At 69.6% G+C, this 55,288-nt stretch carries 59 protein-coding genes (2 of these 59 only partly in view); 45 read left to right on the top strand and 14 right to left on the bottom strand.

What is annotated here, in order from left to right:
* The 5 genes from PKF00_RS05685 to PKF00_RS05705 form a co-directional block, all read left to right on the top strand.
* Positions 1-279, top strand: partial view of a phosphatase gene (locus tag PKF00_RS05685; RefSeq protein WP_271216262.1) — the end only. It extends 501 nt beyond the left edge of the window; the window shows 279 of its 780 coding nt (coding positions 502-780); the start codon falls outside the window, past its left edge; the stop codon is at positions 277-279.
* Positions 280-601: 322 nt separating this feature from the next.
* A complete protein-coding gene (locus PKF00_RS05690) occupies positions 602-805 on the top strand; it encodes a helix-turn-helix domain-containing protein (RefSeq protein ID WP_012887307.1) in 204 nt (67 codons plus the stop codon).
* A gap of 292 nt (positions 806-1,097) precedes the next feature.
* Entirely contained in the window at positions 1,098-1,196 is a 99-nt protein-coding gene (locus PKF00_RS05695; RefSeq protein ID WP_018654693.1) for a 30S ribosomal protein bS22, read from the top strand.
* Positions 1,197-1,219: 23 nt separating this feature from the next.
* A complete protein-coding gene (locus PKF00_RS05700) occupies positions 1,220-2,257 on the top strand; it encodes an NAD-dependent epimerase/dehydratase family protein (RefSeq protein WP_271216263.1) in 1,038 nt (345 codons plus the stop codon).
* 5 nt (positions 2,258-2,262) lie between these two features.
* Positions 2,263-3,228 carry a lysophospholipid acyltransferase family protein gene (locus PKF00_RS05705; protein WP_271216264.1) on the top strand — a complete coding sequence of 322 codons (966 nt, stop codon included), beginning with the start codon at positions 2,263-2,265 and terminating at the stop codon, positions 3,226-3,228.
* Between the two features lie 77 nt (positions 3,229-3,305).
* Here the strand turns inward: PKF00_RS05705 and PKF00_RS05710 are convergent, their stop codons facing one another.
* From PKF00_RS05710 to PKF00_RS05720, 3 genes are all read right to left on the bottom strand, one after another.
* Positions 3,306-4,172 (bottom strand): HAD family hydrolase, encoded by an 867-nt coding sequence (locus PKF00_RS05710; protein ID WP_271216265.1) that lies wholly within the window; start codon positions 4,170-4,172, stop codon positions 3,306-3,308.
* 49 nt (positions 4,173-4,221) lie between these two features.
* Positions 4,222-4,923 (bottom strand): DUF5667 domain-containing protein, encoded by a 702-nt coding sequence (locus tag PKF00_RS05715; protein WP_271216266.1) that lies wholly within the window; start codon positions 4,921-4,923, stop codon positions 4,222-4,224.
* 96 nt (positions 4,924-5,019) lie between these two features.
* A complete protein-coding gene (locus PKF00_RS05720) occupies positions 5,020-5,664 on the bottom strand; it encodes a sigma-70 family RNA polymerase sigma factor (protein WP_271216267.1) in 645 nt (214 codons plus the stop codon).
* A gap of 203 nt (positions 5,665-5,867) precedes the next feature.
* Between PKF00_RS05720 and PKF00_RS05725 the strand changes: the two genes are divergently transcribed.
* On the top strand, positions 5,868-7,778 hold the full coding sequence (locus PKF00_RS05725; RefSeq protein WP_271216268.1) for a hypothetical protein: 1,911 nt from the start codon (positions 5,868-5,870) through the stop codon (positions 7,776-7,778).
* Between the two features lie 123 nt (positions 7,779-7,901).
* On the opposite strand, the gene PKF00_RS05730 is transcribed toward PKF00_RS05725, so the two are convergent.
* Complete coding sequence (locus PKF00_RS05730; protein ID WP_271216269.1) at positions 7,902-8,150, bottom strand: glutaredoxin family protein; 249 nt, start codon at positions 8,148-8,150, stop codon at positions 7,902-7,904.
* A gap of 237 nt (positions 8,151-8,387) precedes the next feature.
* On the opposite strand from PKF00_RS05730, the gene PKF00_RS05735 reads away from it, so the two are divergent.
* The 7 genes from PKF00_RS05735 (at position 8,388) to hemL (ending at position 16,795) form a co-directional block, all read left to right on the top strand.
* Positions 8,388-9,095 carry a redox-sensing transcriptional repressor Rex gene (locus PKF00_RS05735; RefSeq protein ID WP_271216270.1) on the top strand — a complete coding sequence of 236 codons (708 nt, stop codon included), beginning with the start codon at positions 8,388-8,390 and terminating at the stop codon, positions 9,093-9,095.
* A 148-nt stretch (positions 9,096-9,243) separates the two neighbouring features.
* On the top strand, positions 9,244-10,566 hold the full coding sequence (locus tag PKF00_RS05740; RefSeq protein ID WP_271216271.1) for a glutamyl-tRNA reductase: 1,323 nt from the start codon (positions 9,244-9,246) through the stop codon (positions 10,564-10,566).
* A gap of 23 nt (positions 10,567-10,589) precedes the next feature.
* A complete protein-coding gene (gene hemC / locus PKF00_RS05745) occupies positions 10,590-11,483 on the top strand; it encodes a hydroxymethylbilane synthase (RefSeq protein ID WP_271216359.1) in 894 nt (297 codons plus the stop codon).
* A complete protein-coding gene (locus tag PKF00_RS05750; protein WP_271216272.1) occupies positions 11,480-13,060 on the top strand; it encodes a bifunctional uroporphyrinogen-III C-methyltransferase/uroporphyrinogen-III synthase in 1,581 nt (526 codons plus the stop codon). Before hemC ends, PKF00_RS05750 begins: the two co-directional genes overlap by 4 nt.
* A 146-nt stretch (positions 13,061-13,206) precedes the next feature.
* The gene (hemB, locus tag PKF00_RS05755) at positions 13,207-14,193 is read left to right on the top strand and encodes a porphobilinogen synthase (protein ID WP_271216273.1); all 987 of its coding nucleotides are present in this window, start codon (positions 13,207-13,209) and stop codon (positions 14,191-14,193) included.
* 415 nt (positions 14,194-14,608) lie between these two features.
* Complete coding sequence (locus PKF00_RS05760) at positions 14,609-15,250, top strand: bifunctional DNA primase/polymerase (protein ID WP_425582221.1); 642 nt, start codon at positions 14,609-14,611, stop codon at positions 15,248-15,250.
* A gap of 249 nt (positions 15,251-15,499) precedes the next feature.
* Complete coding sequence (hemL, locus tag PKF00_RS05765; RefSeq protein ID WP_271216275.1) at positions 15,500-16,795, top strand: glutamate-1-semialdehyde 2,1-aminomutase; 1,296 nt, start codon at positions 15,500-15,502, stop codon at positions 16,793-16,795.
* A gap of 67 nt (positions 16,796-16,862) precedes the next feature.
* On the opposite strand, the gene PKF00_RS05770 is transcribed toward hemL, so the two are convergent.
* From PKF00_RS05770 to PKF00_RS05780, 3 genes are all read right to left on the bottom strand, one after another.
* Positions 16,863-17,501: a Uma2 family endonuclease gene (locus PKF00_RS05770; protein WP_271216276.1), complete on the bottom strand. Its 639-nt coding sequence runs from the start codon at positions 17,499-17,501 to the stop codon at positions 16,863-16,865.
* 126 nt (positions 17,502-17,627) lie between these two features.
* A complete protein-coding gene (locus PKF00_RS05775) occupies positions 17,628-18,416 on the bottom strand; it encodes a DsbA family protein (protein WP_271216277.1) in 789 nt (262 codons plus the stop codon).
* 57 nt (positions 18,417-18,473) lie between these two features.
* Positions 18,474-18,962 (bottom strand): vitamin K epoxide reductase family protein, encoded by a 489-nt coding sequence (locus PKF00_RS05780; protein WP_271216278.1) that lies wholly within the window; start codon positions 18,960-18,962, stop codon positions 18,474-18,476.
* 525 nt (positions 18,963-19,487) lie between these two features.
* Here PKF00_RS05780 and PKF00_RS05785 point away from each other — a divergent pair.
* Positions 19,488-19,964 carry a DNA-binding protein gene (locus PKF00_RS05785; RefSeq protein ID WP_271216279.1) on the top strand — a complete coding sequence of 159 codons (477 nt, stop codon included), beginning with the start codon at positions 19,488-19,490 and terminating at the stop codon, positions 19,962-19,964.
* Between the two features lie 315 nt (positions 19,965-20,279).
* On the opposite strand, the gene PKF00_RS05790 is transcribed toward PKF00_RS05785, so the two are convergent.
* Positions 20,280-20,591: a hypothetical protein gene (locus PKF00_RS05790; protein ID WP_271216280.1), complete on the bottom strand. Its 312-nt coding sequence runs from the start codon at positions 20,589-20,591 to the stop codon at positions 20,280-20,282.
* A gap of 339 nt (positions 20,592-20,930) precedes the next feature.
* On the opposite strand from PKF00_RS05790, the gene PKF00_RS05795 reads away from it, so the two are divergent.
* The 3 genes from PKF00_RS05795 to PKF00_RS05805 all read left to right on the top strand — a co-directional run bounded on the left by PKF00_RS05795 (position 20,931) and on the right by PKF00_RS05805 (position 23,125).
* Positions 20,931-21,095, top strand: coding sequence for a hypothetical protein (locus PKF00_RS05795; RefSeq protein WP_271216281.1), 165 nt, complete (start codon positions 20,931-20,933; stop codon positions 21,093-21,095).
* 63 nt (positions 21,096-21,158) lie between these two features.
* Positions 21,159-22,133 (top strand): MvdC/MvdD family ATP grasp protein, encoded by a 975-nt coding sequence (locus tag PKF00_RS05800; RefSeq protein WP_271216282.1) that lies wholly within the window; start codon positions 21,159-21,161, stop codon positions 22,131-22,133.
* Positions 22,130-23,125, top strand: coding sequence for a TIGR04500 family putative peptide maturation system protein (locus PKF00_RS05805; RefSeq protein WP_271216283.1), 996 nt, complete (start codon positions 22,130-22,132; stop codon positions 23,123-23,125). Before PKF00_RS05800 ends, PKF00_RS05805 begins: the two co-directional genes overlap by 4 nt.
* Before the next feature lie 57 nt (positions 23,126-23,182).
* Here the strand turns inward: PKF00_RS05805 and PKF00_RS05810 are convergent, their stop codons facing one another.
* Positions 23,183-23,899, bottom strand: coding sequence for an SDR family NAD(P)-dependent oxidoreductase (locus PKF00_RS05810; protein ID WP_271216284.1), 717 nt, complete (start codon positions 23,897-23,899; stop codon positions 23,183-23,185).
* A 149-nt stretch (positions 23,900-24,048) separates the two neighbouring features.
* Here PKF00_RS05810 and PKF00_RS05815 point away from each other — a divergent pair, with 149 nt between their 5' ends.
* Complete coding sequence (locus tag PKF00_RS05815) at positions 24,049-24,543, top strand: winged helix-turn-helix transcriptional regulator (RefSeq protein WP_271216285.1); 495 nt, start codon at positions 24,049-24,051, stop codon at positions 24,541-24,543.
* A 52-nt stretch (positions 24,544-24,595) separates the two neighbouring features.
* On the opposite strand, the gene PKF00_RS05820 is transcribed toward PKF00_RS05815, so the two are convergent.
* Complete coding sequence (locus PKF00_RS05820; RefSeq protein ID WP_271216286.1) at positions 24,596-25,504, bottom strand: EamA family transporter; 909 nt, start codon at positions 25,502-25,504, stop codon at positions 24,596-24,598.
* A gap of 74 nt (positions 25,505-25,578) precedes the next feature.
* Between PKF00_RS05820 and PKF00_RS05825 the strand changes: the two genes are divergently transcribed.
* From PKF00_RS05825 to ccsB, 6 genes are all read left to right on the top strand, one after another.
* A complete protein-coding gene (locus tag PKF00_RS05825) occupies positions 25,579-26,547 on the top strand; it encodes a LysR family transcriptional regulator (RefSeq protein ID WP_271216287.1) in 969 nt (322 codons plus the stop codon).
* Between the two features lie 234 nt (positions 26,548-26,781).
* On the top strand, positions 26,782-27,420 hold the full coding sequence (locus tag PKF00_RS05830) for a histidine phosphatase family protein (protein ID WP_271216288.1): 639 nt from the start codon (positions 26,782-26,784) through the stop codon (positions 27,418-27,420).
* A gap of 56 nt (positions 27,421-27,476) precedes the next feature.
* Positions 27,477-28,058, top strand: a complete 582-nt coding sequence (locus PKF00_RS05835; protein ID WP_271216289.1) for a TlpA family protein disulfide reductase — start codon at positions 27,477-27,479, stop codon at positions 28,056-28,058.
* Between the two features lie 20 nt (positions 28,059-28,078).
* A complete protein-coding gene (locus tag PKF00_RS05840; protein WP_271216290.1) occupies positions 28,079-28,813 on the top strand; it encodes a cytochrome c biogenesis CcdA family protein in 735 nt (244 codons plus the stop codon).
* Positions 28,813-30,453, top strand: a complete 1,641-nt coding sequence (gene resB, locus PKF00_RS05845; RefSeq protein WP_271216291.1) for a cytochrome c biogenesis protein ResB — start codon at positions 28,813-28,815, stop codon at positions 30,451-30,453. Before PKF00_RS05840 ends, resB begins: the two co-directional genes overlap by 1 nt.
* Complete coding sequence (gene ccsB, locus PKF00_RS05850) at positions 30,443-31,462, top strand: c-type cytochrome biogenesis protein CcsB (protein WP_271216292.1); 1,020 nt, start codon at positions 30,443-30,445, stop codon at positions 31,460-31,462. Before resB ends, ccsB begins: the two co-directional genes overlap by 11 nt.
* Positions 31,463-31,620: 158 nt before the next feature.
* Here ccsB and PKF00_RS05855 read toward each other — a convergent pair whose 3' ends face one another.
* On the bottom strand, positions 31,621-31,920 hold the full coding sequence (locus PKF00_RS05855) for a PLDc N-terminal domain-containing protein (RefSeq protein WP_271216293.1): 300 nt from the start codon (positions 31,918-31,920) through the stop codon (positions 31,621-31,623).
* A gap of 113 nt (positions 31,921-32,033) precedes the next feature.
* Between PKF00_RS05855 and PKF00_RS05860 the strand changes: the two genes are divergently transcribed.
* Both PKF00_RS05860 and PKF00_RS05865 read left to right on the top strand, forming a co-directional pair.
* Entirely contained in the window at positions 32,034-32,870 is an 837-nt protein-coding gene (locus tag PKF00_RS05860) for a hypothetical protein (RefSeq protein WP_271216294.1), read from the top strand.
* Between the two features lie 10 nt (positions 32,871-32,880).
* Positions 32,881-33,120 carry a hypothetical protein gene (locus tag PKF00_RS05865; protein WP_271216295.1) on the top strand — a complete coding sequence of 80 codons (240 nt, stop codon included), beginning with the start codon at positions 32,881-32,883 and terminating at the stop codon, positions 33,118-33,120.
* 232 nt (positions 33,121-33,352) lie between these two features.
* On the opposite strand, the gene PKF00_RS05870 is transcribed toward PKF00_RS05865, so the two are convergent.
* A complete protein-coding gene (locus PKF00_RS05870) occupies positions 33,353-33,592 on the bottom strand; it encodes a BldC family transcriptional regulator (RefSeq protein WP_179820504.1) in 240 nt (79 codons plus the stop codon).
* Positions 33,593-33,854: 262 nt separating this feature from the next.
* Between PKF00_RS05870 and PKF00_RS05875 the strand changes: the two genes are divergently transcribed.
* A complete protein-coding gene (locus PKF00_RS05875; RefSeq protein ID WP_271216296.1) occupies positions 33,855-34,052 on the top strand; it encodes a DUF4229 domain-containing protein in 198 nt (65 codons plus the stop codon).
* Here the strand turns inward: PKF00_RS05875 and PKF00_RS05880 are convergent, their stop codons facing one another.
* Entirely contained in the window at positions 34,053-35,351 is a 1,299-nt protein-coding gene (locus PKF00_RS05880; RefSeq protein WP_271216297.1) for a delta-60 repeat domain-containing protein, read from the bottom strand.
* Between the two features lie 78 nt (positions 35,352-35,429).
* On the opposite strand from PKF00_RS05880, the gene PKF00_RS05885 reads away from it, so the two are divergent.
* The 17 genes from PKF00_RS05885 to PKF00_RS05965 all read left to right on the top strand — a co-directional run bounded on the left by PKF00_RS05885 (position 35,430) and on the right by PKF00_RS05965 (position 54,307).
* A complete protein-coding gene (locus PKF00_RS05885; RefSeq protein ID WP_271216298.1) occupies positions 35,430-36,155 on the top strand; it encodes a demethylmenaquinone methyltransferase in 726 nt (241 codons plus the stop codon).
* Positions 36,156-36,304: 149 nt separating this feature from the next.
* On the top strand, positions 36,305-37,582 hold the full coding sequence (locus PKF00_RS05890) for a geranylgeranyl reductase family protein (protein WP_271216299.1): 1,278 nt from the start codon (positions 36,305-36,307) through the stop codon (positions 37,580-37,582).
* Positions 37,583-37,703: 121 nt separating this feature from the next.
* Entirely contained in the window at positions 37,704-38,063 is a 360-nt protein-coding gene (locus PKF00_RS05895) for an NADH-quinone oxidoreductase subunit A (RefSeq protein WP_271216300.1), read from the top strand.
* A gap of 2 nt (positions 38,064-38,065) precedes the next feature.
* On the top strand, positions 38,066-38,617 hold the full coding sequence (locus PKF00_RS05900) for a NuoB/complex I 20 kDa subunit family protein (RefSeq protein ID WP_271216301.1): 552 nt from the start codon (positions 38,066-38,068) through the stop codon (positions 38,615-38,617).
* 53 nt (positions 38,618-38,670) lie between these two features.
* Positions 38,671-39,348 (top strand): NADH-quinone oxidoreductase subunit C, encoded by a 678-nt coding sequence (locus PKF00_RS05905; RefSeq protein WP_271216302.1) that lies wholly within the window; start codon positions 38,671-38,673, stop codon positions 39,346-39,348.
* Complete coding sequence (locus tag PKF00_RS05910) at positions 39,345-40,670, top strand: NADH-quinone oxidoreductase subunit D (RefSeq protein WP_425582222.1); 1,326 nt, start codon at positions 39,345-39,347, stop codon at positions 40,668-40,670. The genes PKF00_RS05905 and PKF00_RS05910 overlap by 4 nt, the downstream gene beginning before the upstream one ends.
* Positions 40,667-41,326: an NADH-quinone oxidoreductase subunit NuoE gene (nuoE, locus tag PKF00_RS05915; protein ID WP_271216303.1), complete on the top strand. Its 660-nt coding sequence runs from the start codon at positions 40,667-40,669 to the stop codon at positions 41,324-41,326. Before PKF00_RS05910 ends, nuoE begins: the two co-directional genes overlap by 4 nt.
* Positions 41,323-42,612, top strand: coding sequence for an NADH-quinone oxidoreductase subunit NuoF (nuoF, locus tag PKF00_RS05920; protein ID WP_271216304.1), 1,290 nt, complete (start codon positions 41,323-41,325; stop codon positions 42,610-42,612). The genes nuoE and nuoF overlap by 4 nt, the downstream gene beginning before the upstream one ends.
* A 64-nt stretch (positions 42,613-42,676) precedes the next feature.
* Positions 42,677-45,172 (top strand): NADH-quinone oxidoreductase subunit G, encoded by a 2,496-nt coding sequence (locus PKF00_RS05925; RefSeq protein WP_271216305.1) that lies wholly within the window; start codon positions 42,677-42,679, stop codon positions 45,170-45,172.
* Positions 45,173-45,179: 7 nt separating this feature from the next.
* Entirely contained in the window at positions 45,180-46,529 is a 1,350-nt protein-coding gene (nuoH, locus tag PKF00_RS05930) for an NADH-quinone oxidoreductase subunit NuoH (RefSeq protein WP_271216306.1), read from the top strand.
* Positions 46,516-47,031 carry an NADH-quinone oxidoreductase subunit NuoI gene (gene nuoI / locus PKF00_RS05935; RefSeq protein ID WP_271216307.1) on the top strand — a complete coding sequence of 172 codons (516 nt, stop codon included), beginning with the start codon at positions 46,516-46,518 and terminating at the stop codon, positions 47,029-47,031. The genes nuoH and nuoI overlap by 14 nt, the downstream gene beginning before the upstream one ends.
* On the top strand, positions 47,024-47,995 hold the full coding sequence (locus PKF00_RS05940) for an NADH-quinone oxidoreductase subunit J (protein WP_271216308.1): 972 nt from the start codon (positions 47,024-47,026) through the stop codon (positions 47,993-47,995). Before nuoI ends, PKF00_RS05940 begins: the two co-directional genes overlap by 8 nt.
* Entirely contained in the window at positions 47,992-48,288 is a 297-nt protein-coding gene (gene nuoK, locus PKF00_RS05945) for an NADH-quinone oxidoreductase subunit NuoK (RefSeq protein ID WP_271216309.1), read from the top strand. Before PKF00_RS05940 ends, nuoK begins: the two co-directional genes overlap by 4 nt.
* Before the next feature lie 70 nt (positions 48,289-48,358).
* A complete protein-coding gene (nuoL, locus tag PKF00_RS05950) occupies positions 48,359-50,200 on the top strand; it encodes an NADH-quinone oxidoreductase subunit L (RefSeq protein WP_271216361.1) in 1,842 nt (613 codons plus the stop codon).
* Positions 50,200-51,747 carry an NADH-quinone oxidoreductase subunit M gene (locus PKF00_RS05955; RefSeq protein WP_271216310.1) on the top strand — a complete coding sequence of 516 codons (1,548 nt, stop codon included), beginning with the start codon at positions 50,200-50,202 and terminating at the stop codon, positions 51,745-51,747. The genes nuoL and PKF00_RS05955 overlap by 1 nt, the downstream gene beginning before the upstream one ends.
* Positions 51,744-53,297 (top strand): NADH-quinone oxidoreductase subunit NuoN, encoded by a 1,554-nt coding sequence (gene nuoN / locus PKF00_RS05960; protein WP_271216311.1) that lies wholly within the window; start codon positions 51,744-51,746, stop codon positions 53,295-53,297. Before PKF00_RS05955 ends, nuoN begins: the two co-directional genes overlap by 4 nt.
* Positions 53,298-53,311: 14 nt before the next feature.
* Positions 53,312-54,307, top strand: a complete 996-nt coding sequence (locus PKF00_RS05965) for a polyprenyl synthetase family protein (protein WP_271216312.1) — start codon at positions 53,312-53,314, stop codon at positions 54,305-54,307.
* 85 nt (positions 54,308-54,392) lie between these two features.
* On the opposite strand, the gene PKF00_RS05970 is transcribed toward PKF00_RS05965, so the two are convergent.
* A complete protein-coding gene (locus PKF00_RS05970; RefSeq protein ID WP_271216313.1) occupies positions 54,393-54,794 on the bottom strand; it encodes a RidA family protein in 402 nt (133 codons plus the stop codon).
* 71 nt (positions 54,795-54,865) lie between these two features.
* Between PKF00_RS05970 and PKF00_RS05975 the strand changes: the two genes are divergently transcribed.
* Positions 54,866-55,288 carry the 5' portion of a MarR family winged helix-turn-helix transcriptional regulator gene (locus PKF00_RS05975; protein WP_271216314.1) on the top strand. The gene runs 6 nt beyond the window's last position, so the window shows 423 of its 429 coding nt (coding positions 1-423); it begins with the start codon at positions 54,866-54,868; its stop codon lies beyond the right edge, outside the window.

A 55,288-nucleotide genomic window follows, 5' to 3' on the forward strand; every position in this document is an offset into this window, starting at 1 on the left:
TTCGTGCACACCCACGACCCGGCCCCGATGGAGGCCATGATCGCCGAATTCGGCGAGGAGCGCCCCGACCTGGTGATCGCCGACCACGGCTGGGCCGGGGCCGCGGGCGAGGCGGGGATCCTCACCGTCGGGTTCGCCGACAGCAACGACCCCGCGCTCTTCGTCGGAGAGGCCGAGGGCAAGGTCGCGGTGACCGTGCCGCTTGATGACAACGTGCTGCCAAGATATTACGCTCCGCTGACAGATCATCTGGTCGAGAGGGTCCTGCGGGCCCTCTGAGGCGGACGTTGCGTGTATGGGACCGTCCCTATACGGGGTTTTCGCGCCTGCATTCCCCGGCCCTCGCCGACCGTTTGCCAACTTTTTGGCTGTTGTGGGCGACTCTAATAAGAGACAGTTGGTCCGTTCCAAGATCAAGGTGAGGGGCACGGTCCGGCTGCTGGCCAGCGATTTCCTCCGTTTCGCTGACGTGGGGCTACGAAGACTGAGACAGTAGGGGGTTTGCACACTCGGAGTCCCGACTTACGCTGACGGCAGTACACGTGCGTGAGCAATGGCACCAGTGGGGATAACCCGGAAACACGTGCGGAAGAGGCGTCCGATGGGTGCAGGCGAAAGACCTCTCAGTGAGGTGAAGTTCCTGACGGTGGCAGAAGTGGCCACTGTCATGAGGGTGTCCAAGATGACTGTGTACCGACTCGTGCATTCGGGCGAGCTGCCGGCCATCCGGGTCGGTCGATCCTTCAGAGTGCCTGAGCAGGCGGTTCACGACTATCTCAGGGATGCCTACATCGAGGCGGGTTGAAGCGGCGCGAGCCCGACGAGCGAGTGAGGCGGCCGGTCCCGAGCGAACCGGCCGCCAGACGAGCGAGGAGCGGCGAGCGACCGGCGGGTCCTGATCCTCCGGGCGAGACCGGTGGTGGAGACCCGGCTTCGACGAGATGGCGGCGAGGTAGCGACGTGCGCGTCACGTCGTGAGTTCCAGCGCCCGGGCTCCCCCGGGGGGCGATCTACCACGGATCGCCGGTAGTCTGTTGAGCCGGTGTGCTTTCGCGCACCGGTTTGACATTCTCGGCTACCAGCTACCTGGGGGTCCCGTGGGCTCTGTGATCAAGAAGCGTCGTAAGCGCATGGCGAAGAAGAAGCACCGCAAGCTTCTGAAGAAGACCCGCATCCAGCGGCGTAACAAGAAGTAACGACGCGGATCTGCGAGGCGCCGATGACCCACACCGTGCTTGTCACCGGGGTCTCGCGCCACATCGGCGCCCGAGTGGCGAGCGTTCTCGCGGCCGACCCGGGCATCGACCGGGTCATCGGAGTGGACACGGTGCCGCCGCCCTCGCTCTCACGTGATGGCGGCGTACCTCTCGGCCGGACCGAGTTCGTCCGCGTCGACCTGCGAAGCCCCGACATCGCCCAGGTGATCGCGGCCGCCGACATCGACACCGTGGTTCACATGAGCCTGCTCAGCGCTCCCTCGAGGAGCGGTGGCAGGGCCCTCATGAAAGAGCACAACGTCATCGGCACCATGCAACTTCTCGGTGCCTGTCAGCGGTCCGCGACGGTCCGCCGTGTCGTCGTCCGCTCGACCACCGCGGTCTACGGCTCGTCCCCGCACGACCCGGCGGTCTTCACCGAGGACACCGAGCCGGGCGAGCCGCCCGGTCACGGCTACGCCAAGGACGCCTGTGAGGTCGAGGGCTACGTCCGCGGCTTCGCCAGGCGGCGTCTGGACGTGACGGTCTCGATGCTGAGGTTCGCCAACTTCATGGGGCCCGGCGTCGACTCGCCGCTGACCCGTTACTTCACCCAGCCCGTCCTGCCGACCGTGCTCGGCTTCGACCCCCGGCTGCAGTTCGTCCACGAGGACGACGCCGTCGAGGTGCTCAGGCGGATGGCGATGGAGGACCACCCCGGCACGTTCAACGTGGCCGGGGACGGCGTGCTGCTGCTGTCGCAGTGCGCCCGCAGGGCGGGCCTGCCCTCGCTGCCCGTCCCCTCGTCGGCGTTCCGGTTCATGGGCGGCCTGGCCCGCGGCGCGGGGCTGGTCGGTTTCTCCCCGGAGCAGCTCCGTCTGATGCGCTACGGCCGCGTGGTCGACACCGCCCGCCTGGCCGCCGCGCTCGGCTGGAGGCCCAAGTTCTCCACCGCCTCGGCCTACGAGGACTTCGTGCGTGCCAGGGACCTGGCGGGCGGGCTTCCCTCGGCCATGCTGGACCTGTTCTCCCAGGCGGTGGAGCAGGCGGTGAGAAGGTGACCGAGATGACCCGCGGGGACGGTTCCCCCGGCGACGCCTCCTTCGGCGACGCCTCTCTCAACGGCGCTTCCCCCGGCGACGGGGACGGCTCCCCGCGAGGCGGGGGAGGCTCTCCCGCCGGCGGGAACGGCGATCGCGACCTCGCCGAACTCCTGGCCTTCCTGCGCCGCCGCGTCACCGGGGAGTACGACGTCGACGAGTTCGGCTTCGACCCCGAGTTCACGGACAGGGTGCTGCTGGAGCTGATCCGCCCGCTGTACCGGCGCTGGTTCCGCGTCGAGACCGTTGGCATGCGCAACGTGCCCGGCGACTCCGGAGCCCTGGTCGTGGCCAATCACTCGGGCACGATCCCGCTCGACGCGCTCATGCTCCAGGTGGCCCTGCACGACGAGCATCCCCGGCGTCGCGCGATCCGCCTGCTCGGGGCCGACCTGGTCTACCAGCTTCCCCTGCTCGGCCATCTGTCCAGGAAGACCGGCCACACCCTGGCCTGTCGCGAGGACGCCGACCGCCTGCTCCGCAAGGGCGAACTCGTGGGCGTCTTCCCCGAGGGCTTCAAGGGCGTCGGCAAGCCGTTCTCCGAGCGCTACAGACTGCAACGTTTCGGCAGGGGCGGCTTCGTCGCCTCCGCGATCCGCGCCGGGGTGCCGATCGTCCCCTGCTCCATCGTGGGAGCGGAGGAGATCTACCCGAAGATCGGTGACCTGCGCCTCATGGCCAGGGCGCTCGGCCTGCCGTACCTCCCGGTCACACCGTTCTTCCCCTGGCTCGGCCCACTCGGCCTGGTGCCGCTGCCGTCCAAGTGGATCATCGGTTTCGGCGAGCCCGTCCGCACCGACGAGCTCGATCCCGCGGACGCCGACGACCCCATGGTGGTCTTCAACCTCACCGACCAGGTTCGCGAGATGATCCAGCAGCAGCTGAACGAGCTGAGGCTCCAGCGCGGTCACGCCTTCCCGCCGTTCTTCTGAGCCGGGCCCCTCGTCCTGCCGACTCCGGCCCCTCGCGGGGGCGAGCCTCCCGCGTCAGGCGAGCGGCCTGCCGCCGGTCACTTGGAACGCTGGACGCGCCGCAGGGCCACGGCGACGGCCACGCCGCCCGCGACCGCGCCGACGCCCGCGGCGATGGGCAGCCCGATCATGGTGGCCTTGCGCCCCGTGCGGAAGTCCCTGATCTCCCAGCCGCTCTCCCTGGCGTACTCGCGCAGCTCGGCGTCGGGGTTGACCGCGGTCGCGTGGCCGACGAGCGACAGCAGCGGCAGGTCGTTGGCCGAGTCGCTGTAGGCCGAGCAGCGGCTCAGGTCGAGGCCCTCCCTGCGGGCCAGGGCGCGTACGGCCTCAGCCTTGGCGGGGCCGTGGAGCAGGTTGCCCACCAGGCGCCCGGTGTAGACGCCGTCCTTCGTCTCCGCCACGGTGCCGAGCGCGCCGGTCAGGCCGAGCCGCTGGGCGATCACGCGCGCGAGCTCGATCGGCGTCGCGGTGACCAGCCACACGCGCCTGCCCGCGTCCAGATGGCTCTGGGCGAGGGCGCGGGTGCCCGACCAGATGCGGTCGGCCATCACCTCGTCGTAGATCTCCTCGCCGAGCTTGACGATGTCCTCGACCTTGTTGCCCGCCACGAACGCCAGCGCGGTCTCCCTGGCCTTGGCGATGTGCTCGGGGTTCTCGTCGCCCCGCACCCGGAAGATGGCCTGGCCGAGCGCGAACCTGACCAGGTCCTTGGTGGTGAACAGACCGCGTGAGGCCAGCCCCCTCGCGAAGTGGTAGATGGAGGCGCCGCGCATCATCGTGTTGTCGACGTCGAAGAAGGCGGCCGCGGTCGGGTCGGGCTCCGCCATCGGCATGGCCACCGCCGCCGCGGCCGCCACCTCTCCGGCCGTCTCCGCTTCGTCCCGCCGTCGTAGTAGCCGCCTCATAGCACCTCAGCTTAACCGCCGCGCACGGGTGAAATAGGTGTACGGCCCGTTAGTCCCGGGTGACATCTCGTGAGTCGGCGGACGTTCCCGGCGGGGTCAGCCCGTCGATGTAGTCGAGGTAGCCGTTGGCCCTGCGCCGGTCCTCCTCGTCCATTTTGGGAAGCATGATCTCGATCTGGGTGCGCTGTTTCTGGACGAAGCGCTTGAGCTGTCCGGTGCTCCTGGCGTCGCGGCGCTGCACCCTGGTGAGGGAGGTGACCGCGGAGCGGGTGGTGTCCTCCATGGCCTTGAGGGTCTCGCTGATCAGCCGGTCCTCCCGTTCGCCCGAGCCCAGGAGCTCCTCGACCTCGTGGGCGCGGGTCTCCGCGTAGCCGAAGGAGCGGTCGGCCCGTTCGGCGTCGTCGGTGCTCAGGTGGAACAGCGTGTTCTCGGCGGCGCGCTTGAGCGGGTAGAGGGCGTCGCCCGGCATCGACCGGTAGGTCCCCAGGCCCGCCACCACCATCGCGGACGCCAGTCCCAGGCTCAGAAGCTGGGGGAGCAGGACCGTGCGGCGCCTGGGCCTGGGGGGGACGACGGGCTGGGCGGAGGACTCCTCCTGCTCGGGCTGCTCGGGCGCGTGCATGAGGCGTTCGCGCAACTCGGCGCGGAACTCGGGCCGGGGCTCGCCCCCCAGCCGGGAGCCGAGCGTGGACACGCTGTTCTGGATGTGCGTCTGCGATCTACGTGAGATTCCGGGCAGCCACTTACCCATGAACGCTCCCTGCCGCCCCCAGGTCATGATCCGTCTGTGCACTTGCCTAACGACAGCCCCGCTGCCAGGTTACGCGATACGTCACCATCGGCATGGTCAGCCGAGATCCGAGGGCAACGCGCGTGCGAGCGCCCGGATCGCGCGGAACTGCAGGGCCTTGATCGCGCCGCTCTTCTTGCCCATGACGAGCGCGGTCTCCGCCAGTGACATGCCGTGCAGGAACCTCAGGACCACGCACTCCTGCTGCTCCGGACCGAGGGCGCGCACCGCGCTGAGCACCCGGTCGTTGATCATCGCGGTGACGACGGCGTTCTCCGGGATGTGCGGGCCGTCGAGCGGGACGTCGATCACCTGGGCGGTCGTGACCTCCAGGCGGTACCTGCCGGACTTGAAGTGATCGGCGACCAGGTTCCTGGCGATGGTCACGAGCCACGCTCCGAAGTCACGTCCCTGCCAGGTGAAGTCCGCGATCCGGCGAAGCGCCCTGAGGAAGGTCTCGCTCGTGAGATCCTCGGCCAGCGGGTGGGAGCCGACACGGAAGTAGACGTAGCGGTACACCAGGTCGAGATAGCGGTCATAGAGCGTGCCAAACGCGTCCGTGTCTCCAGTCTTGGCACGCAGAACAAGCCTCCGGAGTTCCTCCGAGGCGTCCTCGCGCGTGGCGAGCTCGTTGCTGCGGGCAGGCTGGGCCACCCCGGAAGTCGTGGGGAGGGGCCCGGCGAACGGCCACGTGTCTGGCATCCGGTATCCCTGTGAGGGAGGGGGTACGGCGTGCTCGAACACTCTAGAAATCAATAAGAAATTCCACAATCCACTTCGCAACGTCGTGACTAGCGGTAATCAGCCGATACGGTATGGCGCTGGTTCTTTCTGGCCGGCCCGGGCAGCCCCCTACCAGTTCGGCTACCGGTTGGGGGGTAATGTCCGGCAGCATTGGAGGCACCATGAATCTCCTCGTCGCTGTCATCGCGTTCGCGGGTGCACTGCTCGCGGCCATCGCCACCGTCGCTCTGGCCAGTCGCCTCCGGGAGGAGCGCAAAGGGTGGCTGATCGCCTGGAGCATCACGACGGCGATGCTGTGTGTGTCACTCGGAGTAATCGGAACCGGTTGCCTGGTCGGTTTTGGGGCAGCCACATTCCGCGTTTACCAGCTGACCGGATCACTGCTCGCCCCACTCTGGCTGGCCGTCGGAGTCATCCAGCTCATGGGCAGGAAGCCTGCGGCGAGATTCGCCTCCTGGCTCATGGGGGCCGCCTTCACCGTGGTCGGAGCGGTGATCATGATCTCCGACCCCATCGAGCAGGAGCAGCAGTTCACCACCTCCCTGCCGGCGGGCAGCGGTCACTGGGACGTCTTCCCGGCCTATCTGCTGTGGGTGACCCACGTGGTCGTGGCGCTCATCCTGCTGGGCGGCCTGGTGTTCGCCGTGCTGCGCTGGCGCGGCGGCGACGACTACGACGCGGACAACATGCACGCGCTGCTCGTGCTCGGCCCGACCGGCCTCGCCATGGTCGGAGCCGTGAGCTTCGCGGTCCCCGGGATGTTCACCATCCTTCTCCTCTGCGTCACCGCGGCCGCGGTCTGGTACGTCGTGCTCCGTCCGCTCGCGCCGTACGAGGACGATGACGAGGAGGAGCCGCGGGACGACAAACAGAGCGACCCCCGCCCCGCGGGCCGCAGGGCGGCCCCCGAGCAGCCCTTCGGCGACGTCCAGGTCGCGGGTCGCCGCCTCACGCCGGAGGAGCAGCCTCCCCAGCGGTCCCTGCCCGATGACCCGTCCCGCCGCTCGGGTCTCGGTGACCTGGTGGCCGAGTACCGCGCGGGGGAGCAGGAGGTCGACTACGCGGCGCGCATGGGGCAGCGGCCCCCGGCGGCGCAGGACGACCCGTTCGGCGGCCCCGCCACCGGCATGTTCATGGCGGGCGAGTACGGCATGCCGCCCGCGGGCCGTCCCACGGGACGGCAGGCAGGCGGCGGCCACGCCACGCAGCCCCCGATGACCGGCCAGTTCGGCATGTCTCCCGGCGGTCCCGCGACCGGCGAGTTCGGCATGTCCTCCGGTGGGTCCGCGACCGGCGAGTACGACGTCCCCGCCAACGAGTACGGAAGGCACTCGAGCCCGGGGGGCCAGCACGGCAGGCCGGGCGGCACCGGCGAGTTCGGCAGGCCCCGCGGTCCCGTCACCGGCGAGTTCGCCATGCCCGACCCCGCCTACGGCGGGCAGCGGAACGGCAGCCTCCAGCCCATGCCGGCGGACCAGGCGTTCGGCGGCTCCACCGTTCCCGGCCCCCTCCCCTTCCCGCCGGGAGCGCCGGGAGCGCCGGGAGCGCCCGGCGGGCCGACGCCCCCGCAGGGCTTCGGCGGCGCGCCCCGTCACGGGCAGGGCGGTCCCGACCGGGGGCTCGCCGGGCAGGGCGTCCCAGCCTTCCCCGCCTACGGCCAGGCCCCCACAGCTCCCCCCGAGACCGGCGCCCTCTATCCCGGCGCGTTCACCGAGCAGGCGGGGGGCTCGAACCGCCCGTCTCCGAAGATCTTCGGCCTGCTCACCGTCTTCACCCTTCTCGACGGCACCGGTGAGATGTTCGACCGGCTGGCGGAGGAGACGCTCGAGGCGGTCCGCAACGCGGAGCCGGACACGCTGATCTACGCGTGCCACTCGGTGAAGTCGGCCCCGCTGCAGCGCATCGTCTACGAGATCTACCGTGACGAGGTCGCCTACGCCGAGCACCAGCGCCAGCCTCACGTGGAGCGTTTCGTCACCGAGCGTCAGAACATGGTGCTCGCGACCAACGTGATCGAGCTCAACGTCAACGCCGCGAAAGTGATGCCGTTGCCCACGGCCTTCAGGATCTGAGCCGTCCGCGGGCCCTCCGGAATCCGGACGGCCCGCGGAGGCGCTCGAATGCCCCGGGTTCCCAGCCGTCACCCGGCTCTCCCGGCTCCTTGCCGCCCCTCCCGGCTCCTCGCGGCCGGAGTCTCAGGCTCCGAGCGCGGCGCGCAGGCGCCTCTCGTCGACGCGCCAGAAGTCGTGCTGGACACCGTCGATCAGGGTGACCGGGATCATCTCCCAGTATTTCGCCTGTTCCTCCTCGGAGAGGGTGATGTCCCGCTCCTCCCAGGGGACGCCAAGCTCCGTCGCCACGCGCTCTACCACCGCGCGCGCGTCGTCGCACAGGTGACAGCCGGGCTTGCCGAACAGTGTGATGCGGTGGTCCTGCGGTGCCATGCACGTCACGGTAGCCGAGCGGGGAGCCGGTCGGGCAGGTGGCCGGAACGGGTGGTGATCCCCCCGGGACAGGTGAGCAACCTGGGAGATCTCGCGGAATCGCGCCGTGACCGAAACTGTGAAGACCCACTTTGTGCACCGGTTCACAAAGGGACTAACCTGAAAGACAGTGGCCTCACCTCGTCATCCGTCGCGTCCGGGCCGCGCCGGCCGCCTGTCCCCCTGGAGCTCCGGCACGTGATTCGCCGTCTTTCCCAAGCTCGTGAACGTGGCATCCCCGAGGCGACCGTCGCCCGCCTGCCGCTCTACCTGCGAGCGCTCAACGGCATGGCCGAGCGGGGCCTGGCGACCGTGAGCTCGGAGGACCTGGCCGTCGCCGCGGGAGTGAACTCCGCCAAACTCCGCAAGGACCTTTCTCACCTGGGCTCCTACGGCACTCGCGGGGTAGGCTACGACGTCGAGTACCTCATCTACCAGATCTCCCGCGAGCTGGGGCTCACCCAGGACTGGGCCGTGGCCATCGTCGGCGTGGGTAACCTCGGTCGCGCGCTCGCCAACTACGGCGGGTTCGTCTCCCGTGGATTCAGGGTCGCCGCGCTTCTGGACGCCGACCCTGAAGTGGTGGGCGACCATATAGCGGGGCTGAGCGTGGAGCACATCGACGAGCTGGAAGCCGTGATCAGGCGGCGAGGAGTGTCGATCGTGGTGCTCGCGACGCCCGCGGCGGCGGCCCAGCAGGTGGCTGACAGGGTCATCGCCGCAGGTGTGACAAGCATTCTGAACTTCGCCCCGGTCGTACTCGCTGTACCCGAAGGCGTCGATATCCGTAAAGTCGACCTATCGATTGAATTGCAGATCCTCGCGTTCCACGAACAGCGGAAGACGGATCGAATGACTGGGGGGCCCGCGATGGCCGAGGAGTGGCCCGAGGCGGTGGACTTGTGAACGACAGAGCCCGAGGAGACGACGCCTCCCGGCCGGAGGCGGCCGGAGCCGGAGATCGGGTCCGTTCAGCGGGAGCGGGATCACCGCGACCGGTTCCGCCGGGAGAGGGTTCGCCGGGAGCGGGTTCAGCGAGGACGGAGGAGGGCCGATGAGCGTTCTCGTCGTCGGCCTGAGCCACAGGACGGCTCCCGTCGCCCTGCTGGAGCGGGTCTCCGTCTCCGGTGACGCCCTGGTCAAGCTGCTCCACGACGTTCAGCAGGACGTCCGGGTGGCCGAGGCCATGGTCGTCTCGACCTGCAACCGGGTCGAGGTCTACGCCGTGGTCGACCGCTTCCACGCCGCGGTCAACGCGATCTCCGAGCTGCTCGCCACCCATTCGGGCGTCGCCATGGAGCGGCTCGCGGCCCACCTCTACGTGCACTACGAGGACCGGGCGGTCGAGCACCTGTTCTCCGTCGGCTCGGGGCTCGACTCGATGGTCCTGGGAGAGGGACAGATCCTCGGCCAGGTCCGTTCGGCGCTGAGGCTGGCCCAGGAGCAGGGCACCGTCGGCTCGACGCTCAACGAGCTCGTCCAGCAGACCCTGCGGGTCGGCAAGCGCTCCCACACCGAGACGGGCATCGACAGGGCGGGCGCCTCCCTCGTCGGCGTCGGCCTCACCCTCGCGGAGCGGGCCCTCGGCCCGATCCAGGGCAGGCGCGCCCTGGTGGTCGGCGCGGGCTCGATGAGCGCCCTGTCGGCCGCGACCCTGCAGCGCGCGGGCGTCACCGACATCGTGGTGGTCAACCGGACCCACGAGCGCGCCGTACGGCTGGCGCAGACGGTCGGCGGCAGGGCCGCCGAGTTCGGCGACCTGGCGGCCGAGCTGGCCCAGGCCGACCTGGTCATCTCGTGCACCGGGGCGACCGACGTGGTCGTCACCGCGGACATGGTGCCCGCCAGGGAGATGTTCCTGCTGGACCTCGCGCTGCCCCACGACGTCGACCCCGCCGTACGGCGGCTGCCCGGCGTCACCCTGGTCGACCTGGAGTCGATGCAGGACGGCAGCGCCGACGCCGACACCGACGACGGCGGGCGCGCGGAGGCGGTCGCCGCGGTGCGCGAGATCGTCGCGGACGAGGTCGCCGCCTATCTTTCCGCCGAACGCGCGGCCAGGGTGACGCCGACCGTGGTCGCGCTGCGCAGCAAGGCCGCAGACGTGGTCGAGGCCGAGCTCGGGCGGCTCGTGGCGCGGGTGCCCGACCTCGAGGGGCGGGTGCGCGACGAGGTCGCGCAGACGGTCAGGCGCGTGGTCGACAAACTGCTCCACGAGCCCACCGTGCGTGTCAAACAGCTCGCCGAGTCCCCGGCAGGAGATCATTATGCGGAGGCGCTGCGTGAGCTGTTCAATCTGGATCCGAAGGTGCCCGACGCGGTGAGAAGAGTCGATTCGGTGGACCCGGAGATGAGCAGGAAGGAGGCGGGCAGGTGAACGACGTCGCTCCTCCGCTCAAGATGGGCACGAGGCGCAGCCTGATGGCGACGACCCAGTCGGGCCTGGTCGCCGCCCGCCTCACCGAGCTGACCGGCCGTGCCGTCGAGCTCGTCGGCGTCACCACCTTCGGAGACGTGACCAAGGCCAGTCTCACGCAGCTGGGCGGGACCGGTGTCTTCGTCAGCGCGCTGCGCGACAAGCTGATCGAGGGCGACATCGACTTCGCCGTCCACTCGCTGAAGGACCTGCCGACCACGCCCGACCCTCGCGTGGTCATCGCGGCCATCCCGCCGCGCGACGACCCCAGGGACGCCCTGGTCGGCGTCGCGAAGCTGGCCGACCTGCCGCCGGGCGCCAAGGTCGGCACGGGGTCCCCGCGCAGGGTCGCCCAGCTCCGGCTGCTCCGTCCCGACCTGGAGTACGTCCCGATCCGCGGCAACGCGGAAACCCGCATCGGCAAGGTCACCTCCGGTGAGCTGCAGGGCGTCGTGCTCGCCGCCGCCGGGCTCGGACGGCTCGGGCGCGAGGCGGAGATCTCCCAGATCTTCGAGGTCGAGGAGATGCTCCCGGCCCCCGGGCAGGGCGCGCTGGCCGTGGAGTGCCGTTCGGACCGCACCGACCTGATCGAGTTCCTGAGCGTGCTCGACGACGCCAGGACACGCGCCGCGGTGACCGCCGAGCGCGCGGTCCTCAACGCCCTGGAGGCGGGGTGCGCCGCCCCGGTCGGCGCGTACTCGGCCGATCACGGGCAAGATCTGTTCCTGACCGCCGCTGTCGTCGCCGTCGACGGCAGGCGAGCGGTGCGCAAGTCCACCGCCGGGACCTCTTTGGCGCCCATGGATCTCGGTCGCGACCTCGCGGCCGAGATGATCGCCGAAGGGGCAGGCACGTTGATAGGGGAGCAAGCACATTGAGCTCCGGAAGCACCACCTTCGAGCGCCCTGCGGGGTTCGTCGCCTTCGTGGGCGCGGGCCCCGGTGACGAGGGCCTCCTCACACTCCGCGGCGCGGACCTGCTCTCGAAGGCCGACGTCGTCGTGCTCGACCGGGAGTCGTACGGCGCGCTGCTGCGCCACTGCGGGCAGAACGTCGAGGTCGTCGACGCGACGGGGGAGGAAACCGTCTCGTTGAGGGCCGTCACGGCGGCCAAGGGCGGGCGCGCCGTCGTGCGCCTCTGCCCGGGCGACCCGATGTTCTTCTCCTCGATCACCGAGGAGGTCGCCGCCTGCGCCAAGGCGGAGGTGGACTTCGAGATCGTCCCGGGAGTGCCTCCCGCGACGGCCGTCCTCACCTACGCGGGCATCCCCGCGGCGGTCTCCGTGCCCGAGTTCAGGGTCGTCGACGCCACGCAGGTCGACGACTGGTCGGCCCACGCCACGGGCGCGGGCACCCTGGTGATCTACAACGGCGTCGCCCAGGCGGTCGCGATCGGCAAGGCGCTGGTCGCCGCGGGCCGTCCCGACTCGACGCCGGTCGCGATCAGCAGCTCCGGCACGACCACCGAGCAGTACACCGTGGTGACGACCCTCGGCCGGATCGCGCCCGACCTCAAGCACGCCGGGATGACCGAGCCCGCGCTGATCGTGGTCGGCGAGGCCGTCGGCATGCGCGACCGCCTGTCGTGGTTCGAGACCAAGCCGCTGTTCGGCTGGCGGGTGCTCGTGCCCAGGACCAAGGAGCAGTCGGCCGGGCTCGTCGAGCAGCTGCGCTCCTACGGCGCGGTGCCCGAGGAGGTGCCCACGATCTCCGTCGAGCCGCCCCGAACCCCGCAGCAGATGGACAGGGCGATCAAGGGCCTGGTCACGGGGCGCTACGAGTGGGTGGCCTTCACCAGCGCGAACGCCGTCAAGGCCGTGCGCGAGAAGTTCGAGGAGTACGGCCTCGACGCCAGGGCCTTCGCCGGGCTCAAGGTGGCGGCGGTCGGTGAGGCGACCGCGCGTGCGCTGGTGAGCTTCGGGGTGAAGCCCGACCTGATGCCCTCGGGCGAGCAGTCCTCCGAGGGCCTGGTCGCCGAATGGCCCCCGTACGACTCCATGCTCGACCCGATCAACCGGGTCCTGCTGCCGCGCGCGGACATCGCGACGGAGACCCTGGTCGCCGGGCTGACCGAGCTCGGCTGGGAGTGCGACGACGTGACCGCGTACCGGACCGTCAGGGCGGCGCCTCCGCCCGCCCCGACCCGGGAGGCCATCAAGGGCGGCGGATTCGACGCGGTGCTGTTCACCTCGTCGAGCACCGTGCGCAACCTGGTGGGCATCGCGGGAAAGCCGCACAACGTCACGGTCATCGCCGTGATCGGCCCGCAGACCGCCAAGACCGCGGAGGAGTTCGGGCTCAGGGTCGACGTCATGGCCGACAAGCCCGCGGCCTCCTCGCTCGCCGCCGCACTGGCCGAGTACGGCGCCAAGCAGCGGCAGGCCGCGGTCGCGGCCGGTGACGTTCCCCGCAGGCCTTCGCAGACTCGGCGGGGAGCCCGGCGCCGCGCCAAGTAAGCCGGGTAACCTGAGAACGGCAGCCGCGGGTGCCGCGTGGCGGAAGGCGCGGCGACGGCACCCGTAAGGCGACGAACCAACCGAATACGTCCCCCGGCTCCTCCACCTTCGTGGTGCCCGTGCGACCGGGGGGAGGGGGAGAGACCATGACCGCCCAGTTCCCTGCAGCGCGCCCGCGAAGGCTTCGCCGTACGGCGACGATGCGCAGGATGGTCGCGGGAACCAGGCTGCACCCCGCGGAGCTGGTGCTGCCGGTGTTCGTCAAGGAGGGCATCGACGAGCCCAACCCCATCGGCTCGATGCCCGGCGTCTTCCAGCACACCCGTGACTCGCTGCGCAAGGCGGCCCACGAGGCGGCGGAGGCGGGGGTCGGCGGGTTGATACTGTTCGGCGTTCCCGCGGTGAAGGACGCCAGGGGCTCCGCGGCCGACGACCCCGACGGCATCGTCCAGCGCGCCGTCGGCGACCTGGTCGCCGAGGTCGGCGACGCGCTGGTCGTGATGACCGACACCTGCCTGGACGAGTTCACCGACCACGGCCACTGCGGCATCCTGACGCCCGACGGGCAGGTGGACAACGACGCGACCCTGGAGCGCTACGCCGCCTCCGCCGTGGCCCAGGCCAGGGCCGGATCCCAGGTCATCGCGCCCAGCGGCATGATGGACGGCCAGGTCGGCGCGATCCGCGCCGCGCTCGACGCCGACGGCTTCGAGCAGATCCCGGTCCTCGCCTACTCGGCCAAGTACGCCTCGGCGTTCTACGGCCCCTTCAGGGAGGCCGCCGAGTGCGCGCCGCAGTTCGGCGACCGCAACGCCTACCAGCAGGACCCGGCGGGCCCGGTCGGAGAGGCGCTGCGCGAGGTGCGCCTCGACCTCGACGAGGGCGCGGACGCCGTGATGGTCAAGCCCGCGCTCGCCTACCTCGACATCCTCCGCCAGGTGCGCGACCTGGTGGACGTCCCGGTGGCCGCCTACCAGGTCAGCGGGGAGTACTCCATGATCGAGGCCGCCGCGGCGAACGGCTGGATCGACCGGGATCGCGCGATCATGGAGTCGCTGGTCGCGATCCGCAGGGCGGGAGCGGACATGATCCTCACCTACTGGGCGACCGAGGTGGCCAGGAAGCTCGCCTGAGGCGTCGCTCGCGCCTCGGGGAAAGCCCCACCCGGAACGGGCGACCCGGTGGCCGGAGCGTTCGGCCGGGGTGGGCCGGAAGGCTCAGAGAAGGCTCGGAGAGGACGGATCTGAGCGTCCGACCAGGGCGGGGTCAAGGATCCTCGGGGGCTCGCGGGAGCGGGCGCGAGCCCGAAGGGGAGGATCCGCAGGGATGAAGCGGTGTGGGCGAGCCTGAGTGAGACGAGAGGCACACGCTGAGAACTGGGGGTTTGCCGCTTACTTGTGTGGTCTGTGCGTTAGAGTGCGAGGACCGGTGCGGACGTGTCCCAGGTGGTGTAGACCCTGGTTGTCTGACTTCTCTTGCTGACCGGCCCAGTGTGGGCATGTCGTCGCATCCGAAGGCACGCGTGACGCGCGGACGACGGAGGACACAATGGTGGGGGTACCGCTGACTCGTCGTAGCAAACGACGTGCTCATCCCAAGCAAATGATCAACTCTGTGCTGGAGTACGCCGCCCTCGGCTGGGCGAGCTGTCCCGGGGCGCGCCCGCTGCACAGCGGTTCCCGCGCCTGCTCGTGCGATCGCATCGGCTGCCCCGACGCCGGCGCCCACCCGCTCTCGCGTGCCTGGCAGATGCAGGCGACCACCGACCCCACCCTGCTCAGCCACTGGTGGCACCGCGACCCCGAGGCGAACGTGATCCTCCCGACGGGCCGGGTCTTCGACGTCTTCGACGTGCCGCTCGCCGCGGGCCTGGCCGCCTTCGCGAACATGGACTCCACCGGAACCGCACCGGGCCCGGTCGCCGCCAACGGCGACCGGGTCCTGTTCTTTGTGGCCACCCGCAACGCCTCCGACGACGAGGACGAGTGGTGGTCCTGCCCGCTGGACTACGGCCCCTCGACCATCGAGGAGATGCCGGGCCTGCGCTGGCACTGCCGTGACAGCTACGTCCTGGCCCCGCCGTCCGTCCTGCCGTCCGGCAGGGCCGCCTCATGGCTGCGTCCCCCTGACGGCCGCCCCCTGCCCGACCCCCTGCTCGTCCTGGAACAGCTCGCCGACGTCTGCGAGTAGGCCCCGTTTATGGCGACGCTGCGCGTCGCGGGCTTGGGCGCCCCCGGGTCGGCGTCTTCCCTCGTCACTCCGTCGCTTCGCTCCTGCGTTCCTCAGTCCAGACACCGACGCGCCCAAGCCGAAAACCGGTCCTCGGCTGATCGGCGTGGCCAGGTCGAAGCATGTCTTGGGCGTGTCCCTCCGGCGTTCCTCGGAGTGCGTTCCGGCCGAGCGGCGGGGGCTGCCCTTCCTGTGACTACCCTGGAGGGCGTGAGCCGTACTGAGAACTCCGAGGACCTGTTCGCCCGCGCCCGTGAGATCGTTCCGGGAGGGGTGAACTCCCCTGTCCGCGCCTTCGGCGCCGTCGGCGGCACGCCCCGGTTCATGGCCTCGGGGCAGGGACCGTACATCACCGACGTCGACGGCAACCGCTACGTCGACCTGGTCTGCTCGTGGGGTCCGATGATCCTGGGGCACCGCCACCCCGCCGTCGTCGAGGCCCTGCAGGAGGCGCTCGCGGCCGGGACCTCGTTCGGCACGGCGACGCCCGGCGAGGTGGAGCTCGCCGAGGAGATCGTCGCCCTCGTCGACCCGGTGGAGAAGGTCCGCCTCGTCAGCTCGGGCACCGAGGCCACGATGTCCGCCGTACGGCTGGCGCGTGGTTTCACCGGGCGGTCGAAGGTCGTGAAGTTCGCGGGCTGCTACCACGGCCACGTGGACGCCCTGCTCGCCGCCGCCGGATCCGGCCTGGTCACCTTCGGCCTGCCCGACACCCCCGGCGTCACCGGCGCCTCCGCCGCCGACACGGTGGTGCTGCCCTACAACTCCGTCGAGGCCGTGACCGAGGCCTTCCGGACCTTCGGTGACGAGATCGCGTGCGTGATCACCGAGGCGTGCCCGGCCAACATGGGAGTCGTCCCGCCGCTCGACGGGTTCAACGCCACACTGCGCGAGCTGTGCACCGCGCACGGCGCGCTGCTGATCATCGACGAGGTGCTCACCGGTTTCCGGGTCTCCGAGGCCGGGTGGTACGGGCTCGACCCGGTCGACGCCGACCTGATGACCTTCGGGAAGGTGATGGGCGGCGGCCTGCCCGCCGCCGCGTTCGGCGGCCGTGCCGACGTGATGGCCCACCTCGCGCCCGAGGGCCCGGTCTACCAGGCGGGCACCCTGTCGGGGAACCCGCTGGCCTGCGCCGCGGGTCTGGCCACGCTGCGCGCCTGTGACGACGAGGTCTACGACCGGGTCGACGCCGCCGCCCTGATCATCGGCCGCGCCGCCGCCGACGCCCTGGCCGCCGCCGGGGTGCCGCACCGCCTGCAGCGCGCGGGCAGCCTGTTCTCCATCTTCTTCACCGAGGACCGGGTCACCGACTTCGCCGGAGCCCAGAGCCAGAACGTCGCCGCCTACCGGGCCTTCTTCCACGCCATGCTCGAGCAGGGCGTCTACCTGCCGCCTTCGGCGTACGAGGCGTGGTTCCTGTCGGCGGCCCACGACGACGAGGCCCTGTCCCGCGTCGCCGAGGCCCTCCCGCTCGCCGCGAAGGCCGCAGCCCAGGCCTTCTGACCTTCGCGCGCTCCGGGAGGCGTCCGGCGTCTCCCGGAAGGCACGCCTGATCTCACGAACAGGCTCTTTAACGCGGCAGCTTGTCGAGGTCGAGGTCGATGGGGAAGGGGACCCGCACGGTCAGTCGCCCGTGGTGGATGCCGGTGAGGCCGTAGGCGCGAGTGGCGAGGTCGAGTTCGTACACATAGACGACGGGCCTGCCGTCGTTGTTCTCCACCCGCCAGAAGTGCGCGATCCCCGCCTCCGCGTAGCGGAACGGCTTGGTCTTGCGGTCGCGGTCCTCGGACTCCGGCGAGACGATCTCGACGACGAGATGCACCTCGTCGGGGGTGTAGAACGTCCGATCGTCGTCGTCGGCCGCCGCCGTGTCGATGACCAGCACGTCAGGACACGGCCGCATCCGGTGCCCGAGCTTGACGTCCATCTGGGCCACCGCTGTGACGTGCTCGGGAATCTGGGCGTTCAGAACGACCCGAAGACCGGAGATCACACACTGGTGGAAACGCCTCTGGGGGGACATGAAGACGAGGGCTCCATCGATGAGTTCGACATGCTTGAAGAAGCCGGGCTCGCCGTTCGGTCCCTCGGAAGGAAGATGATCGAGGTCGTCGGCCTTCCACCCCCACGGAGGCGGTGACGGCCAGTACTCGAGCGCGCTGCTCACGTCGGTCACCGTGACATCGTCTCCGTCACTCGGTGTGCTCATTCAGATCATCTCCGTTGCCCTGCGCTCATTCTCTCCTGCTTTCGCCGTCGGGGGCAGAGCCGAGGCGGAGAAAGCGGGTGTCACGGCTCTCGGCTTGGGTGTCGCACCTGGTCCTGTCGGGTGTTCTCATGATTTTTTGGCGGAGGCGAGGATCTGGTCGAGGCTGGAGGGGTTGGACATGAGTCGGCTCACCTGTTCCGGGCTCAGGTCCTTGCCGTCGAGTCTGAGGGTGGGAGTGCTGTTCACCTTCTGTCGCTGGGCGTAGTCGGTGGCCTTGGCGATGTCCTGCGCCTTCTGCGTGTACACCACGCACCTGTCGAACTCGGCGCTGTAGAAGCCGAGATCCCGCGCCCAGTTCAGGAGCTCCTTGTTCTCGAACCCGTCGCGGCCCTCCTTCGGCTGGTGGGCGAACAGGGTCTTGGCATATGAGGCCCACTTGTCGGCCGGGGCGCAGAAGGCCGCGTTCGCGCCGCGCCGGGAGACCGACGGGACGGGTTCCGGGTGGTCGGGCGCCTTGAAGAGCTGGAAGGGGCGGAAGATCACTTTGGCTTTGCCGTCGGCGGCCGCCTTGTAGATCGTGTCCCCCGCCGCCTCCTCGAGTTTCTTGCAGTAGGGGCACTGGAAGTCCTCGAAGATCTCCAGGGTGGGGCCGGTGACGCCGTTTTTCGCCATGAGGATCGATCCGTCCGCCTGGCGGACGGCAGGGGCCGACGGTCCGGTGTAGGCGATGCCCTTCTGGTCGCTCTGGCTCGCCCTGTCTCTCACGACGACCACGGCGACCACGGCGACGGCCGCCACGGTGACGCCGCCGACGACGCCGAGCAGCAGCCTGCGCTGTCTCTCGTGGGCCGCCTGCTTTCTGCGCTCCTCGGCGATTCGCTCCCTGGCCGATCTCTGCCGGGCACTCTTGCTCACTGCGGCTCCTTGTCGATGACGGTTTCAAGCCTTCGTTCTCCGGCGGGCCGGGCGGGGTCAGGAGGCCTGGCCGACCCGCCGGTATTCGTCGACGACCACAAGTCCGAAAAGAACAACGGTGATCACGTGTACGGCCGTGCACCACAAACAGATCTTTCCCAGGACGAGAAGTTCGGCGCTCACCAGGTAGACCACGAAAAGCACTCCGACGATCACGCCGCCGAATCGCGACCACCGGATCAGGGGCGACTCCGAGCGCCATGCCCAGGGCGTGACCAGGGCTCCGATTCCGAGGAAGAATGCCAGGCCCAGCAGGGGGACGGGTATTCCGAGCAGCTGGGAGTATTCGCTCGACGTCACGGAGGCGCAGTCGATTCTCGCGCTCTCCGCGCACACGAGAGAAACCGTGTGGTCGTAGTGGACGACGGTCAGGTAGGCCGAGACCGCCAGGCCGGCGAGGCTCAGAAGAGCCGTCGTGACCAGGAACCATCGTGGACGCGGCGACGCCGATGCGCGGCGGGGGCGCGGGGGGACGTCTCCGGCCATGGGTGATCCCTTCATGCGGACGGCCGCCGACCGCTTTTCCGTCGCGGGACTCCGTGTCGGGGCGCTTGTTGACAGGGGTTTGTGATGTTAAAACGCAATGTGTAAGCGGGTGGTAAGAAAAATCGGCCGAGGTGTCTTTGGGTTTTTTGGGTCCGGGGTGCTTTTGTGTGGCATGGCGGGTGGAATTCGTCCGGGCGGCCCGGAAACCCGGTTTGAAGCAGGAGATGTCAGGGGTCGCGTGTTCCGCGTGTTCCTCAGGGCGCGCATTCCTGGCGAACCGCGTGTTCGGGCGACGGCCGGGCCGGTCGGTTGGAGCGAGACTAACGAGGCCGATCTTCAGGTGATAGGGCACAAAGTCCTGTCGTGGGGGGATCGATGCCGGTTGTGTTGGCATGCCCCGGCTGTCGCCCGTCGAGGCGGTCGTCCGGGGCGGGCGCTTCTCTCCGTGGTGCGGCCACGTCGAGTAAACAACTTGTTTGCATCGATCTGTTGACAACGCATTGAGTCAAGGTTCATGCTGGGCGCATGACCACTGGTTCCGATCAGCCGATCGATCCCTTCGCGCCCCCGGACCCGGGCAGGGCGCGGGCGCACCGGGTGTACGCGTCTCTTCAGCGCATCGCCGAGCGGCACGCGACGACCGAGGCGCAACGCTCCCGCCAGGTCCACTCCCACGTCCTCGGTCCGCACGAGGCGATCAGGCTCGTGTCGTTTCTCGCCGCGGGAAGCGCGCAACGCGAAGAGGGCGAGCCCGAGGTGGACGGCTCCGACATCACCGCGGCGTTGACCCTGATCCCGCTGGCGCGCGCGGAGATGGACCAGTTGGAGGCCGGGCTCCTGCAGATGGCGCGTGGCCGGGGCATGACCTGGCAGGAGATCGCCTTCGGTCTCGGTCTCGGCACCTCCCAGGCGGCCAGGCAGCGCTACGAACGGCTGGCGGGTCGCGTGGCCGGCGAAACGGCCGGCGAAACGGCCGGCGAAACGGGCGGCGAAGCGGACTAGGGCATGGCTTCGGGCTGTTCGCCCTCTCCGTGCAGGGCCGGGCCGGCCGCTCGCGGGGCACTGGCTGACGCCTGCCTGTTCGGGGCTCGTCCACCCGGTGTCGGGCGGGGCAAGGGGCGCTCGCGGGCGTCGGTGCTCTTTCCGCGACGTTGGAATGAGGGGCGAGCGGACTCTTCGGGCGCTCTCTCGGGTTTTCCGCCTGTTGTGGGGGTGTTCGGGGGCCGGGCCGGATTTCCATATGGCTGGATTTTTCGCCTACGGAATATGGTCCGGCCCGGACGGTGTCATTGCGCGGTCACATCAGACGCGGTCACATCAGAAGGGAATGGACACGCTGAGGCGTGGACCCACCGGGGTCGGGGTCGTCCCGGGGGTCACGACCAATGAGAAGCCCTGACAGAACGCGTCCGCGTAGACGGTGACGGGCGCGTTCGTGTTGTTGGTGACCGCGTTGAACCCGGCTCCGGTGATGCACCCCCGCGGCGGGTTGACGTGCACGTAGGAGGGTCCTGAAGGGGGATTGGACAGGGTGAGCGTTCCTGTCGCCGCACTGGACGGCATTGAGGTGACACCGAGGATTCCCGCTGCCAGCGTCGATGCCACCGCGAATCGGATCGCTAGTCTCATGGCTAACCCTTTCGAGGCATTTTCACTTCATGGGCCGAGCATTTCGACCCGGTCCGGCCACCCCTAATTTCGCATGAAGTCGTTTGTCGGGATCGCACGATGAACTGCCAAATATCACCGGTTTCATGCCAAAGCGCTCCGGTGTGCCTTCGGCGGGGCAGGCACTCTCCGGACAGCGCCCGGTGGAGTCATGCCCGAGGTGGATCCCGTCGCGGGGCGGCTCATCCATCGGGGTGGGCGCCGTGACGCCCGGCGAGCTCCAAGGTGCCTCCAAGGCGTTTCCAAGGTGTCGGGCGAAGGATTCGGTCGCGTTGAAACCCCTTGGAAGGAGGTGTGGAAATGACCGTTCGCATCGATGACCTGGATGGCTCCCTGGAGCTTCCCGAGGACGCGCTGGAGACCGTCGTCGGAGGTCGGGAGCCGATGACCCCCCCGACCCCCAAGCTGTCGTCTTCCCTTGGCAACGGAACGAGGGGCGACCCTCTGCCCGACACGTTCACCTGAGGATGACTGGGCGGCGCCCGTACGACCCCGTACGGGCGTCGTCCGCTCGACGCGGAGAATCCCTTGATCCTTGTACTCAGCAGAAAAGACGACCTGGCGGTCAACCTGGTGCTGCCCGAGCTCGCCAAGCGGGGCGTCGAGGCGCTCTGGTGGGACCCCGGAGACTATCCCGCGGAGAGCCGGATCATCTCCCGCCTGGTCGACGGGGCGTGGCGGCACACGCTGGTCACAGGCGGCGCGGAGTACGACTGCTCGGTTTTCAGCGCCGTCTGGAACCGCAGACCCTCCCGGCCCAGGGCGGCGGACGTCGTCGAGGACGCCACGCACCGCGGCTACGTCGAGAAGTTGGCGCGGATCTACCTCAACGGGTGGGAGGACACCTTCGACACCCGCTGGTTCCCCGCGCGCAGCATCGACGTGATCCGCACCCAGAACAAGCTGCTCAACCTCACGGCCGCCGCCCGGCTCGGCTTCACCGTCCCGGAGACGACCGTCACCAACGACCCCGAGACGCTCGTCGAGGCCTGGACGGAGGCGGAGGGACGGCTGATCGCGAAAGAGGTCGAGTTCGTGGAGTTCGGGATCGACGGCGCGGGCCACAACTTCTACACGACCCCGGTCTCCCGGCGGCACCTCACCAGCCGTCACCGTCTGGCCCACGCCCCCGCGATCCTCCAGCCCTACGTCGACAAGGCCGTCGAGCTGCGGATCACCGTCGTGGGCGACCGGGTCTTCACCGCGGAGCTCCACTCCCAGGGATCGCGGGCGACCCGCCACGACTACCGCCACTACGAGGGCAACTTCTCCCAGTACGCCGTCCACGACCTGCCTGAGGACGTGGAACGGCGCTGCGTCGACCTGGTCGGGTCGCTGGGCCTGGCCTTCGGCTGCATCGATGTGATCCTCACCCCGGAGGGCGAGTACGTGTACCTGGAAGTGAACCCCAACGGCCAGTGGGGGTGGATCGAGGAGTTCACCGACCTGCCCATCTCCGAGGCGATCGCCGACTGGCTCGTCGCGGGGGAGGTTCCCGCATGACCGGGTTCCCCGAGACGCTGGCCGAGGCCGTCGAGCTGCTGCGCGGGCTGCCGCGCCGGCGCGAGGGCGTGCGGGCCGCCCGCGAGAGCGTCGCCGCGTGGCGCGCCGTCCGTCCCGGGAGCCGGGCCCAGCTGGTCGTGGACGTGCGGCCCGGCTCACCCGTCGTCGACTACGACCTGATCCTCGACCACCCGGACGGCGGCGCCGTCGCCCTCACCGCGCCCGCCGAGGACGGGGTCCCCTGGACGGTCGAGCACTCCACGCACTGGGCGGCGAGCAAGGTCCTGGCCGTCGACGGCCAGGAGCTGTCGGTGCAGACCGCCCTGCTCACCCTGCGGGCGCTCGCCGGCCGCGACCGGACCGTGCACGACGACCTCATCGACCACTGCGTCCTCACGCTGGCGAGCTGGGAGGAGCCCGACCCCTCACCGGAGGAGCTGCAGCGGGCCTCCGACGACTTCCGCAGGCGACGGGGCCTGCACAGCCGGGCCGACATGCTGCGGTGGCTGGAGGAGGTCGGCCTGACGTCCGCCGCCTACGACAACCACCTGTACTCCCTGGCCAGGATGCGCGGTTTCAGGACCCGGACGGAAGCCGAGTCGGCCGAGGCCTACTTCGAGGAGCACGCCGCGGAGTTCGACCGGGTCTCGGCCGTGTGGGCCGTCGGGCCCGAGCCCCCGCTGGCCGAGCTGGCGGGTCACGACGACCCCTTCGCGGCGATCGCCGGGGCGGTCGCCCGTCCCGTGGGGGAGATCGTCGTGCACGTGGCCGACCGGGTGGCCGCCGAGGTGCCCGCCCCGTTGCGCGAGGCGGGAGAGGGCGACGCGGTCGGGCCGGTGCCGTACCGCGACGGGTTCCTGTTCGGAGCCGTACGGCGTCGCCGTCTCGCGTCCCCCGACCCCGACACGCTGGCGGCGGCCGGGCGGGCCGCGTTCTCCGCCTTCCTCGCCGACAGACGGGCGAAGGCGAAGGTCGAGTGGTACTGGCTGTGAGCCCCAGGCCCGCGACCCCTCGTCGGCCCGCCTCGTCAGGCCGACGTCTCCGGGAGGTCATCGGGGGAGGATCTCGGGGTTTCGCGCGGCCTGGGCGACGAACGCCCTGAACGCCTCCACGTCGCCGACGACCTCCTCGACGCGGTCGCGCCTGAGGTACAGGTCGTGGTAGCGGGCCCCGACGGCGTCCGGGTCGCCCTCGCCGCCGCCGGGGCTGATCCCCAGGGCGATCGTGACCGTCGCGACGTGGACGCCCTGGGGGCCGAGTTCGGCGTGCAGGGCGTGCGCCCAGTTGCGCAGGGCCGCCATGGCGAGGCCGACGTTGGCCAGGAACGGCGCGGGGACCGTGGACGACACGCCCGTGGTCAGCAGCAGCGTGCCCTCGCCGCGAGCGAGCATGTCCGGCAGGACCTGGCCCACGGCGGTCACCGCGCCGAGCACGTTCAGCTCGAACTGGGCGGTGGCCGACTCGACCGTGGTCTGCGCGGCGTGTGTGATCGGTCCGGTCGGGCTGGGGCCGTACTCGAGGACGTCGACCGGGCCGAGCGTGCGCCTGAGGTCCGAGAGGGCCGCCGCGAGCCCGTCGCGGTCGTGGATGTCGGCGGGGAACGCGGCGGCGGTGACCCCCAGACCGGCCAGCTCGCGCACATACGTGTCGAGGTTGTCCTTGTTACGGGCGATCAGTCCCACCTGGAAGCCGTTTCTGCCGAACGCGCGGGCCACTCCCATGCCCAGTCCGGGACCTGCGCCGACGACGGCCAGGGTTCTCGTCACTGCGGATCCTCTCTGCCAGGACCGGCCGGATCTTCCATGAGCCGCCCGAATCCAATGGTTACGCTTTGTTCGCAGCAACATGGTTTGTTATTACGATGGCGGTGGACAAGACGGCACATCGATGTCGGTGAGGCACATGGAGGGAACCCATGGCGGGCAGAGGCGATCCGGTGTCGACCCCGTGTGACCCCGATCCGGCGGTGAGCGCGGACATGGTGAGCGGCGAGGACGTCGAGGACGGCGAGTCGGACATCGAGGTCTGCCGGCAGGTGCTTCAGATCCTCGCTCTGATCGGCGACAAGTGGAGCGTCCTGGTCATCGGCCAGCTCAGGGACCGCACGCTGCGCTTCAGCGAGATGCACCGCAGGGTCGTGGGCATCTCCCAGCGCATGCTCACACTGACCCTGCGCCAGCTCGAACGCGACGGCCTGGTCACCCGCACCGTCTACCCCAGCGTGCCGCCGCGCGTCGACTACGCGCTCACCGAGCTCGGCGCGACGCTGCTCGACTCGGTCTCCGCCCTCGCGGGGTGGGCGAAGACGCACCGGCGTGAGATCAACCGGAACCGGGATCGCTACGACGCCGACCATCCACCGCGGAAACAGGCGTCGGCCAGGCCCGCGCGGACCGCCGGGGGAAGGTAGCCGTTCTCCTCGGCGGGGCTCGCGCGCTCCCGCCGGTCCGGTGCGGCGGCGGTCACCGTGATCCGGCGGGTTCCGGCTGCAGGTTCTCCGGAGGCGGCGTCCCCGTGGTGACGGCCGTACGGCCCGCGGGACGGGTGCCCGCGTACAGGACGCCGCAGATGATGAGGCCGCCGGCGAGAAGCTTCGGGACGGAGAGCGGCTCGTCGGCGAACAGGGCGGCCGAGGACATGCCGAAGACGGGGACGAGCAGACTGTAGGGGGCGACGACCGAGGCGTCGTAGCGCCTGAGCAGGAAGCCCCAGACGGCGAAACCGCCCAGGGTGGAGATCAGCGCCACGTACAGCACGGACAGTGCGCCCTCCGGGGAGAACGTCAGGTGGGGCACGCCTTCGAGCAGCAGGGACAGGCCCAGCATGGGAGGAGCCGCCACCGCGCTCATCCAGATCGTGAAGCGGAGAGAGTCGGGCGGCGCGGCCTTCCTGACCACGACGTTGCCCACGCCCCACGCGAGGGCCGAGGCGACGACCAGGACGAACGCGCCGACCGGGCTGCCGTCGCCGAGGGTCAGCGCGATCAGGGCCAGTCCCGCGAACGCGACGCCCATGCCGGTGATCCGGCGGGCGGTGATCCGTTCCTTGAGGAGGGCCGCCGCGAAGACCACCGTGAAGACGGCCTGGACCTGGACGACGAGCGAGGACAGTCCCGCGGGCATGCCCGCCCGCATGCCCACCAGCAGCAGGCCGTACTGGGTGACGCCGAGGGTGGCGCCCGCGGCGAGGACCCAGCGCCATGGCGCGCGGGGACCGCCGACGAACAGCAGCGCGGGGAAGGCGGCCAGGGTGAAGCGGAGCGTCACGTACAGCAGCGGCGGGAAGTGGCGCAGTCCCGCCTGCATCACGACGAAGTTGAAGCCCCATACGGCAGCGAGTCCGATGGCCATGAAGAGGTGACGGATTTGCATCCCTTCATCCTTATTTGTGACGATAATTCAGCACAAGCGAGTTTTTCTAAGCCTGGTCGTTTAGAGTTGCTTATATGTTGGATCTCAACCGCCTCAAGGCTCTGCACGCCGTGGCCGTCTACGGCTCGGTCGGCGCGGCGGCCGACGCGCTCATGGTGACCCCGTCCGCCGTGTCGCAGCAGCTCGCCAAGCTCGAACGCGAGATCGGCGCGACGCTGCTCGAGCGCAACGGGCGCGGGGTGCGGCTGACGGACGCGGCCGGGCTGCTCGCCGACCACGCCGAGCGCATCCTCGCGCTGGTGGAGACCGCGGAGGCCGACTTCGAGGCGTTGAGAGGGGAGGTCGTCGGCAGGTTGAGCATCGGGGCGTTCCCCACGGCGGCCCGAGGGCTGCTGCCCGCGGCGCTGGCCCACCTGCACGAGCGTCACCCCGACCTCAGGCTCCAGCTTCACGAGCGGGAGCCGGAGCGTCAGCTCCGCGATGTGAGCAGAGGGGAGCTGGACCTCGCGGTGGTCCAGGACTGGGTGAACCGGCCGATCGCCATCCCCGACGGGTTGTCCAGGGCGATGCTCTTCGACGACATCGCCGACGCGATCCTGCCCGCCTCCCACCCGTTGGCCGACCGCTCCGAGATCGAGCTGGCCGAGCTGTCCGGGGAACGGTGGATCAGCTCGTCACCCGGAACGGTCTGCCACGACTGGCTCGTCTACACCCTGCGCGCCGCCGAGCTCGAGCCCGACATCACCTGCATGGCGGACGAGTACCCGACGCATCTGGCCCTTGTCGCGGCGGGGCAGGGATGCGCCATCATTCCCCGCCTGGGACGCGACTTCGTTCCCGAGGGAGTACGGGTCATCCCGCTCAGACCGCGTCCCGTCCGCAAGATCTACGCGCTGTGGCGCACCGACGCGGCCCGCCGGCCGGCGATCAGGGCCGCCGTCGAGGCGCTCAGGGCCGCGTCCGCCGTCTACCGGCCCGCCGAGCCCTCCGAGTCATCCGGGGTCGCGGAGCAGGTCAGACGCGGTGAGGTCGCCGTTCAGTGAGCACGCTCCAGCCGTGCGCGGGACGACGGGGCTGAGGTGAAGGGATCCTTCATGGAAGGTGCGGTTCCGTGGTGAAATCCATCATGGGGTCGCGGAACCAGCGCGAAACACGTGGAACCAGTGCGGAACGCCGGACTTAACCGTCTTCGGGCCTGGCGTCGCCCGCGCGGCACGGTCACACTGGTCCATCTATGCGCCCTATTCACCTGTACCTGTCGGTAGGCTGGCGGCACCATGGCTGAGACGACCGTCGTTCACCTCCTGCGCCACGGTGAGGTGCACAACCCCGCGAACATCCTGTACGGCAGGCTGCCGGGCTACCACCTCTCGGAAACGGGCAGGCAGATGGCCGACATGGTCGCCAAGTCCGTCGCCGGGCGTGACGTCACCGCCCTGTTCTCCTCCCCGCTGGAGCGGGCCCAGGAGACGGCGGCCCCGCTCGCGGAGACCTTCGGCCTGGAGGTCACGCTGGACGACCGTCTCATCGAGGCGGAGAACATCTTCGAGGGCGTCGCGGTCAGCGGGGGCGACGGGGTCTTCCGCAGTCCGCGTCACTACCGCCACCTGTGGAACCCGCTGCGTCCCTCATGGGGCGAGCGCTACACCGACGTGGTGCGGCGGATGAAGAGCGTGATCGACACCGCCCGTGACGCGGCGCGCGGTCACGAGGCGGTGCTGGTCAGCCACCAGCTCCCGATCTGGATCATCCGGCTCGCGGCCGAGGGCAGGCGGCTGCCGCACGACCCCCGTCGCAGGCAGTGCGGGCTGGCCAGCCTCACCAGTTTCTCCTTCGAGGGGAACCGGCTCATCAGCGTCGGATACAGCGAACCCGCGGGCGTGCTCGGCAAGCGCCCCACTGTGCCGGGCGCCTGACCACGCCGGTAGAGTGACTGCTCTACCGGTTGTAGTACAGGAAGACTCAGCCTCTGATGCGCGCAAAACCGTTCGCGGCCGTGTTGTTCGCCGCCGTGTCGCTCATCGCCGTGGCCGGATGCGCGGGCAACCAGGGATCGCAGCCCCAGAGCGGGGACACGCGCTTCGTGGCCGGAGACGGCAGGATCACCATGTTCGAGGCCGCCGACCGCAAGGCCGCTCCCGCGGTCGGGGGTGAGACCCTCGACGGGGGGAGCGTGACGCTCGCCGCCCACAAGGGCAAGGTCGTGGTGCTGAACTTCTGGGCCTCCTGGTGCGCGCCCTGCCGCGCCGAGGCTCCGGTGCTCAAGGACATCGCGGCCAAGACCAAGGCCGACGGCGTCGAGTTCCTGGGCGTCGACTTCAAGGACCGCAAGGCCGACGCGCTGGCCTTCGAGCGCAACCACGCGGCGGGATACCCGAGCATCTTCGACCAGCCGGGCAAGGTGGCGCTCTCCTTCCAGGGCACGGTTCCTCCCGCGGCCATCCCCTCGACGCTGATCATCGACCGTCAGGGCCGGATCGCCGCCCGCGCCCTCGGCGCGGTCAAGTACAACGACCTGCTCGAGGCGGTCACCAAGGTCGGCGATGAGAAGTAACCGGCCGCGACGGGCCTGTGATGAGCGCTGACCTGACCGCGACGGTCGCGAGCGGGTCGCTCGTCCTGGCGCTGCCGATCGCCGTGGCGGCCGGACTGGTCTCGTTCCTGTCGCCGTGCGTGCTGCCGCTGGTCCCCGGCTACCTGTCCTACGTGACGGGGATGAGCGCCGATCCGAAACGCGGCCGGATGGTCGCGGGCATCACGCTGTTCATCCTCGGCTTCGCGGTGGTCTTCATGGCGGGCGGCGCGCTCTTCGGCGGGCTCGGCTCCGCGTTGCTGGGCAACGTCGAGATCATCACCCGGGTGCTGGGCGTGCTCACCGTCGTGCTCGGCCTGGCGTTCATGGGGCTCCTGCCCGGTCTCCAGCGTGACTTCCGCATCCACCGGGCGCCCGCGGCGGGTCTCGCGGGAGCCCCGCTGCTCGGCGTGGTCTTCGGCCTGGGCTGGACCCCCTGCATGGGGCCGACTCTGGGAGTCGTGCTCACCCTCAGCCTCACCGAGGGCAGCGCGGGACGGGGGGCGCTGCTCGCCTTCGCCTACGCGCTCGGCCTCGGCCTGCCCTTCCTGGTCGCGGGGCTGGCATACCGTAGGGCACTGCACACGTTCAAGGCGGTCCGCCGCCACTCTCAGCTGATCACACGGGTCGGCGGGGCCATGCTGGTCGCCGTCGGGCTGCTGCTCGTCACCGGGCTCTGGGGAGAGCTCATCGCGACGATGCAGGGGTGGATCAGCGGATTCGAGCCGGTGATCTGATGGAGGAAGTCGAGCAGGCGACCAGGGAGCGCGAGGCGGGCGAGGCCCCCCGCGCGACCCCCGCCACGGACAGCGGCGCCGAGGACAGGGCGGCCGTACGGCCTGTCGGCCTGGGCGTCGTCGGCTGGGCGCGCTGGTTCTGGCGCACGCTCACCTCGATGCGCACGGCGCTGATCCTGCTGTTCCTGTTCGCGCTCGGGTCGATCCCCGGGTCGATCTGGCCGCAGCGCGGCGTCTCCGACGCCAAGGTCGCGCAGTACTTCGACGACAGTCCGCAACTGGCCGAGTGGCTGGACCGGTTCTGGCTGTTCGACGTGTTCAAGGCGCCGTGGTTCGCCGCGATCTACCTGCTGCTGTTCCTGTCGCTGATCGGCTGTGTGCTGCCGCGCACCATGACCCACCTGCGCGAACTGCGCAGGAAGCCGCCCACGCCGCCGCGCAACCTGGCCAGGCTGCCCCAGCACGCCTCGTTCGAGGCGGAGGGCCTGACCGTCGAGGCGGTGGCGAAGCGGCTGCGCCGGATGCGGTTCCGGGTGACCACCGGTCCCGACTGGGTCGCCGCGGAGAAGGGCTACCTGCGCGAGACCGGCAACCTGCTGTTCCACGTCGCGCTGCTCGGGCTGCTGATCGCGGTCGGGGCAGGCGCGCTGTACGGCTACCGCGGCAACGTGCTGGTCGTCGAGGGGGAGGGCTTCGCCAACACGGTCGCGGCCTACGACCGCTACATGCCGGGCCAGCAGGTCAACGCCGAGTCGCTGGAGCCGTTCTCCTTCACCGTCAAGGACTTCCAGGCCTCCTACATCGCCAAGGGCGAGCGGCGCGGGCAGCCCCTCGACTTCCAGGCGGATCTCGGAGTCACCGACGCCCCCGGGGCGCCCGAGCGTGACTTCGCCCTGAAGGTCAACGACCCGCTCGACGTCAACGGCACGCTGACGTACCTGATCGACCACGGCTACGCGCCCACCTTCAAGATCACTGATGGCAAGGGGCAGGTCGCCTTCGACGGCCCCGTGCCCTGCCTGGTCGTCCAGCCCGCCACCTTCACCTCCGAGTGCGTCATCAAGGTTCCCGACGCCCAGCCGGAGCAACTGGGCCTGCTGGTCGCCTTCCTGCCGACCACCGTGCCGATGAACGACCAGTGGATTTCGGTCTTCCCCGGCGCGGCCAACCCGACCGCCCAGGTGTACGGCGCCTTCGCCGGTGACCTGGGCCTGAAGAACGGCAGGCCGCAGTCGGTCTACGAGCTCGAACCGACGAGCCTGAAGAAGATGAAGCCGCTGGTCATGAAGGCCGATCCGCTGGCCGTAGGCAAGAAACTCGACCTGCCGAACGGCGCGGGGTCGATCGAGTTCACCGGTGTGAAGGAGTGGATCGCCCTCCAGATCACCCACGATCCGGGGCGTCTGCCCGCGTTCGTGGCCTCCGCGCTCGCGGTCGTCGGCCTGGTGCTCTCCCTGACCGTCCGCCGCCGCCGGGTGTGGGTGCGGATCGGGAGCGCCTCTTCGGAGGGCCGTCGCGAACAGGACCGTGGACCCGTCGAGGTGGGCGGTCTCACGCGCACCGAAGGCAGCGATTTCAGCGAGGAGTTCGCCGAGATCGTCTCCGCTTTGAATCCAGGAGTGAAGAACGATGCCCGTTGAGGTCGACGTCGGCCTCGCCACGCTGAGCGACCAGCTCACCTTGGCGACAGTGCTGCTCTACATCGTCGCAATGATCGGCTACGCCCTCGACCTCGGCTTCGGCCGGGCCAGGGCCACGGCCAGGGGCGCGAAGGCCAAGCCCGTGCTCGCCACAGTCGGGAGCACAGTCGGAAGCACGGTCGGGGCCGGCACGGCGTCCGTCCCCGGGGCCGCCTCCGAGGACGGCGAAAGCGCGGGCGGCGAGCGCGCCGAGGGCGACCGCGTGGAGAAGGCGCCCCCCGCCTGGGCGGTGTGGGCCGCCCCCGTCGCGGTCGGGCTGACCTGGCTCGGCTGGGCCGCGAACCTGACGGCCATCCTGACCAGGGGATGGGCCGTCGGCCGGTGGCCGTGGGGCAACATGTACGAGTTCGTGGTCGCGATGTGCTTCGCGGCGGTGAGCGCGTTCCTGTTCATGCACATCCGCTACAGGAGTCGTTTCCTGGGCGCGTTCGTCACGGTCGCCGCCGCCCTGGGGCTGGGCTTCTCCGTGCGCTACCTGTACGTGCAGGCCGGGCCCGTCGTGCCCGCGCTCAACTCCTACTGGGTCGCCATCCACGTGTCGGCGGCGATCATCGCCAGTGGCCTGTTCATCATGGCGGGCGTCTCCGGCATCCTCTTCCTGGTCAGGAAGGACGGCGCGGTCCGCCTGCCGTCGCGGGAGGATCTCGAACGGGTGGCGCACCGCGCCATCGTGATCGGCTTCCCGATCTGGACGTTCGCCGTCATCGCGGGCGCGCTCTGGGCCGACAAGGCGTGGGGCCGCTACTGGGGCTGGGACCCCAAGGAGATCTGGGCCTTCATCACCTGGATCGCCTACGCGGCCTACCTGCACGCCCGCGCCACGGCGGGCTTCAAGGGCAGGGCCGCGATGATCGTGCAGCTCATCGCCTTCGCCTGCCTGATGTTCAACCTGGTCGGGGTGAACATCTTCCTCGGCGGCCTGCACTCCTACGCCGAGGTTCCCGGCTAGGGTCTCACCGCTCACCCTCCGAGGCTCCCGGCCGGCGTCGAGCCGGCCGTGCCTCCCAGGCGCCTCTTCGGTGCCTTTTCCGTGCCTTTTCCGGCGTGCCTTCGCACGCCCTGTGTCCGAAGGGCCCGGCCGCGGCGGGCGGCCGTACCGGGCCCGTCTCACTCCTCGTCGCGCAGACGCCTGTCCAGGTCCCTGAGGAAGTCGGGGTCGTCGTCGGGGCCCTTCGGGGCCTGCGGGCGCGCGCGCCCGTCGCCCGGCGGGAGCGTGCCCGCGGCCCGGGGGCCGTTCGGCCTGCCGAGCAGCAGCCAGAACACGCCGCCGGCGAGCGGCAGCAGAAGCACGATGATCACCCATAGGAGCTTGGGCAGGTTTCTGGTCTCCTCGTCCGGCGTCGTGATCGCGTCGAACAGGCAGTAGAGCCAGAAGGCGAGCAGCGCCAGACCGACAAGCAGGGGCATGCCCGAACTGTAAGCCATTCGGAGACAGGGTGTGGTCATGCTCCTGTTCCAGGTGACTGGCGAAGATCCACGTCGTACGGTGGAGCCTGTTGCCACTTCCCCTGGGGTGTGTGATGGCGAATTCGGCGGACAAAGGCCGTCATCGACGGCGCTGGTGGCAGCGGGGCCCGTCCCAGCGCACGGAGAGTGTCGTCAGGAAAGCCGTCCGTGACGCCCCCGTCGAGCCGGAGCGCCGGGTCGGGACCGTCACGGCGCCGGTGGTCGACCGCCCGCAGTACACCTGGCGGGACTTCGAGCTCGAGGACGAGCGTCCCAGAGCCCAGCCCAACTCCCCTGACACGCCTGACCTGGGCGACGGCCTGCGGCACTGCGGGCGCCTCGAGCGGATCCTGCACCGCCAGTGGGACTCCCTGCAGGGGCCGCCCTCCCCGGACGCCGTGCGGGCCGTGGAGAGCCTGGCCAGGCTGCCGGACAGGCTGAAGGACAAGCTCGCCGAGGGGCTCGACGGCATCTACGTCGGCGCGGGCGGGGTGCCCGACCTGGACGACATGGGCTACCTGCGGGGAGCTCCGCTGCCCTCGGGGCGGGCGACCTGGGACATCTGCGCCGGAGCGTACGGCGACCGCAAGATCGTGGTGGGTGACCGGCCCTCGCCGACCCCCGACGTGATGATGCACGAGGTCGGGCACGCCCTGGACGACGTGGACGCGCCCCACGGAAGCTGGGTCTCCGACTCGCCCGAGTTCGCCGCGCTCTACGCCCAGTGCGTCCCGATGCTGGCCTCCGGGTTCCACCTGCAGGGCGGGGAACTCGGGCGCAAGGAGTTCTTCGCCGACGCCTTCGCCGCCATCGTCTCGCGGCAGCGTCCCGCTCTGGTGGACATGCTCGGCGGTGACACGAGGATGGCGCTCAATGTCATGTTGTTCTTCAACCGGCGTTACGGAATCTAGGTGATCTGGGATGTACGTCATCCTGCTCGCTGACGGGACTCTGCGAGTGCCGCAGACCCTGTCCAGCGATGACGGGCGTCTGATCGGCAACGCGTACGTCGAGCTGTCACCGGGCGATCCGGACTACGACCGCTGGTTGTCGGAGGCGCTCACCGAGGAGGAGCTGGCCGAGCGCAGACGGCGCTGGATCGAGGAGAACGACGAGCTGGAACGTGAGTTCCTGGCCTTCAAGGCCGACCAGGACAGTTAGTGCGACGGGGTCCCGGGGAGACTCTTCCGTCCCCGGTCGCGGGGGCCGTTCGCCCGGATGCCCTGGACGCCATGGGCTCCCCCCAGGTGGGTGGGGGGACCGGGAGTCCGTCGGCGAGGGAGGTGAGCGATCGCGGCCTCGGGGGGCGCGGGTTGTACGACTCCATCGGTGACCCTGCGGCTTTCCGGGTGGGGATCCCGTAGGACCACCGATGGTGTGACGTCATAAGGCGTCAGACACGCGGGGTTTCGCCTGCCGGCCGTTCGGCCGTCAGAACGTCCTCTCCGCGTAGAAGGGCGTGCACTTCCGACTCGCGGAACCGCCGGTGCCCTCCGGGGGTACGGATGCTGCTGATGCGGCCTGCCGCGGCCCAGCGTGTAACCGTCTTTGGGTCGACCCGGAAGAGGGCGGCAACCTCTCCAGGCGTCAGCAGACGCTCGCTGCTACTCTCCACAATCTCTCCCCCTCGCATCCCGCTTCCTGCCAGCGGGCGGACAGGTAACCAGTGTGCCGAGCGAAGTCTGATTTATCCGTGCTTTTCAACAAAGATCACGGGTTGTTATCGACTGACTGCCCGATTGTTATATGATAGAGCCTCTTTGAGACTCTCGTGGGTGTTTCTTTACGAAACTGATCTGTTGGGAACACTAGCAGTGCTCGCGCCCGGTGCGAAGAGCGTCACTCCGGCCTCCCGCCCGCGCCCTGAGCAGGCAGAGTGACGTAACCTCAACGCTGTGCATCCCGTCTTCGTTTACACCGTCTCCAGGCTGGCACTGCTGGCCGCGAGCATCGGTGTGCTCTATCTCCTTGGCCTGCGCCAGCCCTTCATCCTGCTGGTCGCCGCATTCCTGGTCAGCGGAGTGGCCAGTTACGTCCTGCTGTCGAAGCAGCGCGACGCGGTGAGTGAGCGATTCACTAAGAATCAGGAGTGATCACGGCAACGGGAACATGCCGACTCGGGCATGGTACTCGTGACCAAGGCGCGTTGTGTCACTACCAACCAGTAACCCTCCGTGATGGGCCAGGAATGCCTTGACGCCGATTCCGCGCTCCCTTGTGGGATTCCACGCCGTGGCTCTGCCGGTGCGCGGATCGATCGCCCCGATCCCGGGCCGCGCGACCGCTCCCGGGCCCGCGGAGTCACGACCGTACGGATTGTCCAGCCAGCGCTGGTGGCCTCCCACATACACCGCGGCCCCGGTGACCGCGACCGCGTAGAGCGAGTCGCCGCCGGTGTGGTTCACCCACGTCGGCCGCACGTTCTCCAGGGAGCCGCGGGGGCGGGTCTCGAAGCGCGCCGCGCTGTCGCACGGCTTGCCGGGCCCCTCCGGCCCCCCGGTCGTCACGACCGCGAAGTAGTCGCCGCCGGGGGAGAAGTCCACGCCCCGCACGTAGCCCGGGAAGACGTCCCTGCACCTGGCGGCGTAGGTGGAGGTCCGCCAGCCGGCGACCCGCGCGGGGCGCGCGGCGACGTCGACCAGGCCGAGCTGGGGCCGGGACAGGCCGTCCAGGGTCGTGAAGTCGCCGGCGACCGCGAGGCGGTCGCCGCTCAGTGACATCGCGTGGACCCTCACCCTGCGGCCCCTCGGCTCGCCCGGCTCGACCGCGAAGGCCGGATCGACCGCGCCGCTGCCCGCGTCGAGGCGGGCCAGCGCCGTGCGGCGCACACCGCCGATCCCGGTGAAGTCGCCGCCCACGTAGAGCAGCGAGCCGCGGCCCGCCAGCTCCGTGACCGTCCCCCCGCGGACCTGGGCGTCGAAGCCCGGCGCGGGGGAGCCGTCGGAAAGACGCAGCCTGACCAGCCCGCGGGTCACGGCGCGCCTTTCCGCGCCCGGCCCCAGGCCGGCGGGGGCCGCCGTCCGCGTCTCGGTGAACTCGCCGCCCGCGTACACGGTGCCGTCCGCGCCGGGGGCGAGCGCGCGGACCGGGCGGTCGAGGTAGGGCTCGAAACCCGGCAGGACGCGCCCGGTCGCCAGGTCGTAGGCGAAGATGTTGGCACGTTCCAGGGTCGTGGCGCCGCGGGCCTCGCGGACCGCGCCGAACGAGCCGCCGACCACGACCGTGCCGCCGACCAGCGCGACGGCCTCGACGATCCCGTCGAGCACGTGGGGGGTGGTGTCCACGGGGTCGGCGGAGACGACCCGGCTGTGCCTCGTCGCGCCGGCGGCGGCGACTCCGGCGGGAGCCAGGACCACGGCCGCGACCAGCAGAGAGGTGGCTTTGGCAAACATTCGGTAATTCCTAGCAGACTCTCGGTAACCGAGGTGCTGCTTTCCGTGGACCGTTCGAGCAGGCCTAGGCTTGTCCCCATGACGCGCGCTTCGCTGGACAAGCAACCGCATGAGGTCGCCGCGATGTTCGATCGCACGGCCCGGCGATACGACCTGGTCAACGACGTTATCTCCCTTGGACAGGTCCGGTTGTGGCGCAAGGCGACCGCGGCCGCCGTCGACGCGGGCCCGGGCGAGCTGGTGCTCGACCTCGGCGCGGGCACCGGCACCTCGACCGACGCCTTCACCGCGCTCGGCGCCAGGGCGATCGCCTCCGACTTCTCGCTCGGCATGCTGAGCACGGGCGTGCGGCGGCGGGGCGGCTCCGGCCTGTCGGGCGGCGGGGTGCGGGGCGTCACCTTCGTCGCGGGCGACGCGCTGAGGCTGCCCTTCGCCGACGAGGTCTTCGACGCGGTGACGATCTCCACGGCGCTGCGCAACGTCCAGGACACGGGCCAGGCGCTGCGCGAGATGCTCAGGGTCGCCAAGCCGGGGGCGCGCCTGGTGATCCTGGAGTTCTCCCACCCGCCGTCGAAGGCGTTCGACCAGGTTTACACGCAGTACCTCATGAGGCTGATGCCGCAGGCCGCGAAACTGTTCGGCTCCAACGACGACTCCTACGAGTACCTGGCGGAGTCGATCAGGGAGTGGCCCGACCAGGCGGCCCTGGCGAAGATCATTCAGAAGGCGGGCTGGGAGCGGGTCGCCTGGCGCAATCTCGCACTGGGCATCGTGGCCCTTCATCGCGCTTATAAGCCCGCTTAGAAGATTGACCGGCGATAGTCGTACCCGGCCTGACACTTCACCCCGCAAAGGGGTTAGACTTCGGCCCGACAAGTTTGTGAAGACCTTCACAAAGGAACGAAAGGCCCCTCATCCGAGGCCCTCAAAGCGTGTAGGACAGGACAGGTCCCGTGACCGTGCCAGCCGCCACACAGCGGAATGTCGCTGAGGCTGACGCCGACGTCATCGTCGTCGGCGCCGGGCCCGCCGGTTCGACAACCGCTTTCCATCTCGCACAGGCCGGGCTCGACGTCCTGTTGCTCGAGAAAACCACATTCCCCCGCGAGAAGGTGTGCGGCGACGGGCTGACGCCCCGGGCCGTCAAGCAGCTCATCGCCATGGGAATCGACATCGACGCTCCCGGCTGGGTCAGGAACAAGGGCCTGCGCGTGGTCGGCGGCGGGATGCGCTTCGAGCTCGACTGGCCGCAGCTGGCCAGCTACCCGGACTTCGGTCTGGTCCGCACCCGCCAGGACTTCGACGAGATCCTCGCGGAGAACGCGGTGCGCGGCGGGGTCCGGCTGCTGCAGGGCGTCAACGTCACCGCCCCGATCCTCGACGACCGCAGCGGCCACATCGTGGGCGTCGTCGCGAAGAAGGACGGCGAGGAGGTCTCCTACCGCTCACGCCTCGTGGTGGCCGCGGACGGCAACTCCACCCGCGTCTCCCTGGCGATGGGGCTGCACAAGCGCGAGGACCGCCCGATGGGCGTGGCCGTGCGCACCTACTTCACCAGCCCGCGCCACGACGACGACTACCTGGAGACCTGGCTGGAGCTCTGGGACGGCGACACGCTGCTGCCCGGCTACGGCTGGATCTTCGGAGTCGGCGACGGCACGTCCAACGTGGGGCTCGGGCTGCTGAACACCAGCGAGTCGTTCAAGGGCATGGACTACCGTGACCTGCTCAAGCGCTGGGTGAAGAGCATGCCCCCCGAGTGGGGCTACGTCGAGGAGAACATGACCGCCCCCATCAGGGGAGCGGCGCTGCCGATGGCCTTCAACCGCCAGCCCCACTACACCCGGGGCCTGGTGCTGGTCGGCGACGCGGGCGGAATGATCAACCCGTTCAACGGCGAGGGCATCGCCTACGCGATGGAGAGCGGCCACGTCGCGGCCGAGACCATCGTCCAGGCCCTCGGCAGGGTCACCCCGGCCCAGCGCGAGCGTGTGCTGCGGGCCTACCCTCAGACACTGAAGGACGCCTACGGTGGTTACTTCACCCTGGGCAGGGGTTTCGTGGAGCTCATCGGGCACCGCGGGGTGATGGACTTCGCCACGCGTCACGCGTTGCCGCACCCTCGTCTGATGCGGTTCGCGCTCAAACTCCTTGGTAACCTCACCGACCGGCGAGGCGACGCGTCAGACCGCATCATCAACGCCCTGTCGAAGGTCGCGCCATCGGCATGACCTCAGCAAACGTCCAGAACCTGGAACCAAGAGCGTTGATCGCCCTGCCTAGACTTGCACAACGAAACGACACGATGAGCTGCGCGCGGGCGCGCGTGGAGATGGGAGAGGAGGCGTAGCGATGGAGTTGTACGCACCCATCCTGGTGCTCGCCGTTCTCGCGGCGGGATTCGCGATCTTCTCGGTGACGATCGCCCCCTTCACCGGTCCCAGGCGCTGGAACCGCGCGAAACTCGACGCCTACGAGTGCGGGATCGAACCGACGCCCCAGCCTGTCGGCGGCGGTCGCTTCCCGCTGAAGTACATGATCACCGCGATGCTCTTCATCGTGTTCGACATCGAGATCATCTTCCTCTACCCGTGGGCGGTCGCGTTCGACCAGCTCGGGATCTTCGGGTTGGTCGAGATGGTGCTGTTCATCGTCACCGTGCTCGTGGCCTACGCGTACGTGTGGCGCCGCAAGGGTCTGGACTGGGACTAGATATGGGTCTTGAAGAGAAACTTCCGAGCGGGTTCATGCTCAGCACGGTCGAGCAGGTGGCCGGTTGGGCGCGTAAGAACTCCGTATGGCCGGCGACCTTCGGTCTCGCCTGCTGCGCCATCGAGCTGATGTCCACCGGCGGTCCCAAGCACGACCTGGCGCGCTTCGGCATGGAGCGCGCCTCGGCGTCTCCGCGCCAGGCCGACCTGATGATCGTCGCGGGCAGGCTGTCGCAGAAGATGGCGCCGGTGCTGCGCCAGATCTACGACCAGATGGCCGAGCCCAAGTGGGTCATCGCCATGGGCGTGTGCGCCTCCAGTGGAGGTATGTTCAACAACTACGCCATCGTGCAGGGCGTGGACCACGTCGTCCCCGTCGACATCTACCTGCCCGGCTGCCCGCCGAGGCCCGAGATGCTCATCGACGCGATCGTCAAGCTGCACGACAAGATCCAGAACATGAAGTTCGGCGCGCACCGTGCCAAGCAGATCGACGAGCTCGAGCTGCAGGCTCTGCGGACACTGCCCCTGATCGACCAGGGGACCACCAAATGAGGTGCGGACCCAGCCAGGCCAGCGCGGCGGACGAGGAGCGGTGAGAGACCGGCATGAGCACTGACAACCTCCCCGAGGTCCCGGAGGAGCCGATCGCCCGGCTGGGCATGTTCGGCGCCTCGGGCACCGGTGACACCTCCGGCTACGGTCGCCTGGTCGTACGGCGCAAGCCCGAGCTGTCCACCCCCCGCCCCTACGGCGGCTACTTCGACACCGTGGCCGACGAGCTCGAGCGCGCGCTCGGCGGCGACCTCGGCGACGCGATCGAGCGCGTCGTCGTCGACCGCGGCGAGCTGACCTTCCACGTCAGGCGTGAGCGCCTGCTGGAGGTCGCCAGGCTCCTGCGCGACGACCCCGCGCTGCGCTTCGAGCTCTCGCTGGGCGTCTCCGGCGTGCACTACCCGCACCTCGAGGGCGAGGAACTGCGCGCGGTGATCCACCTGTGCTCGATCACGCACAACCGGCGGCTGCGCCTCGAGGTGTCCTGTCCCGACGCCGACCCGCACATTCCCTCCACGGTCTCGGTCTACCCGACCCACGACTGGCACGAGCGGGAGACGTGGGACTTCTTCGGAATCGTCTTCGACGGGCACCCGGCGCTGACCCGCATCATGATGCCCGACGACTGGGACGGCCACCCCCAGCGCAAGGACTACCCGCTCGGCGGCATTCCGGTCGAGTACCGCGGCGCCCACATCCCCGCGCCGGACCAGAGGAGGACGTACTCGTGAGTGCTCCGTACGAGGAGGCCACCGAGGGCAAGGTCTACACCGTCTCCGGCAACGACTGGACGGAGCTGGTCGAGACCCTCACCGGTCAGCAGGACGAGCAGCTCGTCGTCAACATGGGGCCGCAGCACCCGTCGACGCACGGCGTGCTCCGCCTGGTGCTGAACCTCGACGGTGAGACGGTCACCGAGGCCCGCACGGTCATCGGCTACCTGCACACCGGCATCGAGAAGAACATGGAGTTCCGGACGTGGACCCAGGGGACCACGTTCGTCACCCGCATGGACTACCTGGCGCCGATCTTCAACGAGACGGCCTACTGCCTGGGCGTCGAGAAGCTGCTCGGCATCACCGACCGCATCCCTGAGCGGGCCCAGGCCATCCGCGTGATGATGATGGAGCTGACCCGCATCTCCTCGCACATGGTGGCCATCGGCACCTTCGGCATGGAGCTGGGCGCGACCACGCCGTTCCTCTTCGGGTCCCGCGAGCGCGAGATGGTGCTCGACGTGATGGAGTACATCACCGGCCTGCGGATGAACATGGCCTACGTCCGTCCCGGCGGCGTCTCCGTCGACCTGCCCGCGGGCGCGGTCGACAAGGTCGGCGAGCTGCTCAAGGTCATGCCGGGGCGCATCAAGGACATGCGCAAGATGCTCGACGCCAACCCGGTCTACCTGGCCCGGACCAAGGACATCGCCTACCTCGACCTCACCGGCTGCATGGCGCTGGGCGTCACCGGGCCGATGCTGCGGGCCGCGGGCCTGCCGTGGGACCTGCGCAAGTCGCAGCCCTACTGCGGCTACGAGACCTACGAGTTCGACGTGCCGACGGAGAAGACCGCCGACGTCTACGGCCGCTACCTCGTGCGCGTGGCCGAGATGGAGCAGTCGCTCAGGATCATCGAGCAGGCTCTCGACCGGCTCGCCGGGCCGCTCAAGGGCGGCCGCGTGATGGTCGACGACAAGAAGATCGGCTGGCCCGCGCAGCTCGCGCTCGGCCCCGACGGCCTGGGCAACTCGCCCGACCACATCGCGCACATCATGAGCGGCTCGATGGAAGCGCTGATCCACCACTTCAAGCTGGTCACCGAGGGCTTCAGGGTCCCGGCCGGTCAGGCGTACGCCTCGGTCGAGTCGCCCCGCGGAGAGCTCGGCGCCCACGTGGTCAGCGACGGCGGCACCCGCCCGTACCGCGTGCACTTCCGCGACCCGTCGTTCACGAACCTGCAGTCCATGCCCGCGACGTGCGAAGGCGGCATGGTCGCCGACGTCATCTCGGCCGTGGCCTCGATCGACCCCGTCATGGGAGGTGTGGACCGGTGACATACGCACCGGAGGTCCGCGAGCGCCTGGAGCGCGACGCCAAGGAGATCATCGGCCGCTACCCCAAGCCGCGGTCGGCCCTGCTGCCCCTGCTGCACCTGGTGCAGTCCGAGGACGGCTACGTCTCCGACGACGGCCACGAGTTCTGCGCCGAGATGCTCGGCCTGAGCAAGGCCGAGGTGGTCGGTGTGGCCACCTTCTACACGATGTACAAGCGCAGGCCGATGGGCGACTACCACGTCGGCGTCTGCATCAACACGCTGTGCGCCGTCATGGGCGGCGACCAGATCTGGGACGAGCTCTCCGAGCACGCCGGGGTCGGCCACGACGAGACGACCCCGGACGGGAAGGTCTCGCTGGAGCGGCTGGAGTGCAACGCCGCCTGCGACTTCGCCCCGGTGATGATGGTCAACTGGGAGTTCTTCGACAACCAGACGCCTGAATCGGCCAAGCAGCTCGTCGACGACCTGAGGGCGGGCAAGGACGTCTCGCCGACCCGGGGCCCGAAGAAGCTGTGCACCTTCAAGGAGGCCTCGCGCGTGCTGTCCGGCCTGCCCGACGGCCTGGCCGCGGACGGCCCCTCGGCGAACGGCGCCTCCCTGGAGGGCCTCAAGGTCGCCAAGGCCAACGGATGGAAGGCTCCTGAGCCATCATGACGACTCTCACCCCGGTCCTGACGGCCAACTGGGACCAGCCGGACTCCTTCACCCTGGACGGCTACGGCGACTACACCGCGGCCAGGAAGGCGCTGGGCATGGACCCCGACGCCGTCATCCAGGCCGTCAAGGACTCCGGTCTGCGCGGCCGCGGCGGCGCGGGCTTCCCCACCGGCATGAAGTGGGGCTTCATCCCGCAGGGCGACGGCAAGCCGCACTACCTGGTGGTCAACGCCGACGAGTCCGAGCCGGGAACCTGCAAGGACATCCCGCTGATGATGGCCAACCCGCACTCGCTGGTCGAGGGCGTCATCATCGCCTCCTACGCCATCCGCGCCAACCACGCCTTCATCTACGTGCGCGGCGAGGTGCTGCACGTCATCCGCCGCCTGCAGGCGGCCGTCGCGGAGGCGTACGGCAAGGGCCTGCTCGGCAAGGACATCTTCGGCTCCGGCTTCGACCTGGAGCTCGTGGTCCACAGCGGTGCGGGCGCCTACATCTGCGGCGAGGAGACGGCGCTGCTCGACTCGCTGGAGGGCTATCGCGGCCAACCTCGGCTCAAGCCCCCCTTCCCGGCCGTGGCGGGCCTGTACGCCTCGCCCACTGTCGTGAACAACGTGGAGTCGATCGCGAGTGTTCCCTCGATCATCTCCAACGGCGCCGACTGGTTCGCCTCGATGGGCACCGAGAAGTCCCAGGGCTTCGGCATCTTCTCGCTGAGCGGCCACGTCACCCGCCCGGGCCAGTACGAGGCGCCGCTCGGCATCACGCTGCGCGAGCTGCTCGACATGGCGGGCGGCATCCGCGAGGGTCACCGGATCAAGTTCTGGACCCCCGGCGGGTCGAGCACGCCGATCTTCACCGACGAGCACCTGGACGTCCCGCTCGACTTCGAGTCGGTCGGGGCCAAGGGCTCCATGCTCGGCACCCGGGCCCTGCAGATCTTCGACGAGACCACCTGCGTGGTGCGCGCGGTGCTCCGCTGGACCGAGTTCTACGCCCACGAGTCCTGCGGCAAGTGCACCCCCTGCCGGGAGGGCACCTACTGGCTCAAGCAGGTGCTCAAGCGCCTGGAGAAGGGCCAGGGCACCGAAGAGGACCTGAGCACGATCACCGACATCGCCGACAACATCCTGGGTCGCTCCTTCTGCGCCCTGGGAGACGGCGCGACCAGCCCCATCCACTCGTCGGTCAAGCACTTCAGGGACGAGTACCTCAAGCACTTCGAGATCGGCGGCTGCCCGTTCGACCACGCTCCCTCCACGGTCTGGGGGAACGGCAAGTGACCGGGCGCGAGGCCACCAGCAAGCACAGCACCGTTTCGGTCATGAGGCCGACGGAGGAGGCGCCATGACCGTCGAAGCGACCACCCCGGCGCAGGCGCCGGTAGACCTGGTAACCCTCACCATCGACGGTTTCCAGGTCAGCGTCCCGAAGGGCACGCTGATCATCCGGGCGGCCGAGCTGCTCGGCATCCAGATCCCCAGGTTCTGCGACCACCCGCTGCTCGACCCGGCGGCGAACTGCCGCCAGTGCCTGGTGGACATCCCCGACGCGGGCAACGGCAGGGGCTTCCCGAAGCCGCAGCCGTCCTGCGCCATCGAGGTCGCCCCCGGCATGGTCGTCCAGACCCAGCTCACCTCGCCGGTCGCGGAGAAGGCACAGCGCGGCGTCATGGAGCTGCTGCTGCTGAACCACCCGCTGGACTGCCCGGTCTGCGACAAGGGCGGCGAGTGCCCCCTGCAGAACCAGGCCATGTCCAACGGCCAGGGCGAGAGCCGCTTCGAGGAGAACAAGCGCACCTTCGACAAGCCCATCGCGCTGTCCACCGAGGTGCTGCTCGACCGTGAGCGCTGCGTGCAGTGCGCGCGCTGCATCCGCTTCTCCGACGAGATCGCGGGCGACCCGCTCATCGAGTTCTTCGAGCGCGGGGCCAAGGAGCAGGTCAGGACCGCCGACGGCGAGCCGTTCGAGTCCTACTTCTCCGGCAACACCATCCAGATCTGCCCGGTGGGCGCGCTGACCGGCGCCGCCTACCGCTTCCAGGCCCGCCCGTTCGACCTGGTCTCCACGCCCAGCGCGTGCGAGCACTGCGCCAGCGGCTGCTCGCTGCGCACCGACCACCGCAGGGGCAAGGTCACCCGCCGCCTGGCCGGGGACGACCCCGAGGTCAACGAGGAGTGGAACTGCGACAAGGGCCGCTGGGCCTTCACCTACACCACCCAGCCGAACCGGCTCAAGACCCCCCTCGTCCGTGACGAGGAGGGCCGCCTGGTCCCGGCCTCCTGGCCCGAGGCGCTCGCCGCCGCGGCCAAGGGCCTGGCCGCCGCCCACGGTAGGGCGGGCGTGCTCGTCGGCGGCAGGGTGACCGTCGAGGAGGCCTACGGCTACGCCAAGTTCGCCAGGACCGCGCTCGGCGGCAACGACGTCGACTTCCGGTCGAGGCCCCACTCCGCGGAGGAGGCGCAGTTCCTCGCGCACGCCGTCGCGGGCAAGGGCATCGAGATCCGCTACCGCGACCTGGAGAAGGCCCCGGCCGTGCTCCTGGTCGGCTTCGAGCCCGACGAGGAGTCGCCGATCGTCTTCCTGCGCCTGCGCAAGGCGTGGCGCAAGAAGGGCCTGAAGGTCTTCTCGATCGCGCCGTTCGCCACCGCGGGCCTCGCCAAGATGGGCGGCACGCTGGTGCGCACGGTTCCCGGCGCGGAGACCGCCGCCGTGGAGGACCTCGTCTCCGGCGTCTCGCCGATCTCCGACGTCGTCAGGCAGGAGGGGGCGATCATCCTCGCGGGCGAGCGGCTCGCCACCGTGCCGGGCGCGCTGTCGGCGCTGGTGCGGCTGGCCGAGACCAGCGGCGCCCGCCTGGCCTGGGTGCCGCGCCGAGCCGGTGAGCGCGGCGCGATCGAGGCCGGAGCGCTGCCGAACCTGCTGCCCATCGGCAGGCCGATCGACGACGAGACCGCCCGCGCCGAGGTGGCCAGGGTGTGGAACGTCACCTCGCTGCCGGAGACCCCGGGCCGCGACACCTCCGCCATCCTGGCGGCGGCGCTCGGCGGGGAGCTCGACGCCCTCGTCGTCGCCGGTGTCGACCCCTACGACCTGGCCGACCCGGAGGCCGCCCTCGCGGCCCTGGAGAACACCCCGTTCATCGTGAGCCTGGAGCAGCGCCCCAGCGCGGTCACCGACCGCGCCGACGTGGTGCTGCCGGTGGCGACGGTGAGTGAGAAGTCCGGCACGTTCGTCAACTGGGAGGGGCGCGGCCGTACGTTCGAGGAGGCGCTCCCGGTGCCGGGGATCATGAGCGACCTGCGGGTCGTCTCCGCGATCGCCGACCACATGGACGTGCACCTCGGCCTGCCCGACCCCGCCGCCGCCCGCCGCGAGCTCGCCTCGCTCGGCGCGTGGCGCGGCTCCCGCACCGCGGCGCCGGACGCGGCCGGCAGGTCGCTGCCCGCCCCGGGACAGGGGGAGGCGGTCCTCGCCACCTGGCACCAGCTGCTCGACGACGGCCGTCTGCAGGACGGCGAGCCGTACCTCGCGGGCACCGCCCGCGCCGGTGTGGCGCTGGTGTCGGCCGCGACCGCGGCCGAGTCCGGCGTCGCGGACGGCGACAAGATCACCATTACCGCCGAGGGAGGCTCGCTGAGCCTGCCGGTCCTGGTCGCCGACCTGCCCGACAGGGTGGTGTGGCTGCCCTCGAACTCCGGGGGCCGCTCGGTGACCCGCGACCTGCGCGCCACGGCCGGTGACATCGTCAAGATCGGGAATGCCCACGGGAGCGAGCCCGACGCAGTGAGCGTGCCGGGCGGCGGCGAGCAGGCCGCCCCCGACGCGCATGAGGAGCGGTGAGCGACCAATGAATACGCGCATGCTTCTGGCGGCCGATCCTTCCCTTGCCGACTTCGGCAAGGACCCGATCTGGATCAGCATCATCAAGGCCGTCGTCATCTTCGCCGTCCTGATGCTGGGCGTGCTGTTCGGCGTGTGGTTCGAGCGCAAGCTCATCTCCCGCATGCAGAACCGCTACGGCCCCAACAGGGCGGGCAAGTTCGGCCTCCTGCAGTCGGTGGCCGACGGCCTGAAGATGGGTCTGAAGGAAGACCTGATGCCCAGGACCGTGGACAAGGTGATCTACTTCATCGCCCCGGTCGTCCTGGCGGTCCCCGCCTTCCTGGCCTTCTCGGTCATCCCCATGGGGCCGATGGTCTCGATGTTCGGCGTCACCACGCCGCTGCAGCTCACCGACCTTCCGGTCGCGGTGCTGCTGGTGCTGGCGATGGCCTCGATCAGCGTCTACGGCATCGTGCTCGCGGGCTGGGGCTCGCGCTCGCCGTACACGATCCTGGGCGGCCTGCGGGCCAGCGCCCAGGTGGTCTCCTACGAGATCGCGATGGGTCTGTCGTTCGTGGGCGTGTTCCTGTACGCAGGGACGCTGTCCACCTCGGAGATCGTCGCCTCGCAGGCGGGAGGCAAGGCGCTCGAACTGGGCGGCCTGACCATCCCGATGCCGTCGTGGTACATGATCCTGCTGATCCCCTCCTTCCTGGTCTACGTCGTCACGATGCTGGGCGAGACCAACCGGGTCCCCTTCGACCTGCCCGAGGGTGAGGGCGAGCTGGTCGGCGGCTTCCAGACCGAGTACTCCAACTCGCTGAAGTTCGCGGTCATCATGCTCGCCGAGTACGTCAACGTCTTCGTGGTCTCCGCGGTGTCGATCACCCTGTTCATGGGCGGTTGGCGGGCGCCGTTCCCGATCTCCATGTGGGACGGCGCGAACAGCGGCTGGTGGCCGCTGCTGTGGTTCTTCCTCAAGATGGTGCTCGTCTTCTCCTTCTTCATCTGGTGCCGCGCCTCGCTGCCGCGAGTCCGCTACGACCAGCTGATGGCCCTCGGATGGAAGATCCTCATCCCGGTCAACCTCGGCTGGATCCTCCTGGTCGCCACGATGAAGGCCTTCCAGATCCAGGGCGTCAACAGGCAGCTCGTCGTGGCCCTGGCCGGGGTCGTGCTTCTCGGGTGCTTCGCGCTGTGGTGGCGCTTCGACAGCGTGCTGCAGAAGCGCAGGGAGGCCAAGGCCGCCCAGGTCGAGGCGGAGTTCGCCGAGCTGGACGCCGAACCGACCGCGGGCGGCTTCCCTGTGCCGCCGCTCGACCTGCCGCACTACCACGGGGTGGCGCGCAAGGAGGTTCCCAGTGGGAGCAACTGATTGGCTGAACTCCGTCAAGGGGTTCGGCGTGACCTTCCACACGATGTTCAAGAAGGTCGAAACGGTCAACTACCCCGAGGAGAAGCGGCCCACGGCTCCGCGCTTCCACGGTCGCCACCAGCTCAACCGCTGGCCGGACGGCCTGGAGAAGTGCGTCGGCTGCGAGCTGTGCGCCTGGGCCTGCCCGGCCGACGCGATCTTCGTCGAGGGCGCGGACAACACCGACGAGCAGCGCTTCTCGCCGGGTGAGCGCTACGGACGCACCTACCAGATCAACTATCTGCGGTGCATCCTGTGCGGCCTGTGCATCGAGGCCTGTCCGACCCGCGCGCTCACCATGACCAACGAGTACGAGCTCGCCGACTCGAGCCGCGAGAGCCTCATCTACACCAAGGAGATGCTCCTCGCGCCGCTCGGACCCGGCATGGAGGCCCCGCCCCACGCCATGCGTCTCGGTGAGACCGAAGAGGACTACTACCGGCTGGGACGAAACAATGGGTGAGACCATCACGTTCTGGGTGCTGGCGGTCGTCTCTGTCGCCGGCGCCCTCGGCCTCGTCTTCAGCCGCAAGGCGGTCTACTCGGCGCTGATGCTGGGCGTGGTCATGCTGTCCCTGGCGGTCCTCTACGCCGTCCAGGACGCCCCCTTCCTCGCCGCGGTGCAGATCATCGTCTACACCGGCGCGGTCATGATGCTCTTCCTGTTCGTGCTGATGCTCGTCGGCGTGGACTCGGCGGACTCACTGGTCGAGACGATCAAGGGGCAGCGCTTCTGGGCGGCCGTCGCGGGCCTGGGCTTCGCCGCCCTGCTCGCGCTGGGGATCGGCAACGTGACGCTGTCCCCGGCCGCGGGCCTGGGCAACGCCGTCAAGCAGGCGGGCGGCAACGTGCCCAGCCTGGCCCAGCTCGTCTTCACCAGGCACGTCTTCGCCTTCGAGGTCACCTCTGCGCTGCTGATCACCGCGGCGCTCGGCGCGATGGTCCTGGCACACCGCGAGCGCGTGCGGCCGAAGGCCACCCAGCGCGACCTGGCCCGCGCCCGCTTCAGCGGCCCGCAGCCCTCGCCGCTGCCCGGTCCCGGCACCTACGCCCTGCACAACGCCATCGACATGCCGGCTCTGCTGCCCGACGGCACGCTCTCGCCCAAGTCGATCAACCGGGTGCTCGCCAGGCACGACGAGGAGGCCGGCGTCACGCCGACCGACCCGCGCAAGGCCGCCATCGTCAAGCAGCTCCTGGCCAAGGACGTCCTCGTCGAGGACGGCTCCGGCGGGGGCGGCGACGAGGAGGCGCGCGACGACGACGCCGTGCACGACACCGCGCGCGAAGGCGCGCACGACGTCGTGAAGGACAACGTCGTCAGGGACGACGTGACGGACATGGACGTACAGGACGACGCCGTGCGGGACGACGTCGCACGTAGCGGCGACGTCGAGGAAGCGGCTCACCGGGAGGACGTCAAGTGACCACCCACTACCTGGTGCTCTCGGCGCTGCTGTTCGCGATCGGTGCCATCGGCGTGCTGACGCGGCGCAACGCGATCGTGGTGTTCATGTGCGTCGAGCTCATGCTCAACGCCTGCAACCTCGCGTTCGTCACCTTCGCCAGACAGCACGGAAACCTGGACGGCCAGCTCATCGCGTTCTTCGTGATGGTCGTGGCCGCGGCCGAGGTCGTGATCGGCCTCGCCATCATCGTGATGATCTTCCGAACCCGCAGGTCGGCGTCTGTAGACGACGCCAGCCTGCTGAAGTACTAAGAGGTGGCCGGTGGAATCTCCCGCTGAGATCATCCCGCACTCCGGTGGAGTGATCGGGGTCTCCTGGCTGATGATCGCGCTGCCGCTGATCGGCGCCGCGGTCCTGCTGCTGGGCGGCCGTCGCACCGACCGGTGGGGCCACCTCCTCGGCGTCGCCATGTCGCTGGCCTCCTTCGTGGTCGCCGTCGCCTCCTTCATGGAGCTGCTCGGCCTGGACCCGGAGCAGCGCCGCAGGGCCTATGAGCTGTACCAGTTCATCCCCGGCGTCGCCGACATGGGCATCCTGATCGACCCGCTGTCGATCAGCTTCGCCCTGCTGATCACCGGTGTGGGCTCGCTGATCCACATCTACTCGATCGGCTACATGTCGCACGACCCCGACCGGCGCCGCTTCTTCGCCTACCTGAACCTGTTCGTGGCGGCGATGCTCCTGCTGGTGCTGTCGGACAACTACGTCGGCCTGTTCATCGGCTGGGAGGGCGTCGGCCTGGCGTCCTACCTCCTGATCGGCTTCTGGCAGTTCAAGCCCTCCGCGGCGGTCGCGGCCAAGAAGGCCTTCATCGTCAACCGCGTCGGCGACTTCGGCCTGCTGATCGCGATCTTCACGGTCTGGACCACGTTCGGCTCGGTCGCCTTCGGCGAGGTCTTCGGCAAGGCCGGTGAGGCCTCCCAGAACACGCTGACCGCCATCGGCCTGCTGCTGCTCCTCGGCGCGTGCGGCAAGTCCGCCCAGCTGCCGCTGCAGTCCTGGCTGCTGGACGCGATGGAGGGCCCGACCCCGGTCTCGGCCCTCATCCACGCCGCGACCATGGTCACCGCCGGCGTCTACCTGGTCGTCAGGTCCGGCGCGTTCTTCGAGGCGGCCCCGACCGCGCAGCTCGTCGTGACGATCGTCGGCGTGGCCACGCTGCTCGCCGGTGCGATCATCGGTTGCGCCAAGGACGACATCAAGAAGGGCCTGGCCGGTTCGACGATGTCGCAGATCGGCTACATGATGCTCGGCGCGGGCCTCGGCCCCGTCGGCTACACCTTCGCCATCGCGCACCTGATCACGCACGGCTTCTTCAAGGCCAACATGTTCCTCGGCGCGGGCTCGGTCATGCACGGCATGAACGACGAGGTCGACATGCGCAAGTACGGCGGCCTGTTCCCGGTGATGAGGATCACCGCGATCACCTTCATCATCGGCTACCTCGCGATCATCGGCTTCCCGCTGCTGTCCGGCTACTTCACCAAGGACGGCATCATCGAGACGGCCATCGAGCACAACGCGATCCTGGGCTGGCTCGCCGTCGTGGGCGCGGGCATCACCGGCTTCTACATGTCGCGGATGGTCTTCATGACCTTCTTCGGCAAGCGGCGCTGGGCCGACGACGCCCACCCGCACGAGTCGCCCGCGGTCATGACCGTGCCGCTGATCATCCTGTCCATCGGGTCGATCTTCCTCGGCGGCTTCCTGGTCCTGGACAACCGGTTCATGCAGTTCCTCGCCCCGGCCGTCGGCCGTCCCGAGGAACTGCCCGTCTTCCACTTCGTCAGCCCCGCCGGTCTGGCCACGCTCGCGCTGGTCGCCGTCGGCGCGGTCTTCGCCTGGTTCCGGTACGGCGCCGCAGAGGTGCCCCGGGTCGCCCCGCGCGGCTCGTTCCTCACCACGTTCGCCCGCCGCGACCTGTACGGCGACGCCCTGAACGAGGCGCTGTTCATGCGCCCCGGCCAGTGGCTGACCCGGATCGCGGTGTTCTTCGACAACCGCGGCATCGACGGCCTGGTCAACGGGCTGGCCGCGGCGATCGGCGGAACCTCGGGGCGGCTGCGTCGCGTCCAGACCGGCTACGTACGGTCCTACGCGTTGTCCATCCTCTTCGGTGCCGCCGTGGTCGTTGGCGCGCTGCTCTACGTAGGGAACATGTGATGCCCTGGCTCTCGACCCTGATGGCCGTGCCCGTGGTGGGCGCGGTGGGTGTCTCCCTTGTCAAGAGTGACAAGCTCGCCAAGCAGCTGGCCCTGGCGGTCTCGCTGGTCGTGCTGGCCCTGACCGGCGTCATGGCGGCCAGGTTCGACCCGGCCCTGGGCGCCTCGAAGGAGACCCGCTTCCAGTTCGCCGAGGTCTACGACTGGATCCCGCGCTTCGGGGTTCACTACGGCGTCGGCGTCGACGGCATCGCCCTGGTGCTGATCGCGCTGTCGGCGATCCTCGTGCCGATCGTGATCCTGGCCTCCTGGCACGACGCGGACGGCACCGGCGCGGCGGCCCCGCCCAAGCGCTCGGTGAAGACCTACTTCGCGCTGCTGCTGGTGCTGGAAGCGATGATGATCGGCGTCTTCGCGGCGACCGACGTCTTCCTCTTCTACGTCTTCTTCGAAGCCATGCTGATCCCGATGTACTTCATGATCGGGTCGTACGGCGGAGCCCAGCGGTCCTACGCGGCCGTCAAGTTCCTGCTCTACTCGCTCTTCGGCGGCCTGCTCATGCTGGTCGCGGTGATCGCGCTCTACGTGATCGCCGAGAAGAACACCTTCATGTTCCCCGAGCTGATCGGGGTCATCCAGGACCCGACCACGCAGAAGTGGCTCTTCCTGGGCTTCTTCATCGCGTTCGCGGTCAAGGCGCCGCTGTGGCCGTTCCACACCTGGCTGCCCGACGCCGCCGCGCAGGCCCCGGCGGGCGCGGCCGTGCTCCTGGTCGGCGTGCTGGACAAGGTCGGCACCTACGGCATGCTCCGCTTCTGCCTGGAGCTGTTCCCCGACGCGGCCAAGTTCTTCACCCCGCTGGTGATCGTGCTCTCGGTGATCGGCATCGTCTACGGCGCGATCGTGGCCATCGGCCAGACCGACATGAAGCGCCTGATCGCCTACACCTCGATCTCGCACTTCGGCTTCATCGCGCTCGGCGTCTTCGCGATGACCACGGACGCGGGCGCGGGCGCCACGCTCTACATGGTCAACCACGGCTTCTCGACCGGCGCGCTGTTCCTCATCGCCGGATTCCTGATCTACCGCCGCGGCTCAAGTCAGATCGCCGACTACGGAGGCGTGCAGAAGGTCGCCCCGCTGCTCGCGGGCACCTTCCTGATCGCCGGACTCTCCGGCCTGTCGCTGCCGGGTCTGTCCACGTTCGTCAGTGAGTTCATGGTGCTGCTCGGCACCTACGAGCGCTACGTCGTCCCGGCCGTCATCGCCACCACCGGCGTGATCCTGGCGGCCGTGTACATCCTGTGGATGTACCAGCGCACGATGAACGGCCCGACGGCCGAAGCCGTCAAGGGCCTCCCGGACCTCAACATCCGGGAGAGGTGGGTGGTCGGCCCGCTGATCGCGGTGATCATCGCCCTCGGCTTCTTCCCCAAGCCGGCGCTCGACATCATCAACCCGGCGGTCGACCACACGCTGTCCAACGTCCACATCGACAACGTCCACGTCAACCCGGCCGTCGCCGAGAAGAAGGGGGCCGGGCAGTGAACGGCACCACCATCACGGCTCCGACGATCGAATACGCGCTGCTGTCCCCGATGCTGATCGTGTTCGGCGCGGCGATCATCGGTGTGCTGGTCGAGGCGTTCGCGCCTCGCTACCTGCGCAAGTCGATCCAGATGCCGCTCACGCTCCTGGCGTTGCTCGGCGCGTTCGTCACGACCGTCCTGGCGGCCTCCAACGGCCTGCCGACCACCGCCGCCGCCATGGGGGCGGTCGCGGTCGACGGGCCCTCCCTGTTCATCTGGGGCATCATCCTCATCCTGGCCTTCATCAGCGCGCTGCTGATCAACGACGACGAGCAGTTCGTCGCGCAGGCGGCGGCCGTTCCGGGAAGCGTGGACGAGGAGGAGGCGGTCCGCAGCGGCTTCGCGCAGACCGAGGTCTACCCGCTGCTGCTCTTCGCGGTCGGCGGCATGCTGCTCTTCCCCGCGTCCAACGACCTGCTGGTGATGTTCGTGGCCCTTGAGGTCATGTCCCTGCCGCTGTACCTCCTGTGCGGCCTGGCCCGCCGTCGCCGCCTGCTCTCGCAGGAGGCCTCGGTCAAGTACTTCCTGCTCGGCGCGTTCTCCTCGGCCTTCTTCCTGTACGGCATGGCCCTGCTGTACGGCTACGCCGGGTCGGTCGACCTGAAGGCCATCAGCGCGGCGCTCGGCAGCGTCTCCGGACAGGACACCCTGCTGTTCGTCGGTGTGGCGATGCTCGCCGTCGGCCTGCTGTTCAAGATCGGCGCCGCGCCGTTCCAGGCGTGGAAGCCCGACGTCTACCAGGGCGCGCCGACCGCGGTCACCGCCCTGATGGCCTCGACCGTCCTGGTCGCGGCCTTCGGCGCGCTGCTGCGGGTCTTCTGGGTCGCCCTGGGCAACCTCGACTGGGACTGGCGTCCGCTCATGTGGGGCGTCGCGATCCTCACGATGATCGTCGGCGCGGTCCTGGCGATCACCCAGACCGACATCAAGCGCATGCTCGCCTACTCCTCCATCGCGCACGCGGGCTTCCTGCTCACCGGCGTGATCGCCACGGGCACCGCCGAGCAGAACTCGTCGGCGCTGTCGGCCATCCTGTTCTACCTGGCCGCCTACGGCTTCACCACGGTCGGCGCCTTCGCGGTCGTCACCATGGTCCGCGACGCGGGCGGCGAGGCCGGGCACCTGTCCCGGTGGGCGGGGCTGGGCAAGAGGGCTCCGGTGCTCGCGGGCATCTTCGCCTTCTTCCTGCTGGCCTTCGCGGGCATCCCGCTGACGAGCGGTTTCTTCGGCAAGTACGCCGTGTTCACCGCCGCCGTCGGCGGAGGGGCGCTGCCGCTGGTCGTCGTCGGTGTGGTGAGCTCGGCCATCGCCGCGTTCTTCTACGTCCGCGTGATCGTGCTGATGTTCTTCAACGAGCCCGCCGCCGACGGTCCGACCATCGCGGCCCCCAGCGTCGGCACCTCGGCTGTGGTCGCTCTCGCAGCAGCGGCTACGGTAGTGCTCGGGGTCTTCCCGCAGCCGGTGCTCACTCTGGCGGACCAGGCTGCCTCCGCGCTGTTCATTCGTTAGAGGAGTAGGGCTTCATGGCTGCGCCACCGGTTGTTGATCTCCCGTTCGTCGACGAGCGGCTGGCGCAGGACCTGGCCAACGGGCTGGCCGAGGTCGAGAAGCTGCTCCGCTCCTCGGTCGAGAGCGAGGACGCCTTCGTCACGGAGGCGTCCAGGCACCTCATCGAGGCGGGCGGCAAGCGGTTCAGGGCCATGCTCGTGCTGCTGGCCGCCCAGTTCGGCTCGCCGCAGGCCCCGGGAGTGGTCCCCGGGGCCGTGGTGATCGAGCTGACCCACCTGGCGACGCTGTACCACGACGACGTCATGGACGAGGCGCCGGTGCGCAGGGGCTCCCCGTCGGCCAACGCCCGCTGGGACAACACCGTGGCCATCCTGACCGGCGACTACCTGTTCGCCCAGGCCTCGGAGATCCTCGCCGACCTCGGCCCCGACATCATCCGCATCCAGGCGCAGACCTTCTCCCGCCTGGTGCGCGGCCAGATCCGCGAGACCGTCGGCCCCCGTTCCGGCGAGGACCCCGTCGCCCACTACATCGACGTGCTGGCCGACAAGACCGGCTCTCTGATCGCCACCTCGGGCCGCTTCGGCGCCCTGCTGAGCGGCGCCTCGCCGGAGATCGTCGACAGGCTGACGCGGGCCTGCGAGGCCATCGGGGTCGGCTGGCAGCTCGGCGACGACCTGCTCGACGTCGCCTCCGAGTCGGTCGAGTCCGGCAAGACGCCCGGCACCGACCTGCGTGAGGGCATCCGCACCCTGCCGGTGCTGTACGTCCTGGCGTCCGAGAGGCCCGAGGACGCCCGGCTGCGCGACCTGCTGGCCGGGCCGGTGGCCGAGGAGGACGTCGAGGAGACCCTGACCCTGCTGCGCGCGAACCCGGCCATGGACCGGGCCCGCGCGGAGCTGGTCGCCTGGGTCGACCGGGCCCGTGAGGACCTCTCGGGGCTTCCCGACACCCCGGCCCGCGCGGCCTACCTCGCCCTGTGCGACTACGTCATCGAGCGCTCCGGCTGACACCCTGCCGAGGCCCCAGGACGCCTGAGAGGGATTTGGGGCGTTCTGAGGGGGTCTTTCAAGGACGTCTGGGGCTCCAGGACGTTCAGGGGGACTCGGGGCGGCTCACCACCGCTGTGGCGTCGATCTCGACCAGCCAGTCGGGCTGGGCCAGACGGGAGACCTCAAGGAGGGTGTCCGCCGGGTAGGGCTCGGTGAAGAACTCCCTGCGCAGCCTGATGACGGTCTCCAGGTTGGGGGCCAGGTCGGTGACGAGGATCGTCACCTTGACGGCGTCCGCGAGGCTGGAGCCCGCCTCTTCCAGGACCCGGCCGAGATTGGCGAACGCCTGGCGGGCCTGGCTCTCGAAGTCGTCGCCGACGGTGCGGCCGTTCTCGTCGAACCCCGCCTGGCCCGAGGCGAAGACGAGGTCCCCGACTCTGACGGCCTGCGAGATGGCGTAGGGCTCGTACCAGTCGGGCGTGGTGCTCACACGTTCGCGGACCATGACCATCTCCTTGCTCATACATTTTTTGCAGGTGCAAGCAAATGTTGTATGTGCATGTAGAATCCTGTCAAGTGCTGATCCGGAGGGGAGGCCTGAGGATGTCGTGGAACAGGTTCGTGCTGCTGCACGCCCAGGTGGAGGCCGAACTGGCCAGAGTCCTGCAGCGCGGGCACGGGCTCGGCCTCTCCGAGTACCGCGCGCTGGGGGAGCTCGCGGAGGCCTCCGACGGCGAGCTGCGGATGCAGGAGCTGGCCGAGGCGCTCGGGCTCAACCAGAGCTCGGTCACCCGGCTGGTCGGCCGCCTCGAACAGGCCGGTCTGACCAGGCGGGACCTGTGTGAGGGCGACCGCAGAGGGGTCTACTCGGTCATCACGGAAGAGGGCAGGACCCGCCTCGCCGAGGCGGTCCCCACCTACGAGCGCTCCCTCGCCGCCGCCCTGGAACAGGCTGACGCCGACCCGGCCCTGAAGCCCCTGGTCGCCGCCGTACGGGGC

It is taken from the genome of Streptosporangium carneum, from assembly GCF_027922005.1.
Lineage (GTDB): Bacteria > Actinomycetota > Actinomycetes > Streptosporangiales > Streptosporangiaceae > Streptosporangium > Streptosporangium carneum.

Coding starts and splice junctions, on each gene's coding strand:
- PKF00_RS05770 (WP_271216276.1), bottom strand. CDS start 17,501: ATGAGCACACCGAGTGACGGAGACGATGTCACGGTGACCGACGTGAGC.
- PKF00_RS05895 (WP_271216300.1), top strand. CDS start 37,704: ATGGAGTTGTACGCACCCATCCTGGTGCTCGCCGTTCTCGCGGCGGGA.
- PKF00_RS05940 (WP_271216308.1), top strand. CDS start 47,024: ATGGGTGAGACCATCACGTTCTGGGTGCTGGCGGTCGTCTCTGTCGCC.
- PKF00_RS05855 (WP_271216293.1), bottom strand. CDS start 31,920: ATGCCCCTGCTTGTCGGTCTGGCGCTGCTCGCCTTCTGGCTCTACTGC.
- PKF00_RS05720 (WP_271216267.1), bottom strand. CDS start 5,664: ATGCCAGACACGTGGCCGTTCGCCGGGCCCCTCCCCACGACTTCCGGG.
- PKF00_RS05805 (WP_271216283.1), top strand. CDS start 22,130: ATGACCGGGTTCCCCGAGACGCTGGCCGAGGCCGTCGAGCTGCTGCGC.
- PKF00_RS05815 (WP_271216285.1), top strand. CDS start 24,049: ATGGCGGGCAGAGGCGATCCGGTGTCGACCCCGTGTGACCCCGATCCG.
- PKF00_RS05700 (WP_271216263.1), top strand. CDS start 1,220: ATGACCCACACCGTGCTTGTCACCGGGGTCTCGCGCCACATCGGCGCC.
- nuoL (WP_271216361.1), top strand. CDS start 48,359: ATGATCGCGCTGCCGCTGATCGGCGCCGCGGTCCTGCTGCTGGGCGGC.
- PKF00_RS05900 (WP_271216301.1), top strand. CDS start 38,066: ATGGGTCTTGAAGAGAAACTTCCGAGCGGGTTCATGCTCAGCACGGTC.
- PKF00_RS05760 (WP_425582221.1), top strand. CDS start 14,609: ATGGTGGGGGTACCGCTGACTCGTCGTAGCAAACGACGTGCTCATCCC.
- nuoH (WP_271216306.1), top strand. CDS start 45,180: ATGAATACGCGCATGCTTCTGGCGGCCGATCCTTCCCTTGCCGACTTC.
- PKF00_RS05965 (WP_271216312.1), top strand. CDS start 53,312: ATGGCTGCGCCACCGGTTGTTGATCTCCCGTTCGTCGACGAGCGGCTG.
- hemB (WP_271216273.1), top strand. CDS start 13,207: ATGACCGCCCAGTTCCCTGCAGCGCGCCCGCGAAGGCTTCGCCGTACG.
- PKF00_RS05690 (WP_012887307.1), top strand. CDS start 602: ATGGGTGCAGGCGAAAGACCTCTCAGTGAGGTGAAGTTCCTGACGGTG.
- PKF00_RS05835 (WP_271216289.1), top strand. CDS start 27,477: ATGCGCGCAAAACCGTTCGCGGCCGTGTTGTTCGCCGCCGTGTCGCTC.
- PKF00_RS05785 (WP_271216279.1), top strand. CDS start 19,488: ATGACCACTGGTTCCGATCAGCCGATCGATCCCTTCGCGCCCCCGGAC.
- hemC (WP_271216359.1), top strand. CDS start 10,590: ATGGGCACGAGGCGCAGCCTGATGGCGACGACCCAGTCGGGCCTGGTC.
- PKF00_RS05955 (WP_271216310.1), top strand. CDS start 50,200: ATGCCCTGGCTCTCGACCCTGATGGCCGTGCCCGTGGTGGGCGCGGTG.
- PKF00_RS05795 (WP_271216281.1), top strand. CDS start 20,931: ATGACCGTTCGCATCGATGACCTGGATGGCTCCCTGGAGCTTCCCGAG.
- PKF00_RS05780 (WP_271216278.1), bottom strand. CDS start 18,962: ATGGCCGGAGACGTCCCCCCGCGCCCCCGCCGCGCATCGGCGTCGCCG.
- PKF00_RS05925 (WP_271216305.1), top strand. CDS start 42,677: ATGACCGTCGAAGCGACCACCCCGGCGCAGGCGCCGGTAGACCTGGTA.
- PKF00_RS05830 (WP_271216288.1), top strand. CDS start 26,782: ATGGCTGAGACGACCGTCGTTCACCTCCTGCGCCACGGTGAGGTGCAC.
- PKF00_RS05905 (WP_271216302.1), top strand. CDS start 38,671: ATGAGCACTGACAACCTCCCCGAGGTCCCGGAGGAGCCGATCGCCCGG.
- nuoF (WP_271216304.1), top strand. CDS start 41,323: ATGACGACTCTCACCCCGGTCCTGACGGCCAACTGGGACCAGCCGGAC.
- resB (WP_271216291.1), top strand. CDS start 28,813: ATGGAGGAAGTCGAGCAGGCGACCAGGGAGCGCGAGGCGGGCGAGGCC.
- PKF00_RS05725 (WP_271216268.1), top strand. CDS start 5,868: ATGAATCTCCTCGTCGCTGTCATCGCGTTCGCGGGTGCACTGCTCGCG.
- PKF00_RS05885 (WP_271216298.1), top strand. CDS start 35,430: ATGACGCGCGCTTCGCTGGACAAGCAACCGCATGAGGTCGCCGCGATG.
- PKF00_RS05705 (WP_271216264.1), top strand. CDS start 2,263: ATGACCCGCGGGGACGGTTCCCCCGGCGACGCCTCCTTCGGCGACGCC.
- PKF00_RS05865 (WP_271216295.1), top strand. CDS start 32,881: ATGTACGTCATCCTGCTCGCTGACGGGACTCTGCGAGTGCCGCAGACC.
- PKF00_RS05870 (WP_179820504.1), bottom strand. CDS start 33,592: ATGCGAGGGGGAGAGATTGTGGAGAGTAGCAGCGAGCGTCTGCTGACG.
- PKF00_RS05740 (WP_271216271.1), top strand. CDS start 9,244: ATGAGCGTTCTCGTCGTCGGCCTGAGCCACAGGACGGCTCCCGTCGCC.
- PKF00_RS05715 (WP_271216266.1), bottom strand. CDS start 4,923: ATGGGTAAGTGGCTGCCCGGAATCTCACGTAGATCGCAGACGCACATC.
- PKF00_RS05820 (WP_271216286.1), bottom strand. CDS start 25,504: ATGCAAATCCGTCACCTCTTCATGGCCATCGGACTCGCTGCCGTATGG.
- PKF00_RS05730 (WP_271216269.1), bottom strand. CDS start 8,150: ATGGCACCGCAGGACCACCGCATCACACTGTTCGGCAAGCCCGGCTGT.
- PKF00_RS05860 (WP_271216294.1), top strand. CDS start 32,034: ATGGCGAATTCGGCGGACAAAGGCCGTCATCGACGGCGCTGGTGGCAG.
- PKF00_RS05840 (WP_271216290.1), top strand. CDS start 28,079: ATGAGCGCTGACCTGACCGCGACGGTCGCGAGCGGGTCGCTCGTCCTG.
- PKF00_RS05970 (WP_271216313.1), bottom strand. CDS start 54,794: ATGGTCCGCGAACGTGTGAGCACCACGCCCGACTGGTACGAGCCCTAC.
- PKF00_RS05825 (WP_271216287.1), top strand. CDS start 25,579: ATGTTGGATCTCAACCGCCTCAAGGCTCTGCACGCCGTGGCCGTCTAC.
- PKF00_RS05710 (WP_271216265.1), bottom strand. CDS start 4,172: ATGAGGCGGCTACTACGACGGCGGGACGAAGCGGAGACGGCCGGAGAG.
- ccsB (WP_271216292.1), top strand. CDS start 30,443: ATGCCCGTTGAGGTCGACGTCGGCCTCGCCACGCTGAGCGACCAGCTC.
- PKF00_RS05880 (WP_271216297.1), bottom strand. CDS start 35,351: ATGTTTGCCAAAGCCACCTCTCTGCTGGTCGCGGCCGTGGTCCTGGCT.
- PKF00_RS05790 (WP_271216280.1), bottom strand. CDS start 20,591: ATGAGACTAGCGATCCGATTCGCGGTGGCATCGACGCTGGCAGCGGGA.